Source organism: Pseudomonas sp. (assembly GCF_030150285.1).
Classification (GTDB): Bacteria; Pseudomonadota; Gammaproteobacteria; order Pseudomonadales; family Pseudomonadaceae; genus Aquipseudomonas.
On the sequence record NZ_JASLGE010000039.1, the window covers coordinates 1 to 57,671 of the forward strand.

45 protein-coding genes (1 of these 45 running past the window's edge) are annotated in these 57,671 nt (G+C 60.5%); 29 read left to right on the forward strand and 16 right to left on the reverse strand.

What is annotated here, in order from left to right:
• Positions 1-199: 199 nt before the first annotated feature.
• The 5 genes from glgX to Q1W15_RS08845 all read right to left on the reverse strand — a co-directional run bounded on the left by glgX (position 200) and on the right by Q1W15_RS08845 (position 7,259).
• A complete protein-coding gene (gene glgX / locus Q1W15_RS08825; RefSeq protein WP_300726500.1) occupies positions 200-2,353 on the reverse strand; it encodes a glycogen debranching protein GlgX in 2,154 nt (717 codons plus the stop codon).
• A gap of 46 nt (positions 2,354-2,399) precedes the next feature.
• Positions 2,400-2,621, reverse strand: a complete 222-nt coding sequence (locus tag Q1W15_RS08830) for a DUF2934 domain-containing protein (RefSeq protein WP_300726503.1) — start codon at positions 2,619-2,621, stop codon at positions 2,400-2,402.
• 80 nt (positions 2,622-2,701) lie between these two features.
• Positions 2,702-4,783, reverse strand: coding sequence for a 4-alpha-glucanotransferase (gene malQ / locus Q1W15_RS08835; protein WP_300726506.1), 2,082 nt, complete (start codon positions 4,781-4,783; stop codon positions 2,702-2,704).
• 50 nt (positions 4,784-4,833) lie between these two features.
• Positions 4,834-6,402 carry a glycogen synthase GlgA gene (gene glgA / locus Q1W15_RS08840; protein WP_300726509.1) on the reverse strand — a complete coding sequence of 523 codons (1,569 nt, stop codon included), beginning with the start codon at positions 6,400-6,402 and terminating at the stop codon, positions 4,834-4,836.
• A 410-nt stretch (positions 6,403-6,812) separates the two neighbouring features.
• Entirely contained in the window at positions 6,813-7,259 is a 447-nt protein-coding gene (locus Q1W15_RS08845) for a DUF411 domain-containing protein (RefSeq protein WP_300726512.1), read from the reverse strand.
• A 150-nt stretch (positions 7,260-7,409) separates the two neighbouring features.
• Here Q1W15_RS08845 and Q1W15_RS08850 point away from each other — a divergent pair, with 150 nt between their 5' ends.
• Positions 7,410-8,192, forward strand: a complete 783-nt coding sequence (locus tag Q1W15_RS08850) for a helix-turn-helix transcriptional regulator (RefSeq protein ID WP_300726514.1) — start codon at positions 7,410-7,412, stop codon at positions 8,190-8,192.
• Positions 8,193-8,271: 79 nt separating this feature from the next.
• Entirely contained in the window at positions 8,272-9,231 is a 960-nt protein-coding gene (locus Q1W15_RS08855) for a zinc-binding alcohol dehydrogenase family protein (RefSeq protein ID WP_300726517.1), read from the forward strand.
• 4 nt (positions 9,232-9,235) lie between these two features.
• Here the strand turns inward: Q1W15_RS08855 and Q1W15_RS08860 are convergent, their stop codons facing one another.
• Positions 9,236-9,766 carry a DUF4946 domain-containing protein gene (locus tag Q1W15_RS08860; protein ID WP_300726520.1) on the reverse strand — a complete coding sequence of 177 codons (531 nt, stop codon included), beginning with the start codon at positions 9,764-9,766 and terminating at the stop codon, positions 9,236-9,238.
• Between the two features lie 227 nt (positions 9,767-9,993).
• Here Q1W15_RS08860 and Q1W15_RS08865 point away from each other — a divergent pair, with 227 nt between their 5' ends.
• From Q1W15_RS08865 to Q1W15_RS08885, 5 genes are all read left to right on the forward strand, one after another.
• Entirely contained in the window at positions 9,994-11,271 is a 1,278-nt protein-coding gene (locus Q1W15_RS08865) for a serine/threonine transporter (protein ID WP_300726523.1), read from the forward strand.
• Between the two features lie 137 nt (positions 11,272-11,408).
• Positions 11,409-11,933 (forward strand): sigma-70 family RNA polymerase sigma factor, encoded by a 525-nt coding sequence (locus Q1W15_RS08870; RefSeq protein WP_300726526.1) that lies wholly within the window; start codon positions 11,409-11,411, stop codon positions 11,931-11,933.
• On the forward strand, positions 11,930-12,901 hold the full coding sequence (locus Q1W15_RS08875) for a FecR domain-containing protein (protein ID WP_300726529.1): 972 nt from the start codon (positions 11,930-11,932) through the stop codon (positions 12,899-12,901). The genes Q1W15_RS08870 and Q1W15_RS08875 overlap by 4 nt, the downstream gene beginning before the upstream one ends.
• A 122-nt stretch (positions 12,902-13,023) precedes the next feature.
• Entirely contained in the window at positions 13,024-15,474 is a 2,451-nt protein-coding gene (locus Q1W15_RS08880) for a TonB-dependent receptor (RefSeq protein WP_300726532.1), read from the forward strand.
• 69 nt (positions 15,475-15,543) lie between these two features.
• Positions 15,544-16,347 (forward strand): class I SAM-dependent methyltransferase, encoded by an 804-nt coding sequence (locus Q1W15_RS08885; protein WP_300726535.1) that lies wholly within the window; start codon positions 15,544-15,546, stop codon positions 16,345-16,347.
• 253 nt (positions 16,348-16,600) lie between these two features.
• On the opposite strand, the gene tal is transcribed toward Q1W15_RS08885, so the two are convergent.
• Entirely contained in the window at positions 16,601-17,521 is a 921-nt protein-coding gene (gene tal, locus Q1W15_RS08890; RefSeq protein ID WP_300726538.1) for a transaldolase, read from the reverse strand.
• A 279-nt stretch (positions 17,522-17,800) separates the two neighbouring features.
• Between tal and Q1W15_RS08895 the strand changes: the two genes are divergently transcribed.
• The 6 genes from Q1W15_RS08895 to Q1W15_RS08920 all read left to right on the forward strand — a co-directional run bounded on the left by Q1W15_RS08895 (position 17,801) and on the right by Q1W15_RS08920 (position 28,468).
• Positions 17,801-18,469, forward strand: coding sequence for a DUF3313 domain-containing protein (locus tag Q1W15_RS08895; protein ID WP_300726541.1), 669 nt, complete (start codon positions 17,801-17,803; stop codon positions 18,467-18,469).
• 203 nt (positions 18,470-18,672) lie between these two features.
• Positions 18,673-19,173 carry a thiol peroxidase gene (gene tpx, locus Q1W15_RS08900; protein ID WP_300726544.1) on the forward strand — a complete coding sequence of 167 codons (501 nt, stop codon included), beginning with the start codon at positions 18,673-18,675 and terminating at the stop codon, positions 19,171-19,173.
• A gap of 176 nt (positions 19,174-19,349) precedes the next feature.
• A complete protein-coding gene (locus Q1W15_RS08905) occupies positions 19,350-20,660 on the forward strand; it encodes an MdtA/MuxA family multidrug efflux RND transporter periplasmic adaptor subunit (protein ID WP_300726640.1) in 1,311 nt (436 codons plus the stop codon).
• Positions 20,657-23,752 (forward strand): MdtB/MuxB family multidrug efflux RND transporter permease subunit, encoded by a 3,096-nt coding sequence (locus Q1W15_RS08910; RefSeq protein ID WP_300726552.1) that lies wholly within the window; start codon positions 20,657-20,659, stop codon positions 23,750-23,752. Before Q1W15_RS08905 ends, Q1W15_RS08910 begins: the two co-directional genes overlap by 4 nt.
• A 115-nt stretch (positions 23,753-23,867) precedes the next feature.
• Complete coding sequence (locus tag Q1W15_RS08915) at positions 23,868-26,975, forward strand: efflux RND transporter permease subunit (RefSeq protein WP_300726557.1); 3,108 nt, start codon at positions 23,868-23,870, stop codon at positions 26,973-26,975.
• Positions 26,972-28,468: an efflux transporter outer membrane subunit gene (locus Q1W15_RS08920; protein ID WP_300726563.1), complete on the forward strand. Its 1,497-nt coding sequence runs from the start codon at positions 26,972-26,974 to the stop codon at positions 28,466-28,468. The genes Q1W15_RS08915 and Q1W15_RS08920 overlap by 4 nt, the downstream gene beginning before the upstream one ends.
• Before the next feature lie 60 nt (positions 28,469-28,528).
• Here the strand turns inward: Q1W15_RS08920 and Q1W15_RS08925 are convergent, their stop codons facing one another.
• Together Q1W15_RS08925 and Q1W15_RS08930 are read right to left on the reverse strand one after the other, a co-directional pair.
• Positions 28,529-29,245 (reverse strand): HPP family protein, encoded by a 717-nt coding sequence (locus Q1W15_RS08925; protein WP_300726566.1) that lies wholly within the window; start codon positions 29,243-29,245, stop codon positions 28,529-28,531.
• A 192-nt stretch (positions 29,246-29,437) separates the two neighbouring features.
• Complete coding sequence (locus tag Q1W15_RS08930; RefSeq protein WP_300726569.1) at positions 29,438-29,725, reverse strand: hypothetical protein; 288 nt, start codon at positions 29,723-29,725, stop codon at positions 29,438-29,440.
• 661 nt (positions 29,726-30,386) lie between these two features.
• On the opposite strand from Q1W15_RS08930, the gene Q1W15_RS08935 reads away from it, so the two are divergent.
• Entirely contained in the window at positions 30,387-30,791 is a 405-nt protein-coding gene (locus Q1W15_RS08935) for a TraR/DksA C4-type zinc finger protein (protein WP_300726571.1), read from the forward strand.
• Positions 30,792-30,938: 147 nt separating this feature from the next.
• Here Q1W15_RS08935 and Q1W15_RS08940 read toward each other — a convergent pair whose 3' ends face one another.
• Together Q1W15_RS08940 and Q1W15_RS08945 are read right to left on the reverse strand one after the other, a co-directional pair.
• Positions 30,939-31,178, reverse strand: a complete 240-nt coding sequence (locus tag Q1W15_RS08940) for a DUF2789 family protein (protein ID WP_300726573.1) — start codon at positions 31,176-31,178, stop codon at positions 30,939-30,941.
• Positions 31,179-31,291: 113 nt separating this feature from the next.
• Positions 31,292-31,522: a hypothetical protein gene (locus Q1W15_RS08945; RefSeq protein WP_300726576.1), complete on the reverse strand. Its 231-nt coding sequence runs from the start codon at positions 31,520-31,522 to the stop codon at positions 31,292-31,294.
• 798 nt (positions 31,523-32,320) lie between these two features.
• On the opposite strand from Q1W15_RS08945, the gene Q1W15_RS08950 reads away from it, so the two are divergent.
• The 3 genes from Q1W15_RS08950 to Q1W15_RS08960 all read left to right on the forward strand — a co-directional run bounded on the left by Q1W15_RS08950 (position 32,321) and on the right by Q1W15_RS08960 (position 34,478).
• On the forward strand, positions 32,321-32,791 hold the full coding sequence (locus Q1W15_RS08950) for a hypothetical protein (protein WP_300726579.1): 471 nt from the start codon (positions 32,321-32,323) through the stop codon (positions 32,789-32,791).
• Positions 32,788-32,991 carry a hypothetical protein gene (locus tag Q1W15_RS08955; protein WP_300726581.1) on the forward strand — a complete coding sequence of 68 codons (204 nt, stop codon included), beginning with the start codon at positions 32,788-32,790 and terminating at the stop codon, positions 32,989-32,991. The genes Q1W15_RS08950 and Q1W15_RS08955 overlap by 4 nt, the downstream gene beginning before the upstream one ends.
• Before the next feature lie 131 nt (positions 32,992-33,122).
• Positions 33,123-34,478: an MATE family efflux transporter gene (locus tag Q1W15_RS08960; protein ID WP_300726584.1), complete on the forward strand. Its 1,356-nt coding sequence runs from the start codon at positions 33,123-33,125 to the stop codon at positions 34,476-34,478.
• Positions 34,479-34,666: 188 nt separating this feature from the next.
• On the opposite strand, the gene Q1W15_RS08965 is transcribed toward Q1W15_RS08960, so the two are convergent.
• The gene (locus tag Q1W15_RS08965; protein ID WP_300726588.1) at positions 34,667-36,199 is read right to left on the reverse strand and encodes an MFS transporter; all 1,533 of its coding nucleotides are present in this window, start codon (positions 36,197-36,199) and stop codon (positions 34,667-34,669) included.
• Positions 36,200-36,357: 158 nt separating this feature from the next.
• Here Q1W15_RS08965 and Q1W15_RS08970 point away from each other — a divergent pair, with 158 nt between their 5' ends.
• From Q1W15_RS08970 to Q1W15_RS08985, 4 genes are all read left to right on the forward strand, one after another.
• Positions 36,358-37,260 (forward strand): LysR family transcriptional regulator, encoded by a 903-nt coding sequence (locus Q1W15_RS08970; protein WP_300726590.1) that lies wholly within the window; start codon positions 36,358-36,360, stop codon positions 37,258-37,260.
• 109 nt (positions 37,261-37,369) lie between these two features.
• Positions 37,370-39,466, forward strand: a complete 2,097-nt coding sequence (locus tag Q1W15_RS08975) for a bifunctional diguanylate cyclase/phosphodiesterase (RefSeq protein WP_300726593.1) — start codon at positions 37,370-37,372, stop codon at positions 39,464-39,466.
• A gap of 65 nt (positions 39,467-39,531) precedes the next feature.
• Entirely contained in the window at positions 39,532-40,278 is a 747-nt protein-coding gene (locus Q1W15_RS08980) for an SDR family oxidoreductase (RefSeq protein WP_300726596.1), read from the forward strand.
• A gap of 202 nt (positions 40,279-40,480) precedes the next feature.
• Complete coding sequence (locus Q1W15_RS08985; RefSeq protein WP_300726599.1) at positions 40,481-40,804, forward strand: DUF4880 domain-containing protein; 324 nt, start codon at positions 40,481-40,483, stop codon at positions 40,802-40,804.
• Between the two features lie 34 nt (positions 40,805-40,838).
• Here Q1W15_RS08985 and Q1W15_RS08990 read toward each other — a convergent pair whose 3' ends face one another.
• Positions 40,839-41,702: a LysR family transcriptional regulator gene (locus tag Q1W15_RS08990; protein WP_300726602.1), complete on the reverse strand. Its 864-nt coding sequence runs from the start codon at positions 41,700-41,702 to the stop codon at positions 40,839-40,841.
• A gap of 151 nt (positions 41,703-41,853) precedes the next feature.
• Positions 41,854-44,325: a TonB-dependent siderophore receptor gene (locus tag Q1W15_RS08995; RefSeq protein ID WP_300726605.1), complete on the reverse strand. Its 2,472-nt coding sequence runs from the start codon at positions 44,323-44,325 to the stop codon at positions 41,854-41,856.
• A 224-nt stretch (positions 44,326-44,549) separates the two neighbouring features.
• Here Q1W15_RS08995 and Q1W15_RS09000 point away from each other — a divergent pair, with 224 nt between their 5' ends.
• On the forward strand, positions 44,550-45,416 hold the full coding sequence (locus tag Q1W15_RS09000) for a pirin family protein (RefSeq protein ID WP_300726608.1): 867 nt from the start codon (positions 44,550-44,552) through the stop codon (positions 45,414-45,416).
• 42 nt (positions 45,417-45,458) lie between these two features.
• Here the strand turns inward: Q1W15_RS09000 and Q1W15_RS09005 are convergent, their stop codons facing one another.
• Together Q1W15_RS09005 and Q1W15_RS09010 are read right to left on the reverse strand one after the other, a co-directional pair.
• Entirely contained in the window at positions 45,459-48,374 is a 2,916-nt protein-coding gene (locus Q1W15_RS09005) for a bifunctional diguanylate cyclase/phosphodiesterase (RefSeq protein WP_300726611.1), read from the reverse strand.
• A 62-nt stretch (positions 48,375-48,436) separates the two neighbouring features.
• Positions 48,437-49,330 carry a LysR family transcriptional regulator gene (locus Q1W15_RS09010; protein WP_300726614.1) on the reverse strand — a complete coding sequence of 298 codons (894 nt, stop codon included), beginning with the start codon at positions 49,328-49,330 and terminating at the stop codon, positions 48,437-48,439.
• Positions 49,331-49,462: 132 nt separating this feature from the next.
• Here Q1W15_RS09010 and leuC point away from each other — a divergent pair, with 132 nt between their 5' ends.
• From leuC to Q1W15_RS09045, 7 genes are all read left to right on the forward strand, one after another.
• A complete protein-coding gene (gene leuC, locus Q1W15_RS09015) occupies positions 49,463-50,881 on the forward strand; it encodes a 3-isopropylmalate dehydratase large subunit (protein ID WP_300726616.1) in 1,419 nt (472 codons plus the stop codon).
• A gap of 10 nt (positions 50,882-50,891) precedes the next feature.
• Positions 50,892-51,536 (forward strand): 3-isopropylmalate dehydratase small subunit, encoded by a 645-nt coding sequence (leuD, locus tag Q1W15_RS09020; RefSeq protein WP_300726618.1) that lies wholly within the window; start codon positions 50,892-50,894, stop codon positions 51,534-51,536.
• A 129-nt stretch (positions 51,537-51,665) separates the two neighbouring features.
• Complete coding sequence (locus Q1W15_RS09025; RefSeq protein WP_300726620.1) at positions 51,666-52,442, forward strand: class I SAM-dependent methyltransferase; 777 nt, start codon at positions 51,666-51,668, stop codon at positions 52,440-52,442.
• Between the two features lie 59 nt (positions 52,443-52,501).
• Complete coding sequence (leuB, locus tag Q1W15_RS09030) at positions 52,502-53,584, forward strand: 3-isopropylmalate dehydrogenase (protein ID WP_300726622.1); 1,083 nt, start codon at positions 52,502-52,504, stop codon at positions 53,582-53,584.
• A 68-nt stretch (positions 53,585-53,652) separates the two neighbouring features.
• Positions 53,653-54,765 carry an aspartate-semialdehyde dehydrogenase gene (asd, locus tag Q1W15_RS09035; RefSeq protein WP_300726624.1) on the forward strand — a complete coding sequence of 371 codons (1,113 nt, stop codon included), beginning with the start codon at positions 53,653-53,655 and terminating at the stop codon, positions 54,763-54,765.
• 155 nt (positions 54,766-54,920) lie between these two features.
• On the forward strand, positions 54,921-55,931 hold the full coding sequence (locus tag Q1W15_RS09040; RefSeq protein ID WP_300726626.1) for an aspartate-semialdehyde dehydrogenase: 1,011 nt from the start codon (positions 54,921-54,923) through the stop codon (positions 55,929-55,931).
• A gap of 179 nt (positions 55,932-56,110) precedes the next feature.
• Positions 56,111-57,671, forward strand: the 5' portion of a protein-coding gene (locus tag Q1W15_RS09045; RefSeq protein ID WP_300726628.1) for a FimV/HubP family polar landmark protein. 839 nt of this gene lie beyond the right edge of the window; the window shows 1,561 of its 2,400 coding nt (coding positions 1-1,561); the start codon lies at positions 56,111-56,113; the stop codon falls past the right edge of the window.

Consider the following 57,671-nt stretch of genomic DNA (forward strand, 5'->3'; position numbering starts at 1 on the left):
CCTGCTCTCGGCCTGCCGAAAGGGGCCTGAAGATCAAGATCAATAGCGCGTGCGACGTGCTCCGTAGCAGTTGCCGAGCTGTGCGAGGCTACGTCCGATTGCGCAGCGATCGTAAATCCTGAGTCCCGGATCAGGCAGGTAGACCGCGCTGTCTGGTTTTACGACGACTGCGTCGCCGGACGTAGCCTCGCATGGCTCGTCAACGCCTACAGGGGGCGTCGGCCGGTTGCAGTTCCAACAACGCCAGCGAACGCGCGGTCATGTGGTAGGGGGTGTTGAACGCCAGGTCGCGCGGGCCTTGGGTGTCCGGGTCGGTGGTGTCGAGCTGGCACGCCCAGCCAACCCCTTGCGCTACCGGGGGGAGGGTGAAGTCCACCGCCTCGAAGTGGGCGTTGATCACGATCAGCAATGTGGCATCCGCCCCCGCACGTTGCACGCCCGACACCTGTGCCCGACCATCGAGCAACATGCCCAGGCAGCGGCCCTCGGGGTCGTGCCATTGCGCAATGCTCATTTCTTCCCCAGACGAGGCCAGCCAGCTGACGTCCTTGACCCCCACCTCTTCGTTGTAATGCCCCACCAGAAACAAGCCGCGCCGTAGCACCGGGTAGTGCCAGCGCAACGCGATTACGCGCTTGACGAACGCCAACAGCGAGGTGCCTTGGCTATCCAGCGACCAATTGACCCAGCCAATCTCGCTGTCCTGGCAATAGGCGTTGTTGTTGCCGTGTTGGGTGCGGGCAAACTCGTCGCCCGACACCAGCATCGGCGTGCCTTGGGCCAGCAGCAGCGATGCCAGCAAATTACGCATCTGGCGCTGGCGCAGGGCCGTGATGTCGGGGTCGTCGGTGGGGCCTTCCACACCGTGGTTCCAGGACAGGTTGTTGTGGGTGCCGTCCTGGTTGTTTTCGTCGTTGGCCTCGTTGTGTTTGTCGTTGTAGGACACCAGGTCGTGGAGGGTAAAACCGTCGTGGGCGGTGATGAAGTTGACCGAGGTGTACGGCCTGCGCCCGCGCTGGTTGAACAGGTCGCCCGAGGCGGTCAGGCGTGCAGCGACGTTGGGCAACTGGCCTTCGTCGCCTTTCCAGAACGCGCGAAATGTGTCACGGAACTGGTCGTTCCATTCTGCCCAGCCCGGCGGAAAGTGACCCACTTGGTAGCCGCCGGGGCCGCAGTCCCAAGGTTCGGCAATCAGTTTGACTTCGCGCAATAACGGGTCCTGCCTGCAAGCCACGAGGAAGCTGTGGCGTTCGTCAAACCCTTCCCGATACCGCCCCAGGATGGTGGCCAGGTCGAAACGAAACCCATCGACGTGCATTTCATGGGCCCAGTAACGCAACGAGTCGGTGACCATCTGCAGCACGCACGGGTGGCTCAGGTCCAAGGTGTTGCCGGTGCCGGAATCGTTGATGTAGTAGCGTTTGTCATCGGCCATCAGGCGGTAGTACGACGCGTTGTCGATACCTCGCATCGACAGGGTGGGGCCTTGTTCGTTGCCTTCGGCCGTGTGGTTGTAAACCACGTCGAGGATCACTTCCAGCCCGGCTTCATGCAGGTGCGCCACCATCTCCTTGAACTCGGCAATGTTGCCGCTGGCCAGGTAACGCGGGTCGGGGGCAAAGAAACCGATGCTGTTGTAGCCCCAGTAGTTGGTCATGCCTTTTTGCAGCAGGTGCTGATCGTTGACGAAGGCGTGCACCGGCAACAACTCAATGCTGCTCACGCCCAGGGTGCGGATGTGTTCGATCACGTCGTCAACCATCAACCCTGCAAAGGTCCCGCGCACGGCCTCTGGCACTGCGGGGTGGGTCATGGTCAGGCCGCGCACATGGGCTTCATAAATCAGCGTGCGTTCCCACGGCACGTTCAGTCGATGATCACGACCCCACGTGTGGGCCGGGTCGATCACTTTGCACTTGGGCACAAAGGGCGCACTGTCACGCTCGTCGAAACTGAGGTCAGCATCGGGGTGGCCGATGGTGTAGCCAAACAGCGCCTCGGACCACGTCAGTTCGCCCACCAGTTGTTTGGCATAGGGGTCGATCAGCAGTTTGTTGGGGTTGAAGCGATGGCCGTTTTGCGGATCATAAGGGCCGTGTACCCGATAGCCATACACTTGCCCGGGGTGTGCGTCCGGCAGGTAGCCATGCCAGGTTTCGTCGGTGTACTCCAGCAGCTCGATGCGCTCCAGTTCAACCTCGCCGGCGGCATCGAACAGGCACAGTTCGACCTTGGTGGCATTGGCCGAGAACAGCGCAAAGTTCACGCCCAAACCGTCCCAGGTCGCGCCAAGCGGAAAGGGCAGCCCTTCGCGAATCCGCGAAGGGCCCGGGGCTGAGGTGTGTTGGTTCATGAACGATACCCTCAAACAGTGAACGGTAGTCCCGCGTGGGCGGGCCTCAAGACGCCGTCGGTTTGCGCGGGGCGCGGGGCTTTTTGGCTGCGGGGGGCTTGCCCGCTGGCTTGGCATCGGGCGTTTTCGCTCCAGGTGTGGCCAGTGTTTCGGCAGCGGCCAGTTTTACCGCCATGTCCCAATGCCGGGCTTGTTGGCCCTCGGGCCGGCCCTCCGATTCCCAGATCTGGTAGGCAAATTCACGGATACGCGTGTTGTCGTGATGCATGGCAATGCTCCTGAACGAGTGGGTGAAACCAGTGATCGTGGTGCGTTGAGTTCAGCGCGTCGACGCTGTTGCCTGTGGCTTCAGCGATCACGCTCCCAGGCTTGCAAACGGGCACACGCCAGCCGTTCAAGGCGCCCAGTAGCGTCTATGGCCTCCAGCAGCACGCTGCTGTCTACGGGTAGCCGTCGGCACCAGTTGGGGTGGCCGCTGATGGTGCCCGGCAAATTGGCTTGTTCCTCCAGGCCCAACGCATCTTCAATGGGCAACAGCACCAGCGGTGCCCGGGTGTGCCCCAGGTAGCGGATGCTGGCGTCGAGCGTCGGTGCGTTGCTTTGAGTGTCCTCCTGGAAATTTTGCGGGTCCCGGCGCAATGCCTCATTGAGCCCTTCGCATTCGCGCTGGCGTATTTCCCGCCAGCGGCTGGCCGTGACCGGGTCAATCAGGGCCAGGCGTTCGTTCCAGTCAATATCGCGACCGTGCAACCAGCCGCTGAGGGTGGGCAGGTCGTGGGTGCTGGTGGTGGCGAGTGCATCGTCCGGCCAGGCGAGAATGGGTTTGAAGTGGGCACCGTAATCCTGTTCGAACAACAGCACGCGCATGCCGAGGATGGCCCGCTCGCTGAGCTTTTCCCGCAGGCCGTCCGGCACCGTGCCCAGGTCTTCGCCGAGCACGATGGCTTGATGGCGCACTGATTCCAGCGCCACCAGTCGCAGCAGGTCATCCACCGGGTAATACAAATAGGCCCCTTCGCTGGGCGCAGCCCCCACCGGCATCACCCACAAGCGTTGCAGGCCCAGTACATGGTCGATGCGCAGGCCTCCGGCATGGGCAAAGTTGGCCCGCAGCATTTCGATAAAGGCGCGGAAACCGTTGCGTTTGAGGCCTTCGGGCGAAAACGCTGAAATGCCCCAGCCCTGGCCTGCCCGGTTGAGCGGGTCGGGCGGGGCTCCCACGGTGAGGTGGGCCAGCAGTTCGTCCTGCCGGCACCAGGCCTGGCTGCCCGCGCCATCGGCTCCCACGGCCAGGTCGGCAATCAAGCCCACCGCCATGCCGCTGGCGCGGGCCGTGGCCTGCGCACGGTCCAGGCATTGGGCCATCAGCCACTGACAAAACGCGAAATAGGCGATCAGGTGCCCGTGTTCCTCGGCAAACTGCAGCAGGGCCGGGCTGTCGGGGTTGCGCCATGGCTCAGGCCAGTTGCGCCAGTCCAGGCTGAGGCCTTCGGTGGCGGCTACTGTTTGCAGGGCTTCGAAGCGACAGTGGTTTTCCAGGGCTTCGCCGCCCGTGTCACGAAAGCGCTGAAAATCGTGTTTGAGCGGGTGATCGTCGCGGGCAAAGTCGTCATGCAGTTGGCGCAGCAGCACCTGCTTGGCCCGCGTGGCGGCGGGCCAGTCGATCAGGGGCAACTGCTCCAGCTCTTGCAGATGGTCGGCCAGGCCTGTGGCGGCGATCGCCTGGTTGACCGCCTCATCACCGAGGATGCTGGCGGGTGAGGCATACAGGTAGTTAAGCAGTAATCGGCTGGACGGTGAGTACGGGCTGTACTGCTCGGGTGTGCTGCTGCTCATGGCGTGCAGCGGGCTGATTGCCAGTGCTTCGGCCCCGCGTTCGCCGGCGGCCAGCAGCACGGTTTCCAGTGCTTGGGTATCGCCGAACCCGCCGTCCCCGGCGCGGCGCAGCGAATAAAGTTGCACGCTCAGCCCCCAGGTGCGCGGTGTTGATTGATGCAAGGCGTCGCCCACGCTGTAGCACCTGGCCGGAGCCACGGCCAGCGTGAAGTGCTGATCGCCCGCCTGAACCCGGTGGTAGCCGATGGGGATCATGCCCGGCAAAACGGCGTCGGCATCCAGCTGAATAGGCAGTGATCCGCCCTTCTCAAGTTGCACCACGCAATAGGTGTGGGCATTGAAATAACGGGAAAGGTCCAGAGCCTTGCCCACGTCGGCGGTCAGGAGCGGTGGCAAGCGTTTGTTCTGCTGCTCCAGTTGCAAGTTAAGCAGGCTGGTTTCGATGCTTTCGGCACTGTCGGCAGGCAGGCCCAAACCGGCCAGTACCGCTTGCAGCACGTGGGGTTTGACCCGCTGGGGTTGGCCGTTGGCATCGATCCAGTCAACGGCCAGCCCGGCCCGGCCCGCCAGTACTTCCAATTGCGCTTCACTCATGAGGGCTCCCTGTGGGGTGGGCGGTCGGTTCTGAGCGGCGTGTCGCCCGTTTAGGGGGTGGCGGATCGCACCATGGATTGAGCAACCAATTGTTCATACAACTCGGCGTAGGGCTCAACCGCCTGGCACCAGTTAAAGGGCGCGGCCATTGCACGGCAGCGCATGGCGTTGAACAGCGCGGGGTAGGCAAACACCTTGAAGGCCCGGCTCAGCGCTGTTTTGAAGCTGTCGGGCGTGGACTCGTCAAACAGAAAGCCGGTGACCCCGTCTTCAATGGTGTCGGCCAGGCCGCCGGTGTTGCGGGCGACCGGCAGTGACCCAAAGCGCTGCGCGTACATTTGGCTCAAGCCGCAGGGCTCGTAGCGCGAAGGCATCAGCAGAAAGTCGCTGCCGGCGAACATGCGCCGCGCGTCAGTTTCATTGAAGCCGATGCGCACGCCGATATGGCCAGGAAAGCGCAGCGCCAGTTCACGCATGGCCTGTTCTTCTTCAGGCTCGCCCCGGCCAATGACGCAGATTTGCCCGCCAGCCGCGACGATAAACGGAGCCACGGCTTCGGTCAGGTCCAGGCCTTTTTGATAGACCAGCCGCGACACCACCGCGAATAACGGCCCCGTGGAAGGCTCCAGCTCGAAGAGGGCACGCACATGGGCCGTGTTCTGGGCTTTGCCCGCCCAGTCACCGATGCTGAACGGGGCGACCAGGTGCGGGTCGGTCGACGCCTCCCAGCTCTCATCAATGCCATTGGGAATACCGGTAAGCAGCCCTTGCTGGGTTTTACTGGCCAAAAAACCGTCCAGCCCGCAGCCAAAGGCCGGGGTGGTGATTTCTTGCGCATACGTGGCGCTGACCGTCGTGATATGGCTGGAGTAGGCCATGCCGGCTTTGAGGAAGGACAATTTGCCATAGAACTCCATGCCTTCCTGTTGCAGGGCATGGGGCGGTATGCCCAGTTCCGGGCAGCAGGCCAGGCTGACCACACCTTGGTAAGCCAGGTTATGAATGGTGAACAGGGTGGGCGTGCGCTGGCCGCGCCAGTGCATATAGGCGGGAGCAAGCCCGGCGGGCCAATCGTGGGCGTGCACCAAATCGGGCTGCCAGTGAATCTGCGCCAGGTTGGCGGCGATGTCGGCAGCGGCCAGGCCCAGGCGGGCGAAGCGGATATGGTTGTCGGGCCAGTCGCGGCCGTTGTTGGCACCGTAGGGCGTGCCCTCACGCTCATAGAGTTCAGGGCAGATCAGCACATAAATGACCAGGCCGTCTTTGAGGTCCATGCGCCCTATTTTGCAGGCGGGCAAGGCCGCATGGCCGCCCAGTGCCGCAATGATATGAATCGGGTTATCGCTGTTGAGCACTTGCGGGTAGCCGGGGATCAACACCCGCACGTCATGCAAGTGGCGCATGGCGCGCGGCAGTGCGGCCGACACGTCGCCCAGGCCACCGGTTTTCACCAGGTCGGCCAGCTCCGAGGTCACAAACAGCACTTTCTTTTTAGCGCGATTGCCACTGGCAACGGGCAGCGATGCCTTCAAGGCAGGTGTCAGGCCGGGCAATGACACCGTGTGCCGGGCCTTGGGGGTGAAGCGATCATCCTGATGTGGCGCTGCAGCACTGATCATGGCTCTCTCCCGTGTGTCTGTGTTCTGCCTGATGTTTGTCCGATCGGGGGAAAACCGCTTCCTGACCATCGACACACGCCCTGCACGAAAGGGTAAAGCGCCCGATGGCGTGTCGGCTCAACGGGTAGGTTCAACACTGCAAAGAACGCACCATAAAGTGCGATCTGCCTTACAGGTGACCTGCCTCGGGTACCGAAAGTTCGTTTTAACCGCACGGCATCCTGCCGCGCACTTTGCGACAGCGTGGAGTGTAGGAGAGATATACGAGTGGGCAGAGAAAATGCTTATTACAACGGCTTCAAGCGACGAACTGCGGGTGTCGTCGCGAGGCCGCGACCGATGGCGCAGCGATCATAAAACCTCAGCCCCGGCTGTACCGGGCATACGCCATCGCGCAGGAGGTGGCCGGGTCAATGCCCCGGGTAAGTCGCCACCCCTTCATCACGGCCATCATTGCGCAAACCGATCACCTGAAAGGCATCTTTCTGGTCACCCATTTCCATGCCCGGCGAGCCTATCGGCATGCCAGGTACCGCAATGCCTTTGAGGTCGGCGCGCGTGCTCAGGGCAATCACGTGCTCGGCCGGCACATGGCCTTCCACAAATTTGCCGTTGATAACCCCCGTGTGGCAGGACGCCAGTCGCGGTTCGACACCGAGCTGTTCCTTGACGCGGCTCATGTCGTCTTCCACATGGTCGATGACCTTCAAGCCATTGCTTTGCAGGTGGGCGATCCAGTGCTTGCAGCAGCCGCAGTGGGCGTCACGGTGCACATCGATGGTCAGCGGCTCGGCGGCGTGAGCCATCGACGTCAGCAGCAGGGCCGAGAGGGCCGCAAGGCGCAGTGGGTTATTCATCGGGTTCCTCGTTTGGTCAAAAAATGCCAGCCTGAACGGTGTGGGCTGTCAGGTAGATGAGCGGCTGATGACAGATTTGTCAGGTGGGGGCGCGGGCGGGCAAACACGCTCAGGTAACATAAGGCCATACTTCTTTGACGCGTGTGACCTATGGCTCTCGCTGCTCCGCCTGATTTATCTGACCCCGCCGTGTCGGTTCAACCCTTGGCGCGAACCTACCCGCGCGGGTTGTACATTGAACCGCATCACCATGAATGGGGCCAGTTACTCTATGCCATCAGCGGGGTCATGTGGGTCGATACTCCGGATGAAGCCCTGGCGGTGCCGCCGCAACGCGCTGTCTGGCTGCCGCCGGGCGTGCCCCACGGGATTCGCGTGGTGTCGGACTTGCAGATGCGCAATATCTACCTGCCCCCCGCATTGGCCGTCACCCTCGATGCACGCGTGCAGGTCATCGAAGTACAGCGTTTATTGCGCGAGCTGATCATTCATCTGGTGGAACAGACGGACACCTCGGCGGCCTACACTGAGGCGCTGCTGAACCTGACCCTGCTGGAGTTGCAACGCGCCCGGCGCACGTTGCTCAGGGTGTCGATGCCCGACACGGTGGACCGACGCTTGCTGATGGTGTGCCAGTCGGTAATGGCCAACCCGTCGCTGGACATTGCTTTCGAGCAGCACGCCGAGTGCGCGGGGGCCAGTGTGCGAACCCTGGCGCGGCTGTTCCAGCGGGCCTTGGGCATGGGGTTTGTGCAGTGGCGCCGGCAGGTGCAATTGGCTACCGCGGCGGCGGAGTTGATTCAGGGTGCGCCGGTCAGCCAGATCGCGCGTTCACTGGGTTACTCGGCCAGCAGTTTCAGCGATATGTTCCGTCGAGAATTGGGGGTAAGCCCTTCACGGTATGCCGAAGCAGGCGCAGTGCAGGTTGACTGACAGGCCGAAGTGATTGGCCGATGACCCCGTTTTACCCGCCCTACACTGCGCCCATCCTGAAGGCCTCGGAGGGCTAGACATGAAAGCACTGCAATTTTCCCGCACAGGCGACCTGGCTGCGCTCAGTTTAGTGGAGGTGCCGGTGCCCGTCCCTGAGCCGGGTGAGGTCCTGGTGCAGGTGTACGCGGCGGGGCTCAACCCCAGCGATGTCAAAAACGTGCTGGGGCGGTTTCCTTACACCACGGTGCCGCGTATTCCGGGCCGCGATTTCGCCGGTGTGGTGGTGCAAGGCCCGCCAGCGCTAGTGGGCAAAGCCGTATGGGGCACCGGCAAGGAACTGGGATTTTACCGGGACGGCTCGCACGCGGCGTATCTGACCTTGCCGGCCGACGGTGTCGCGCTGAAACCGCCGGCGTTGAGCTTTGCCCAAGCCGCCAGCCTGGGCGTGCCGTACACCACCGCGTGGGATGCGTTGCAACGCAGTGGTGTCGGCCCCGGTACCCGTTTGCTGGTGATAGGAGCCAACGGGGCCGTCGGCACGGCCGCCCTGGGGCTGGCAGCAGTGCTGGGTGCCCGAGTGCTGGCGGCGGTGCGTCGGGTCGACCAGGTCAAGGCGCTGGCGCTGCAAGGCATAGAGGCGCTGCTGCTGGGCGAACCTGAAGCCTTGGCGGCACAGGTCACTGGCATTTTTGCGCAAGGGGCCGAGGTGATTTTCGACACCACCGGGCATTGGTTGCCTGCGGCGGTGCCAGCCCTGGCGGTGTTTGGCCGGGTGGCCATCATTGCCGCGCCTTTGGACGGTCATGTGCAGCTACCGGCCCTGGCGCTGTACCGCAAGGGCGGTACGTTGATCGGTGTGAATTCACTGTTGTACAGCTGCGCCGAGTGCGCACGGATGCTGGACACCTTCGGTCAATACGTCGACCAAGGGGTGCTGGCGCTGCCCGTCGAGCTCGAAGAGGCCGCGCTGGAGGACGGTTTAAGTGCATACGCCAGGGTCAATGCCGGTGTGAGCACCAAGGTGGTGCTGACCCTGTAAATGCTTAGGGCTCCAAGTGCAGGCTGGCCCGAATGCCTTGCACTTCAGCCTTGGTGGCGCTGTACCCGTCGGCCGAGCCTGCGTAAGACAAGGCATAGGCGCTGTTTTGTCGGGTGGCGGCCACCAGGGTCTGGGTGATGACGTGGTTGCCGTTCTGGGTGATTTTGCAGGTGGTTTCCAGGGCTTGCAGACCGCCCAGCGTGCTGCTGCGAATTTTGCTGCAGGCGCTTTGGTAGCCGCCTTTGGCGAAGTTCTGTTGCAAGGCTTTGCGCATCTGCATCAGCACCGCGTCCATTTTCACCTGATGCTCAGGGGCCAGCGTGGTCTGCGTCAGTTCCATCACCATCAACGGATCACCCTGCGCGTCGTTTTTCACGGCCCGCTGACGCTGGGTTTGCGTATCGGCGACGGGCGGCACGGCCTGAACTTCCCAGCCGCCTGGCCAGGTGATGGTTAAACCGTCGGCGTGGGCCGCGGGCACTGAACAGGCGAGTAACAGCCCGATAAACGCGGTGTGGCGGGTTAAAACAGTCATGGTTGACAAGCCTTTGGTGCCATTCGAGGGCGGTTATAGTGTATCAATTAGTGTCAAGGTGTTGCTTTATGAGTACATATCATTTGCACCGTTGCTCAGCTAACTCTTTGCTTCTTATGCCTAATCCCGGACAATCGCGCCCCTCTTATGGCCGGGGCGTTGTCTGTAAGGTGTTTTTTCTACCGCCCCGGCGCGTGGTAACGACCGGCTAGCGGAGATTTGACCGGATGAATGACCAGGCCAACAGCGTCGATGAACGCTTCGACGCAGCCCCGGCTACTTTAAGCCGCTGGAGCCGTGATGACACCACCTGGATGCTGGGCCTGTTCGGCACAGCGATTGGTGCAGGTACCTTGTTTTTGCCGATTAACGCAGGGCTCGGCGGTTTCTGGCCGTTATTGATACTGGCGTTGCTGGCATTCCCCATGACCTTTTATGCCCACCGGGGCCTGACCCGCTTTGTGCTCTCCGGGCGCGACGGCTCAGACATCACCGACGTCGTCGAGGAGCATTTCGGGCTGGGTGCCGGGGCCGTGATCACGCTGATGTACTTTCTGGCCATTTTTCCGATTCTGCTCATTTACAGCGTGGCACTCACCAACACGGTGGGCAGCTTTATGCTCAATCAGTTGTCCATCACGCCGCCGCCTCGGGCAATCCTGTCGCTGGTGCTGATCCTCGGCCTGCTGGTCGTGGTGCGTTGCGGCGAGCAGGTGATCGTCAAAGCCATGAGCATGATGGTGTACCCGTTTATCGTGGCGCTGCTGTTCTTGGCGGTGTTCCTGATTCCACACTGGAACGGCGGCATCCTGTCCACGGCCAGCACCGTACCCGAGCCGTCGGCGTTCCTGCACACGCTGTGGCTGGCAATCCCGGTGATGGTGTTTTCGTTCAACCACTCACCGATCATCTCGGCGTTTGCGGTCGATCAAAAGCGCCGCTACGGGGCGCACGCTGATGAACGCAGCTCGCAAATCCTGTCGCGCGCCCACCTGCTGATGGTGGTGATGGTGCTGTTCTTCGTGTTCAGTTGCGTGCTGACCCTGTCGCCAGCCCAACTGGCCGAAGCCAAGGCGCAGAACCTGTCGATCCTGTCGTACCTGGCCAACCACTTCAGCAACCCGACCATTGCCTTTGCCGCGCCGCTGATTGCATTCGTGGCCATTGCCAAGTCGTTTTTGGGGCACTACATCGGTGCCAGCGAGGGCCTTAAAGGCCTGGTGCTGAAAACGGGCAAACGCCCGGGTGCGAAAAACCTCGACCGCATGACCGCAGCTTTCATGCTGGTGGTGTGCTGGGCGGTCGCGACCCTCAACCCCAGTATTCTGGTAATGATTGAAACCATGGGCGGCCCGGTCATTGCGGCCATCCTGTTTCTGATGCCGATGTACGCCATTCGCCGCATACCGGCCATGCGCAAGTATTCGGGGCGGGTTTCCAATGTGTTTGTCACCGTGATTGGCCTGGTGGCGATTTCATCGTTGGTCTATGCGCTGATCCCTTGACGCTATGTGTGTCGCCGCCGTTCCTGGCGGCGGCATTGGCATCACGCTGTGTAGGACTTGAGTATGGCCTGTACCAGGAATATGATTGCGACCCATTCTTATTCGCATAATATTCCCCGTACGCGCCGAGGGTCACAGTGTCGCCATCCCCGACGAATTCATCGCTGCTGCACGCCGACGTGCGCGATCTCTACAGCAACCATCATCGTTGGCTGGTGAGTTGGCTACGCCAGCGCTTGCGCGACAGTGACCATGCCGCTGACATGGCGCAGGACACCTTTGTGTATGTGCTGCGCAAGCCCGAGCAGGTCGCCGCGCTGCGCGAGCCGCGTGCCTGGTTGAGCAGCATCGCCAAGGGTTTGTTGATTGATCGCTATCGCCGTCAGCAGGTGGAACGGGCGTACCTGGACGCGATTGCGCACCTGCCCGAACCCGAGGTCCCGTCCCCGGAAGAGCGTCTGCTTTTGCTCGAAACCCTGACCCGCCTCGAAGCGCTGCTCGATGGCCTCAAACCCCGGGTGCGCACGGCCTTTTTACTGTCACGCCTTGAAGGCCTGGGCTATCAGGCGATAGCCGAGCAGTTGGGTGTGAGCCTCAGTTCCGTTGAAAAGTACATGGCGACGGCCATTCGCCATTGTTATGTGGCGCGGCACACGCCATGAGCGGCCCCTCTGTCGACTTTGCGCCAGGCGTGCTGGACCAAGCCATCGACTGGCTGGTGAAGCTGCAGTCGGGGGCGGCCGAGCCGTCCGTGTTTGCCGCCTGCGACCAATGGCGCGCGGCTCACCCCAGCCACGAGGCGGCCTGGCAAGCCTTGCAAGTGACCGAGTCCACCTTTCGCCAGGCCGCTCACCTGTCGGGGCGGGTGGCGCGCGATACCCTGGCCGGCAGCCAACGCCTGCGTTCGCGGCGTCAGGCTCTCAAGGTGCTGGGTGTGGGCGCGCTGGGCGTCGGGGCGGGCGGTTGGGTGGTCCAGCAGCAACCCTGGCACTCCCTGGGGGCTGACTACGCGACCGGGGTGGGTGAGCGGCGAAGCTTCGACCTGGCGGATGGCTCGCGCTTGCAGCTCAATACCGACAGCGCTGCTGATGTGCTGTTCGATGCGCAACAACGATTGATCGTGTTGCGCGCAGGCGAACTGTTTATCCGCACGGGCGCTGACGTGGCGGCGGGGCACAGGCCGCTCTGGGTGCAGACTCGCGAGGCCCGCTTGCTGGCCCTTGGCACCGCGTTCGACGTGCGTCAGCTGGCGGGTCAAACGCGTCTGAACGTCGAAGAGGGAGGGGTGGCCATTCATTTGCCTGCGGCCGGGCCGGTGCGCGTGTCCGCCGGGCAGGAGTACCTGATCGACCGTGATACCGCTCGGCTGCAAGCGGCCCCCGTGATGAGCGCCAGTGGCTGGACCCAGGGAGCCGTGGTAGCGCGGCAGATGCGCTTGGCGGACCTCGCCCGGGAATTGGCGCGTTACCGCCACGGCTGGTTGCAGTGCGACCCGGCCGTGGGCGATTTACGCGTGTCGGGGGTGTTCCAACTGGACCGCATCGACCCGGCACTGGAAGGCCTGACCCAATCTTTGCCGGTACGCATTGAGCGGCGCACGCGTTTCTGGACGCGGATCGTGGCGGTTTAACCGGCACCTCTCGCGCCGGCCGGCCCTTATCAATACGAATAATTATCAAAATACTTTGCGGGTTTTGCGGCGTCCTTCGACAAACAGGCATAAGACCTTTTAATTGCAGGAGCTCGTGCCCCATGTCCCGTGTTTTTCGCACCCCTTACTTACCCTCACACAGCCGCCTGGCGCTGGCTTTGCAGGCTGTACTGCTGGGGGCCGGTGTGTTGGCTGCCGCACAACCGTTTTCACTGAGCGTGGCCGCGTCGGTCAGCGCGCAGCACAGCTTTGATGTGTCGGCGGGGCCGTTGGACGAGGCGCTCAATCGCTTTGCCCAGCAAGCCGAGATTTCGTTGCCTTACGACCCGGCAGTGGTGAAAAACAAACAGGCCCCTGCGCTTAAAGGCCGCTATGACATTGCCCAAGGCTTGCACCACTTGCTCAGTGGCAGCGGCTTGACAGCCAGCGAAGGCGCTCAGGGTGTCTGGACGTTGTACCCGCTGACCAGCGGCGAAGGCCAATTACAACTGCAAGCCACCAGCGTCACCGGGCTGGCACTGGGAAGCACCACGGAAAACAGCCATTCCTACACCACGGGCCAAGCCAGTACGGCGACCAAACTACCGCTGTCCCTGCGAGAAACGCCGCAATCGGTCACGGTCATCACCCGCCAACAAATGACCGACCAAGGGTTGGGCAGCATCGCCGACGTGTTGGGGCTGACCCCCGGTATCACCGTGATGCACGACGACAGTGAGCGCTACAACTTCTACGCCCGTGGCTTCAGCCTGGATAACTTCCAGTACGACGGCGTGCCCACCTCAGACTTCACCACTAACACCAATGGCCTGGGCCTGCGTGACATGGCCATTTATGACCGCGTTGAAGTCGTACGCGGCGCGACGGGCTTGATGAGCGGCGTAGGCAGCCCTTCGGGGGCAGTCAACCTGGTGCGCAAGCGCCCGACCAAAACATTCCAGGGCTACGTCTTGGGCAGCGGCGGTTCGTGGGACCGCTATCGCACGGAAATGGACCTGTCGGGGCCCTTGAGTGACAACGGCGCGCTGCGCGGGCGCGTGGTGGCGGCTCGCGAAGATGGCCGTTCGTTTATCGACCGCTACGCCGCCACCAAGGACGTGTTTTACGCCATTGGCGAAGCCGACGTCACGGACGCGACAACGCTGTACGCCGGTATCGACTACCAGCGCATCAACGCCAACGGCTCAAGCTTCGGCCAATTGCCGCTGTACTACACCGATGGCAGCCGCACCCACTTCAAACGGTCGATGAACCCGGCGGCCAAGTGGGCGTATGCCGACAGCGAAAGCACCAAATACTTCGCTGGGGTGGATCAGCGCTTTGACAATGATTGGGTGCTGAAGGTCGAGGCCAGCCATTGGAAGGGCAACACTGACCAGCTCCAGGGCAACCTGATCGGCTGGGGCCCATTCCCGGACAAGGCCACGGGCGAAGCGCAGTTCATGAGCGGCACCAAATCGTTCCAGATCAACACCGATACGCTGGACGCATACGCCAGCGGGCCATTTGAGCTCCTGGGTCGAACCCACGAATTGGTGGTTGGCATGAACGTCAGCAACCGTCGCTCCGATTACCTGGCGATCAACGCCGATGACATCACCGTCAACTACCTGAACTGGAACAACGACCCGCCGCGCCCCAGCGGCCTGACGCAGGGCCTGAAGCAACGGTACAAAACCCAGGAGTCCTCGGCCTACGCGGCTTTACGCCTGAAGCCGACAGATGATTTATCGGTAATTCTGGGCACGCGGGTGGTGGACTACGACCGTAAAGGGACCATGACCTACAACGCGGCGCAAGTGACCCCCGACACGGATAACGCGAAGAAAACCGGCGAAGTGATTCCCTACGCCGGGATCGTCTACGACCTGACGGAAAACCACTCGGTCTACGCCAGCTACACCGATATTTTCACGCCGCAAAGCTACTTCGACCGCGAAGACCGCCTGCTCGCGCCCATGACCGGGCAAAGCTACGAGGCGGGCTTGAAGTCCGAGTACTTCGGCGGAGCGTTGAACACCAGCCTGGCGGTGTTTTTGATCAAGCAGGACAACTACGCCGAATACGACGGCATGCGCGACAATGGCCAGGATGCTTACAAGGCCATCAGCGGCACCAAAACCAAAGGTTTCGAAGCCGAAATCTCGGGTGAATTGCTGCCCGGCTGGCAATTGCTGGCGGGCTACACCTACGCCCAGCCCCGGGACAAGGAAGGCAAGCGCATTAACAGCAACCACCCTGAGCAACTGTTCAAACTCTCCACCAGCTATGCACTGGACGGCGACTTCAAGGACTTGACCGTGGGCGGTAACGTGTCATGGCAAGGCTCCACCTACAGCGAGCTGGACGCTTCCATCAAAACCGAAGCGAAGGAGGGCAGCTTTGCCGTGGTCGGCTTGATGGCGCGTTATGACATCAACCAGAACCTCAGCGCCACGGTCAACGTCAATAACCTGTTCGATCGCGAATACCTCAGCGGCTATGGCCTGTATTCGACCTACTACTATGGCGACCCGCGTAACGTGATGGTGGGCATGAAATACAGCTTCTGACGCAGGTTTCATGAAGGGTCTGCCTGAATGGGCTAGGGTAGAACAACACGCTCAAACCGGAGACACATCATGAACGAACCAAGCGTTCATAAAGCAGCTGCAGACGGCTACACACGGGGTGCTGACATTTATGTACGCGGGCGCCCCGACTACCCGCCGCAGGTGACGCAGTGGCTGGCCGACACCCTGGCTCTGGCACCGGGAAAAACCGTGCTGGAGTTGGGTGCGGGCACTGGCAAATTCACCCCGCGGCTGATTCAGACGGGTGCCCGAGTGATCGTGGTTGAGCCAGTGCGGGCCATGCTCGACAAACTGACGGCGACGTACCCTGGGGTCGAGGCGCATCAAGGTACGGCGCAGGCTATTCCTTTGCCGGATGCCAGCGTCGATGGGGTGGTGTGCGCACAGGCGTTTCACTGGTTTGCCCATCACGCGGCGCTGGCTGAAATACACCGTGTGCTCAAGCCGGGCGGCCGTCTGGGGCTGATCTGGAACCTGCGCGATGCGCGCGTGCCGTGGGTGGCGGAACTGGATGCCCGGGTCAACCAATGGGAGGGCGACGCGCCGCGCTTTTACACCGGGGCGTGGCGTGCGGCGTTTCCGTTTGACGGGTTTGGCCCGCTGCAGGCGCAAACCTTCAGCCAGTTGCACACCGGCCCGGTGGAAGACGTGATATTCAACCGCGTGCGCTCTACCAGCTTCGTTTCGGCCCTGGCCCCGGCCGACCGCGAAAAACTGGAAGCACGCGTGCGCGAACTGGTGGCCAGCGAACCGGCGTTAAACCACGGCGGTGACGTCAGCGTGCCGTACATCACCTCAGCTTTCGTGGCTGAAAAGCTCGGCTTATCCATTGCTGCGGTCACGGCCACTTAAGGTTCCGGCTTTACGCCGTGCCATTGCGCAAAACCTGCGTTCGGCCAGCGTGGTTTAAAGGGGGGGCTTGGATCAAAAGCCAGATCAAAAGATCACGAGCAAGCTCGTTCCTACAGGCCTTGCTGCGTTCGGTCAGCGTGGCTTAAAGGGGCAAAAACATGCACTGTAGGAGCGAGCTTGCTCGCGATCTTTTAAAGGTCAAAAGATGACGAGCAAGCGCGTTCCCTCACGTGATGGTGAGAAAGCGTGTGGATTATCGGGTGAGCAGCGCTTCGAGTTTTTCCTGGTCGCGGGCGAATTGGCGGATGCCTTCGGCCAGTTTTTCAGTGGCCATCGCGTCTTCGTTGGAGGCCCAACGAAATTGCGCTTCATTGAGTGCCAAGCGCGGTTCGCCGTCGTTGCCCGGGCTCAGTTTGCGCTCCAGCGTGCCGGTTTCCTGAGCCAGCTTTTCAATCAGTTCAGGGCTGATGGTCAGGCGGTCGCAGCCGGCCAGTTGTTCGATCTGGTTGAGGTTGCGGAAGCTGGCACCCATGACCACGGTCTTGAAGTCATTAGCCTTGTAGTAGTTGTAGATGCGGGTGACGGATTGCACACCCGGGTCATCGGAGCCCTGGTAGTCAATGCCGGTCGATTTTTTGTACCAGTCATAAATCCGGCCCACGAACGGCGAGATCAAAAACACCCCGGCGTCGGCACAGGCGGCAGCCTGGGCAAACGAGAACAACAGGGTCAGGTTGGTTTGAATTCCGTCCTTTTCCAGTTTTTCGGCGGCGCGAATGCCTTCCCAGGTGGACGCCAGTTTGATCAGTACACGGTCACGGCCTACGCCGGCCTTGTCGTACAGCTCGATCAGGCGGTGGGCTTTTTGCAGCAGGGCGGGCTCATCGAATGACAGGCGAGCGTCGACCTCAGTGGAAATACGCCCAGGGATCACGTTCAAGATACCGCTACCCACCGACACCGCGAACAAGTCGCTGGCCAGCCCCACATCGCCCTTGGCATGGCTGATGGCGTTGTTCAGCAGTTCGGCATAGCCGGGCAATGCAGCAGCCTTGAGCAGCAGGGAAGGGTTGGTGGTGGCATCCACGGGTTTGAGGCGGGTAATCGCGTCGAGGTCGCCAGTGTCTGCGACCACGGTGGTGAACTGCTTGAGTTGTTCCAGCTTGGAAGTCATGAGCGTCTCTGTTGGCAAGTGGCAGTACAGATGAAAGGTGTCGTCGGTCAAAAAAGTGTGGCTATCAGCATGCCGCTGAAGTCACTTGAAGCGCAACTTGTGTGCGATTAAATCTGTGCCTGAATTGATCGTTTCTTACGCTGCCGGGTGATTTTCCTTAATGTGCGGGCGGGAGCCTTCCTGCTGAGGAAAGACAGCACGATTGGCCACGTTCTTATCAGGGTTGGCTATTCTGACAGTCCGCGTTTATACACATGTGCGCACTACAGGAGTTCCGGCATGAAGCTTCGCATGATGATGGGTATGGTGGTTATGGCCTCGATCGGGGTCGTGGGCTGTGCCAGCAAGGTCCAGCAACCGGATGAATATTCCGGGTTTCTAAAGGATTACAGCCGCCTTAAAGAGGCGAAATCGCCTTCCGGCGCCGAGGTAATGCGTTGGGTCGATCCTGATATCAAAAACAAGCACTACACCCATTTTTATGTGGAACCGAGTCAGTTTTACCCCGCCCCTCAACCGACGGCCAACATTCCGCTCAACTCAATGACCGCAATGACCGATTATTACGACCAGGCCTTAAAGCGTGAGCTGAGCCTGTCGTTGCCGCAGGCCAGTGCCCCCGGCCCGGGTGTGCTTGTGGTGCGGCCAGCCATCACGGCCGTGAGCAGCAAAACCGAAGGGCTCAAACCTTATGAGTACATCCCGGTGGCGCTGGTCGCCGCCGCGGTCACGACAGCCTCCGGGCATCGCGATCAGGAAACCGGGCTCGCCACGGAAGCGGCGTTTATCGACGGGGGCAGCCAGAAGGTGGTTGCCCAGGTCGTGCGCAAGGGCATCGGCAAGCCTTTGAAAAACGAAAGCCAGGTGATGCAGGCCGATGACGTGAAGGCGGTCATTGATGGTTGGGCATCGGATATGCACCAGTCGTATTTGAAACTGAAACCGTGAAGGTCTGAGGCACCGTGCTACGCACAGGCGTCATAAAAAGTGGGCAAAATATATGTCTATGCGTAGGCAATGACTGATGATGTGGAAGGCATCCACTATTTGTCACCCTGGCCATGATGAAATTAGGCGCGGACCATAGGTCGTCTGCGGTATTCGTGTTTAACTTCGGCCTCTTCAAAAAACTGTTAAGAAGGACATTGTTCATGGCTCAAGTGACGCTTAAAGGCAACCCTGTTCAAGTCAACGGCACCTTGCCACAAGCGGGTACCCAGGCCCCGGCGTTTTCGCTGGTGGCGGGCAATCTGGCCGACGTAACCCTGGCCGATTTTGCGGGCAAGCGCAAAGTGCTGAACATCTTCCCAAGCGTAGACACCCCGACCTGTGCGACTTCGGTGCGTAAATTCAACGCCCAGGCCAACGATCTGGACAACACCGTGGTGCTGTGCATTTCGGCTGACCTGCCGTTCGCTCAAGCACGTTTCTGCGGTGCCGAAGGCCTGGAAAACGTTCAGAACCTGTCGACCCTTCGCGGTGCCGAGTTCATCGAAAACTACGGCGTAGCCATTGCTGACGGCCCGCTGAAAGGCCTGACCGCCCGTGCCGTTGTGGTGCTGGACGCTAATGACAACGTGCTGCACAGCGAGTTGGTCAAGGAAATCGCTGAAGAGCCGGACTACGAAGCAGCGCTGGCTGTTTTGAAGTAACACGCGCCGCGTGACGGTAAACGGTCTGGCACGAGAGTGCCGGGCCGTTTTTTTTTGTACATGACACAATTCAGGGCGCTCGCCCCCTTACAACGTAAATACCCGGTAAAGAGCCTTTTCATAACCGCCGACACTGCTTATCGTTCAGCCTCCTGACAATAAGCGCTCGCGCCCAACTGGTTGATCACTCAATGCATTCGTCTGTTTCCCCTAAATCTCGTCGCTGGCTGGTTGGCCTGCTGGTCTTGCTGATTGCTCTTGGCGTGAGCTGGTGGTGGTGGCCGTCAGACGCGAAAAAAGCACAGACGGCACAACCCGCAGGCCAGGCTGGCCGTTCGGGGATGATGCGCCCGGGGTTTGGCGGGTCTACCCAGGCCGTGCCGGTGCGGGTCGCCGAGGTGACGCGGGGCGACTTCCCTGTTTACTACAAGGCCCTGGGCACGGTGACGGCGCTCAACACCATTAATGTGCGCAGCCGTGTCGCCGGTGAGTTGATCAAGGTGTATTTCAAGGAAGGGCAAATGGTCAAGGCCGGTGAGTTGCTGGCCGAGATCGACCCACGTAGCTACCAGAATGCCTTGCTGCAAGCGGAAGGGACGTTGTTGCAGAATCAGGCGCAGTTGAAGAACGCTCAGGTCGATGTGCAGCGCTACCGCGGCCTGTACGCCGAGGACAGCATTGCCAAGCAAACCCTGGACACCGCCGAAGCGCTGGTCAACCAGTACCAGGGCACGGTCAAAACCAACCAGGCGGCCGTCAATGACGCCAAGCTTAACCTCGAATTCACGCGCATCCGTGCCCCGATCAGCGGCCGCGTGGGCCTGCGCCAACTGGACGTGGGCAACCTGGTGAGTGCCAACGACACCACCGCCCTGGTGGTGATTACGCAAACCGAGCCCATTGTGGTGAGTTTCACCTTGCCCGAGAACAACCTGGCGCTGGTCCTGGAACGCTATCGCAGTGGTGCGCAATTGCCCGTGCAGGCCTGGAACCGTGGCGATACCCAAGAGCTGGCCACCGGTGTGTTGAGCAGCATCGATAACCAGATCGATATCACCACCGGTACCCTGAAGTTCAAGGCACTGTTTGAAAACCGCGACCAGCGCCTGTTCCCCAATCAGTTCGTCAATGTGCACGTGCTGGCCGACACGCTCAAAGGTGTGTTGCTGGTGCCGACGCCGGCCATTCAGTTCGGTACCAACGGCACGTTTGTGTATGCAATGGACGGCGACTCAAAAGTCAAAATCCGCAGCATCAAGGTCGGTGCCACTGATGGCGATGTGACGGTGGTCGAAGAGGGCCTGGACGCCGGTGACTGCGTGGTGCTGGAAGGTACCGATCGCCTGCGTGATGGCAGTGCGGCACAAGTGGTCAATGACAGCACGGCGGTGCCCGCGCCGGCGACCGGTCTGCGTCAGGACGCTTCGGCCGCCGAGACCCCGGCGGCACCTGCCGCGGGCCAGGGCAAGGGTAAGGCGCACCCATGAACCTGTCGCGCCTGTTTATCCTGCGACCGGTCGCCACCACGCTGTGCATGCTGGCCATCGTGCTGTCCGGGATCATCGCGTACCGGTTGTTGCCGGTATCGGCCTTGCCCCAAGTCGATTACCCGACCATTCGGGTAATGACGTTGTACCCCGGTGCCAGCCCGGATGTAATGACCAGTGCGGTCACGGCCCCGCTGGAGCGGCAGTTCGGGCAAATGCCCGGGCTGACGCAAATGGCTTCGACCAGTTCCGGCGGTGCGTCGGTGCTGACCCTGCGTTTTAACCTCGACATCAATATGGATGTCGCCGAGCAACAGGTGCAGGCCGCGATCAACGCCGCCAGTAACCTGTTGCCCAAGGACTTGCCTGCGCCGCCGGTGTACAACAAGGTCAACCCGGCCGACACGCCAGTGCTGACGCTGGCAATTACCTCCAAAACCATGCTGTTGCCCAAGCTCAATGACCTGGTTGACACCCGCATGGCGCAGAAAATTGCCCAGATCAGCGGGGTCGGCATGGTCAGCATTGCCGGTGGCCAGCGCCAGGCGGTGCGCATCAAGGTCAACCCCGAGGCACTGGCCGCCAACGGTTTGAACCTGGCCGACGTGCGTAACTTGATCGGTGCCTCCAACGTTAACCAGCCCAAGGGCAACTTTGACGGGCCGACGCGCGTGTCGATGCTCGATGCCAACGATCAGCTCAAAACACCGCAGGAGTACGCCGAGTTGATTCTGGCGTACAACAACGGTGCGCCGTTGCGGCTCAAGGACGTGGCCGAAATTGTTGACGGTGCCGAGAACGAACGGCTGGCGGCCTGGGCCAATGAAAACCAGGCGGTGTTGCTCAATATCCAGCGCCAGCCGGGTGCCAACGTGATTGAGGTGGTGGACCGCATCAAGGCGCTGCTGCCGAGCATCACCGACAACCTGCCCGCCGGTATTGACGTGACTGTGCTCACTGACCGCACCCAAACCATCCGCGCCTCGGTGCGCGATGTGCAACACGAATTGCTGATCGCCATTGCCTTGGTGGTGATGGTGACGTTTTTGTTTCTGCGCCGGGCCAGTGCCACGATCATTCCTTCGATTGCTGTGCCGCTGTCGCTGGTGGGCACCTTCGGGGTGATGTACCTGGCGGGGTTCTCGATCAATAACCTGACCTTGATGGCCTTGACCATTGCCACCGGGTTTGTGGTCGACGACGCCATCGTCATGCTGGAAAATATCTCGCGCTATATCGAGGAAGGTGACAGCCCGATGCAGGCGGCGCTCAAGGGGGCCAAACAAATCGGCTTTACCTTGATCTCGCTGACCCTGTCACTGATTGCGGTGTTGATCCCGTTGCTGTTTATGGCTGACGTGGTAGGGCGCTTGTTCCGCGAATTTGCGATTACCCTGGCGGTGGCCATTTTGCTGTCGCTGGTGGTATCGCTGACCCTGACACCGATGATGTGCGCGCGCTTGCTCAAGGCTGAACCCAAGGCACATGAACAGGGTCGGTTCTATCGCGCCAGCGGTGCCTGCATCGACTGGATGATCGCCGAATACGGGCGCATGTTGCGCTGGGTGCTCAAGCACCAGCCGCTAACGCTGCTGGTGGCCATCGGTACGTTGGGGTTGACGGTGGTTCTGTACATGGTGGTGCCCAAGGGGTTCTTCCCGGTGCAGGACACGGGCGTGATCCAGGGCATTTCTGAAGCCCCGCAATCGATTTCGTTCACTGCCATGAGCCAGCGTCAGCAGGCCCTGGGCTCGCTCATCCTGCAGGACCCGGCGGTTGAAAGCCTGTCGTCCTATATCGGGGTGGACGGCGATAACGCGACCCTCAACAGCGGCCGCATGCTGATCAACCTCAAGCCCCACAGCGAGCGCAGCGAAAGCGCCAGCGATGTGATTGCCCGCCTGCAGCCGCTGCTCGATCAACAAGTCGGCATCAAACTGTTTATGCAGCCGGTGCAAGACCTGACCATCGAGGACCGTGTCAGCCGCACGCAGTACCAGTTTAGCCTGTCGTCACCGGATGCCGATTTGCTGAGCACCTGGAGCCAGAAATTGGTCACGGCCTTGTCCAACCAGCCGGAGCTTCGCGACGTGGCCAGTGACCTGCAAGACAAGGGCTTGCAGGTGTACCTGGTGATTGACCGGGATGCAGCCTCGCGCCTGGGGGTGACTGTGGCCACGATCACTGACGCGCTGTATGACGCTTTTGGTCAGCGCCAGATCTCCACGATCTATACTCAAGCCAGCCAATACCGCGTGGTGTTGCAGGCCAAAGACGGTGAAAAGATCGGCCTGCAATCGCTGGACCAGATCCACGTTAAAACCACCGATGGCGGCCAAGTGCGGTTGTCGAGCCTGGCCCGGATTGAAGAACGTCAGGCGCAACTGGCCGTGTCCCATATCGGTCAGTTCCCGTCGGTCATGGTGTCGTTCAACCTCGCCCCCGGCGTTGCGCTGGGGCACGCGGTGGAACTGATCGGTCAGGTGGAAAAAGACATCGGCATGCCGGTGGGGGTGCGCACCGAATTCCAGGGCGCGGCGCAAGCGTTTCAGGCGTCGCTGTCCAGCACTTTGCTGCTGATTCTGGCGGCCGTTGTCACCATGTACATCGTGCTGGGCGTGCTGTACGAGAGCTACATTCACCCGATCACCATCCTCTCGACCTTGCCCTCGGCGGCGGTAGGAGCCTTGCTGGCGCTGATCCTTACCGGCAACGACCTGGGCATGATCGCCATCATCGGCATCATCCTGCTGATCGGTATCGTGAAAAAGAACGCGATCATGATGATCGACTTCGCCCTCGACGCGGAACGCAATCAGGGCATGGCCCCGGAACAGGCGATTTATCAGGCGGCGCTGTTGCGTTTTCGGCCCATTTTAATGACCACGCTGGCCGCGCTGTTCGGTGCTGTGCCGCTGATGCTGGCCACCGGTTCCGGGGCTGAATTGCGTCAGCCGCTGGGCCTGGTGATGGTCGGCGGTTTGCTGGTGAGCCAGGTGTTAACCCTGTTTACGACCCCTGTCATTTACTTGGCCTTTGATCGGATGGGACGGCGCTGGCGCAAGACGGGCTCGAAAGAGGTGCAGGTATGAGCAGGGTAGTTGCAAGCTTCAAGCGACAAGTTAGAAGCCAGATATCCAGACGCCGACTGCCTTTGCTGTTGCTTTTCTCTTGCCGCTTGCCGCTTGCTGCTTGGAGCTGTCACCCATGAATCTGTCCGGCCCGTTCATTAAACGCCCGGTAGCGACCATGTTGCTGAGCCTGGCAATCATGTTGCTGGGCGGGGTGAGCTTCGGGTTGCTGCCCGTGTCGCCGTTGCCGCAGATGGATTTTCCGGTGATCGTGGTCTCGGCCAGTTTGCCGGGGGCCAGCCCTGAAGTGATGGCGTCGACCGTGGCCACGCCGCTGGAGCGTTCCTTCGGCGCGATTGCCGGGGTCAATACCATGAGCAGCCGTTCGAGCCAGGGCTCGACACGGGTGATTCTGCAATTTGACCAGAACCGTGATATCAACGGGGCCGCGCGCGAAGTGCAAGCGGCCATCAATGCTTCGCGCAACCTGCTGCCCAGCGGCATGAAAAGCATGCCGACCTACAAGAAGGTCAACCCCTCGCAAGCGCCGATCATGGTGCTGTCGCTGACCTCCGACGTGCTGCAAAAAGGCGAGCTGTACGACCTCGCGTCCACCATCCTGTCGCAAAGCCTGTCTCAAGTGCCCGGCGTAGGCGAGGTGCAGATTGGCGGCAGTTCATTGCCGGCGGTGCGTATTGAACTGGAGCCGCAGTTGCTCAACCAGTACGGCGTGGCCCTGGATGAAGTGCGCGCCACCATCGCCAATGCCAATGTGCGTCGGCCCAAGGGGGCAGTGTCTGACGATGAGCGCAACTGGCAGATCCAGGCCAATGATCAACTGGAAAAAGCCAAGGATTACGAGCCGCTGGTGATCCGGTATCAGGACGGCGCGGCCTTGCGCCTCAAAGATGTGGCGAAGGTCAGCGACGGTGTAGAAGACCGCTACAACAGCGGCTTCTTCAATAACGATGCGGCGGTGTTGCTGGTGATCAACCGCCAGGCCGGGGCCAACATCATTGAGACCGTGAACGCGATCAAGGCGCAGTTGCCCGCGTTGCAGGCGGTATTGCCATCCAGCGTCAAGCTGAACCTGGCGATGGACCGCTCGCCGGTGATCAAGGCCACCTTGCATGAAGCCGAGATGACCCTGCTGATTGCCGTGGGGCTGGTGATTCTGGTGGTGTACCTGTTTCTCGGCAATGTGCGCGCGTCGCTGATTCCTACTCTGGCTGTGCCGGTGTCGCTGGTGGGCACGTTCGCGATCATGTACCTGTACGGGTTTTCACTGAACAACCTGTCATTGATGGCGCTGATTCTGGCCACCGGGCTGGTGGTGGACGATGCCATCGTGGTGCTGGAGAACATCTCGCGGCATATCGACGCCGGCATCGCGCCCATGAAAGCCGCGTACCTGGGGGCCAAGGAGGTGGGCTTTACCCTGCTGTCGATGAACGTGTCGCTGGTGGCGGTGTTTCTGTCCATTCTGTTTATGGGCGGCATCATCGAAAGCCTGTTCCGTGAGTTTTCCATCACGTTGGCCGCGTCGATTGTGGTGTCGTTGGTGGTGTCGCTGACCTTGACCCCGATGCTCTGCGCGCGCTGGCTCAAGCCGCACGTGCCAGGCACTGAAAATGCCATGCAGCGCTGGAGCATGCGCCTCAACGAGCGCATGGTCGGCGGTTATGCCCGCAGCCTGGACTGGGTGCTGCGGCACAAACGCCTGACCCTGCTCAGCTTGCTGGTGACCATTGGCGTCAACGTGGCGCTGTATGTGGTGGTGCCCAAAACCTTTATGCCCCAGCAGGACACCGGGCAACTGATCGGTTTTGTGCGCGGTGATGACGGCCTGTCCTTCAGCGTGATGCAGCCCAAGATGGAGATCTTCCGCCAGGCGGTGCTCAAAGACCCGGCCGTGGAAAGCGTTGCAGGTTTTATTGGCGGCAATAGTGGCACCAACAACGCTGTCATGCTGGTGCGCCTCAAGCCTATTGGCGAACGCAAACTGTCCGCGCAAAAGGTCATTGAGCGCTTGCGCGAAACGATGCCTCTGGTGCCTGGTGGGCGCCTGATGCTGATGGCCGACCAGGACCTGCAATTTGGTGGCGGGCGTGAGCAAACCAGCTCGCAGTACTCCTACATCCTGCAAAGTGGCGACCTGACCGAGTTGCGCACCTGGTACCCGAAAGTGGTGGCAGCGCTCAAGGCCTTGCCGGAACTGACAGCCATTGACGCCCGCGAAGGACGTGGTGCGCAACAAGTCACGCTGGTGGTCGACCGCGATCAGGCCAAGCGCCTGGGGGTGGACATGAATATGGTCACCGCCGTGCTCAACAACGCCTACAGCCAACGGCAGATATCGACCATCTACGACAGCCTGAATCAGTACCAGGTGGTGATGGAGGTCAATCCCAAATACGCCCGCGACCCGCAAACCCTTGATCAGGTGCAGGTGATCACGGCCGATGGCCAGCGCATTCCGTTGTCGGCCATCGCCCACTATGAGAACAGCCTGCAGGGTGACCGCGTTGAACACGAAGGCCAGTTCGCCTCCGAGACCATTTCGTTCGACATGGCCCCCGGCGTGTCGCTGGATCAGGGCACTGTCGCCATCGAGCGCGCCATTGCCAAGCTGGGCCTGCCCGAAGAGGTGATCGTGAAAATGGCGGGCACCGGCGATGCGTTTGCCGCTACTCAAAAAGGCCAGCCGTTCATGATTCTCGGTGCGCTGGTGGCGGTGTATCTGGTACTCGGCATTCTGTACGAAAGCTACATTCACCCGCTGACCATCCTCTCGACCTTGCCATCGGCCGGGGTGGGCGCATTGCTGAGTATTTACCTCACGGGCGGCGAGTTCAGCCTGATTTCATTGTTGGGGCTGTTCCTGTTGATCGGTGTGGTGAAGAAAAACGCGATCCTGATGATCGACCTGGCGCTGCAACTGGAGCGCCATTCGGGTCTGAACCCTGAAGCCTCCATTCGCACGGCTTGCCTGCAACGCCTGCGGCCGATTCTGATGACCACGCTGGCGGCCATTCTGGGGGCCTTGCCGCTGATGCTGAGCAGCGCAGAAGGGGCGGAAATGCGCCAGCCCCTGGGCCTGACCATTATCGGCGGGCTGGTCTTCAGCCAGATCCTGACCCTTTACACCACCCCGGTGGTTTACCTCTATCTCGACCGTGCCCGCCATCGTTTCAATACGTGGCGTGGCGTGCGCACCGATGCTGCCCTGGAAACTCCGCTATGACCTCTCGTTCGCTTAACCTTGCCCCGGCCCTGTCGCCCCAACGCTGGGCGCTTGCCCGTGGCTCGCGCCTGCTGGGGCTGGTGCTCTCGGGGTTGCTGCTCAGCGCGTGTGCGATCGGCCCGGACTACCAGCGCCCTGAACTGACACCGCCCGCGCAGTACAAAGAAGCCGCCGGCTGGACCCAGGCCAACCCCAGCGACGCCCTGGCCCGTGGGGCGTGGTGGGAGCTGTATGGCGATCAACAGCTCAATGCGCTGGTTGAGCGCCTGAACACGTCCAACCAGACCGTTGCACAGTCTGAGGCCCAGTTCCGTCAGGCTCAGGCCCTGGTGCGCAGTGCGCGCGGGGCATTTTTGCCGAGCGCGGACTTGAGCGTGGGCAAAACCCGCTCCAGCCAAGGCACCGGCAGTTCCAATTCGAGCCTGACCAGCTCCAGCAGCGGCATTCGCGACACCTTGAATGCACAGGTCGGCGTGAGCTGGGAAGCGGACATCTGGGGTAAATTGCGCCGAGGCCTGGAGGCCAATGAAGCCAGCGCCGAGGCTAGCTTGGCCGACCTGGCGGCCATGCGTTTGAGCCAACAATCGGAACTGGTGCAGAACTACCTGCAATTGCGTGTGATTGATGAGCAGAAGCGTTTGCTGGAGGCCACCGTCGAGGCGTACCAGCGCTCCTTGAAAATGTCCGAGAACCAATACCGCGCCGGTATTTCCGGCAAGGACGCGGTAGCGCAGGCGCAAACCCAATTGCACAACACCCGGGCCAGCCTGATTGACTTGATCTGGCAGCGTGCGCAATTCGAGAACGCCATCGCCGTGCTGACCGGGCAGTTACCGTCCGGGTTTACCTTGGCAGAGGTCAACCGCGTGCCCGCCTTGCCGGCCATTCCGGTGAGCGTGCCGTCGCAGTTGCTGGAGCGTCGCCCCGATATTGCCTCGGCAGAGCGCGCCATTATCGCCGCCAATGCCAATATTGGCGTAGCCAAGGCGGCTTACTACCCTGACTTGAGCCTGAGCCTGTCGGGCGGTTACAGCAGCAGCACCTATGAAGACTGGATCAGCGTGCCGAACCGTTTCTGGTCGCTGGGGCCGAAAATTTCGTTGCCACTGTTTGATGGCGGCCAACGTTCGGCTGAAGTCGACCGCAATGAAGCGGTGTATGACCAGACGGTGGCCAAGTACCGCCAGACCGTGCTCGACGGCTTTCGCGAGGTGGAAAACTACCTGGTGCAGTTGAAGGTGCTGGGGGACGAGGCGGTGGTGCAGGCGCAGGCGCTGGCGTCGGCGCGCGAGTCACTGCGCCTGACCAGCAATCAGTACAAGGCCGGCCTGATTGCCTACCTGGATGTGGTCAATGTGCAAACCACCGCGCTGAGTACCGAACGCAGCGCCCTCACCCTGCTGCAGAGTCAATTGATTGCTAGCGTGCAGTTGATCGCCGCCCTGGGGGGCGGCTGGGACGGCAACACGGACCTCACCGACAGGCCGCAGTGAGCGCATCACGCCGGCCGGAGGAGGCCGTATAAGGGGGGAGCGAGCGCCTGTCCCCCCTCATCAATTGCTGTGGGAAAGGACCTCACCGACGCTACGGCGCCGTGCATAGTGTTCACTGGTGCGGATCAAGGTTTCGAGGTCTTCGGGTGTCACGTCAATAAACGCCTCCATTTGCTCCATCGCCTTTTGCAAATCGTCGGCGGTGATGCCCGGATCGCTGGCACTGGCGGGCGAGATGATGGCTGGGCTCGGCGCTGACAGCGGCTTGGGGTAACGCACCCGCGTCAGGTTGTTGTAGAGCAGCGCCATCACCAGCATGCCCGCCGCTGCCAGCATGACAGGGCCTACCAGGCCCCAGCCCAGCAGTGCGCTGTCCGGGTCAGCCAACACCACCAGCAACGCCAACGCTCCGGCGGGCGGGTGCAGACAGCGCAACAGGCACATGCACATCAGTGACAGGCCGACCGCCAGGCAAGCGCTGTCCAGGGTACGCCCGAGAAAGTGCGCCACTGCCAGCGAGACCAGGGTCGCGCTCAAGTAGCCGCCGAGTATCGACCAAGGTTGCGCCAGTGCCCCCGACGATACCGCGAACAATAAAACCGCCGAGGCCCCCAGAGGGCCAATCAAATGCATGGCCACGGGCTTGCCGAACGCCAGGCTGCAAAGCCAGACACTGAATAATGTAGCCAGGGATACACCGATGGCGGCTCGGCTCCACTCGGTGGGGCGGGTGTGGGTGGCCGCAGGCAGTAAGCGGCTGATCCAGCGAATGTGCATGGTAGGGACGGTCCGGTGCAGGTCTCGTTGCGGAAAAAAAAGGGCTATGCGAGTGAGTCGCAAGCCCTTTAAAGGGTTCCTTCATTTGGGGGAGGAACCTGCGCAGTGTGCAGAGCGTTAAAGCAATCTGCAAATTCATAATAATGATGTTTAACTGCATTTTAATTGAGCTAAGTGCAGGTGTAAGGTGTGTTAGGTGCCGGCGGTGGGCTCAGCAGGCGATCTGCCCCAGGCGGGGTTGCCCGAAGCCTGTTTTCCCAGTACCCGGTCATAGACGTCGTTGCTGAACAGTCGCCGTTCAATATGGCCACGCCAGTCGGGGCTATCGGCCAGCGGCCCTTTCAAGATAAGCAATGCATCACGCAACGCCATCAGTTTGCCCAGTTCCGGCCTACAAGTCCCGGCCGAAAAGCGCTCGGCCCGGGTACACACATATGCACCTTGAGCGGGTTCATTATCGGCTGCAAAGGAATGGCTCATCACGTCGTACTCCATAATGGGAGGGTATTGGGCTGAGTAAGGTCCTTGAAACAGGGTGAGGGCGCATCGTACGCGCCGTGGTCAGGGTGTGCATGGCGATACAAGCAGTGACACATCTGCCATTTACTTAGTGTGCGATCTGGGATTCAGGCGGACGATTGTAAAGCGCCTAAACAGGGAGGTGTTGTCAGTCACTGCGTAGCTGGAGATAAGATTTACGGAGAAAATCGTAGGATTATTCAAAAGCCGCGACGAGCGTTTTCAGTGCTTCGAGTCATCCGCCGTTATTGGAAAAGGTGTACGTGCTCAGATGGGTTATCTGGCGCAAATGTACTTCAGCGTTCAAATATCGAAATACTTTTCAGTCGAGGCGGCCAAGGTGCGCCTGCGTGCGCCCTTTTCAGCCTCTGAGCTGAATTTCTTGCTATAAACGCACTCCATTAGCCTCGGCGAAGAGCCTGATTGTTCATTTTCCAGGTTTTACTGGACCAATTGCTGTCATTTCAGTTGCTGACTCGATAAGTCGGCCTTAGACTGCCGCCCCTCGTAAATTGAGTGCCGGGTGGCGCTTGAGATAGATGGCACCTGACGGGTTGGGATGAAGATCGGTCAGGACACTCCCCAGTTCGCCTTAATGCACGTATTTTTTATAGAGAAATCAATGACAAAGGATAAGTTGCTGGCCATGCCGGCGGATGACTACATGAATGCCGAGCAACAGCAATTTTTCACTGTGCTGTTGCAAAACATGAAAGTTGAAACCCACGCGCGTATCGAGCAGAACCGCATTGCCATCGAGAGCCTGGACACGCCTGCAGACCCGGCCGATGCCGCATCGGTTGAAGAAGAGCGCACCTGGCTGGTGAACTCCATTGACCGTGATCAGCGCATGCTGCCTCAGTTGGAGCAAGCACTGGAGCGCATCAAGGAAGACAGCTTTGGCTGGTGCGACGACAGCGGTGAGGCAATTGGCCTTAAGCGTCTGTTGATCAGCCCGACCACCAAGTACTGCATTGAGGCGCAAGAGCGCCACGAGCAAATCGACAAGCACCAGCGTCAAGCTTGATTGCTTGACCGCACCGGAGCCGCGTCCTGCGGCTCCGGCAGTCAGTCAAAGGCTGGCATCCTGTGCATTGCGGCTTGAAGGGCGGCGCGCAACCCTTCTTCTGGAGCCGTCAGCGATCATCAACGGTCCAACCCGCCAGCCTGAAACTCAGTGAGCGGGGCGCAGACGTGTGTTCAACTGGTCGATAACCAACGCCCAGTTATCGTCAGCATTCAGGTGCTCTTTCAGAAATTGGGCTTGATCCGCTTTCCAGAAGGGGGCGTCTTCCAGCCTTAGATCAGCCTCAAGCGGCGAATGCTGCGTAATGAACGCCTCAATGGCTTCGTCATCGGACTTGAGTCCCAGTTGCGCGAAAAGCGTGTTCATGTTGGTTGCCGTTTCGTCCATGGTGATCTCCTTGTGGGCTGGGTGGTTCTGTGTATTTGAGGGCATTGAGCGGCAAACGTTCGATGCCGTTGCAGGCCAGGCTCACCAGGGCTCGAACCGGGCCTGTCGCGCGATCAGGTGTTGAGCGCGCCGGCGTCTACTGCATGCTTCAAGGCCAGTGCGGATTCCTGGGCAGCCGTTTCAGCGACATCGGCAGTCTTGAACCAGCGATCTTTTTCGACCTGGTGGTAAGTCACCGTTTTAAGAGGTGGTTTGGCCCGCATGACAATCACTGCCTGAAACTCACCGTCGACCTCTTTGGACTCGCCGCGGATAAAAAACTCGCCAATATCAAATTCCGTCACGTGTCACTTTCCCTGGATTCAATGGAGTTCAGTTGAACTGGCGGTATCCGCCAAGTCAGTGGCAAGAGTATGGCAGTTGTTGACCCTCAGTGGCGTAGTTAAGTCATACGTTAGATGAGCGCCATGTCCTACAATGGCTCAAACGGTCAGCAAACCTGCGAATCTGCCTTTTCAAGGTTCCTCGCGAGTTCGCACGCTGCATTATGGGTGCAGCGAAAGCCTTTGATCTGACCTGTGCCAGTGTCGCGGATGTGAAAAAAGCCATGCCCCACCGGGATCACTTGATACTGGGGTGCTTGCGTATACCCAACTTTAGGCAGGAGCCGGTAGAATGGCTCTCTGGCAGTGTTTGGATGCGCACTTTGACTGTCCGGGGGCGATGCAAGGGGGGTGTTGTGTCTGTTCACGGGGAGTATCCTTCTGATCTGCGGGTAAGACTCAATGGTTTGAATGGCCCACGTGCAGTGTGTGTATTAGAATTGCCAAGTGTTGGCGCTGTTCTATTTGTAAGGTTTTTTTGTAAAGTGCGGTGTCAGACGTTACCTCTTTAAAAGCAGGCTTTTACCGTGTGTGCTTTAGACCTTTCCGTGATCAGGGCCGGTTAATGCCCTTCAATCCCGGACGTCCGTTTCACGTGGCCAGCGGGGTGACGTTGCGCTCGCCTTGAAGCCACATCACTCCCGGCCCGATCGGTCAGGAAAACTGTGCAATACCCGGTTTTCATCAATGGCTGCGGCCTTTTTTCTGCTGCCTGTTTTTTGCTAAGGCGGCACCATTTCTGAGTTTGAGGGCTTTTCGTTGGCAGTTAGCAATTTGGAGATGCATGCATTATTTGTGTTGGGTGACTTGCGGGCACGGTTGGTCAAACTGTTCCACTCGCGCTTTGTTTATGTCACCGAGCAAACGGCAGAAGGTATTTACATCGCTGAAATCGACACTGAAACGGCGCTGGTGGTCGATGACAAGCCGCGTCTGGAACTGAAGGTCGGTGATCATTTTCGCGCCGCCGTGTTGCCCAGTCGTGAAGGTGGCAAGTTCGACATCAAGTTTCGCGACATTAAAATCACGGTCTACGGCATTGGCGACTACGCGTACGTATCTTCGCCTCAGGGTGAAGGGATTGTGTTCAAGGAAGGTCAGACCGTGATGTTGGTCTTCGCTGCCAACGAGCAGCTTGAAGGCGGTTTGAGCAAAACGCTGAAAGCGGTGACGACCAAAGTCGCGAAGTGGCGCAAGGGCGAGCTCACGTTCAAGGCCAGCAAAGAGTGACACCTTCGCGCAGCGAATTTCATCAGCAACACCAGGAACAGGCCCTGGCCCGGGCGGCTGAACTGTATGCCCAACGGGCCGTGTTGCAAGGTGCTTGGCTTAATTGGGTCGCGGTGCAGCTTTACACGTTGCGCCCGGCTGAATACGCCAGCATGGTTCGCCGCGAGCTGGCGAAGTTGCAGGCAAACGCTGCGTCTTGATAAAGGGGCGGGGCAGGGGCTGAGTTCGCGCGAAGGGAGCCGGCAGTGGCGCCCGGCGGCTGCTTTTAATGATGTTTATGCGCGCGCTGGGGTATAACGCCTCACCGCTTCTGATTGTGAGCCCCCTTGTTATGCAAACCCCTTCACAACGGCCGCTGTGGCTGATCTATCTGATCTTCCTCGCGCCGATGGTGCTGTCCAATTTTCTGCAGAGCTTTTCCGGCACGCTTAACGGTATCTACGTGGGGCAGATGTTGGGAACGCAGGCGTTGGCAGCCGTGTCGGGGATGTTTCCCATCGTATTTTTCTTTATTGCGCTGGTGATTGGCCTGGGGGCGGGGGCTTCGGTGCTGATCGGTCAGGCCTGGGGTGCCCGTGAGTTGACGATGGTGAAAAAAATCACCGGTGCCACCCTGACCCTCGGTGCCATTATCGGCCTGCTTGCCGCTGTGCTGGGCAGTGTCTTTGCCCGGCCCGCACTGCAGGGCCTCGGTACGCCGACGGACGTGCTGGACGATGCGGTCGCCTATGCTCGAGTGATGATGTTGATCATGCCGCTGTTGCTGGTGTTTATTTTGTTTACCCAACTGTTGCGTGGGGTCAGTGACACGGTATCGCCATTGCTGGCCCTGGTGGTTTCAACCGGGGTGGGGCTTGTGCTGACTCCCGCGCTGATTCTGGGCTGGGTGGGCCTGGAACCCATGGGTATTGAAAGTGCCGCCTATGCCGGGCTGGTGGGCAATGCGCTGGCCATGGTGTTTCTGGTGTATCGCTTGCGCCATAAAAACAGTGTGATGGCCCCGGACCGCGAGTTGTGGGCGGCCTTGCGCCTGGACCGGGCCATTCTCGGCAAAGTCCTGTGCATAGGGCTGCCGACCGGGGTGCAGATGGTGGTGTTGTCGCTTTCGGAGCTGGTGATTCTGGCATTGGTCAACAGCCACGGTTCCCAGGCGACGGCGGCGTATGGTGCGGTCACCCAGATCGTGAACTACGTGCAGTTTCCGGCGCTGTCGATTTCTGTGGCGGCCTCTATCCTGGGGGCTCAAGCGATTGGTGCCGGGCGTATCGAGCGGATTGGGCCGATTCTGCGCACGGGCCTGATGATCAACTTGTGGTTGACTGGCGCACTGGTGCTGCTGGGGTACGGCCTGTCGCATTGGCTGCTCGGGTTGTTTATCACCGATGCCGAGGCTCGGGTGCGGGCCGAACACCTGCTGCACATTATGTTGTGGAGCGTTCTTGTCTTTGGTTTTCAGGCGGTGGTTGGTGGAATCATGCGAGCCAGCGGCGTGGTGCTGGTACCGATGGGCATCACGATCTTCTGCGTACTGGCCATCGAATTGCCAGTGGCTTACCTGCTCAATGCGCACTTTGGCCTGGAAGGCGTATGGATGGCGTTCCCGGTGACCTACCTGGCGATGCTGGTGATGCAAGTCACCTACTACCGGCGCGTGTGGCGGCACCGACCGATCGAACGAATGGTCTAGGTTGCGATCAGGCAGCGTCACCGTGCTGCCTGGTTTCACGACGGCTTCGTCGGAGTGCCGCATCACGCCGGACGTAGCCTCGCACCGCTCGTCAACGACTACGGGTGTAGTCGCTGCCGCAGGCTGCGAGCGGTTGCGCAGCAATCGTAGCCTCATGTCGCTAATCAGCTTGACCGTCAACAGGCTCTCTACGGTGATGTGCCAGGCACCCCGATCCGTATCGGCGTGCGCATCAATGTACCGACGACCACGGCACCCAGCAGGCCCAGTACCCCGGCGACCCAGAGCACCATACTGAACCCGCCGACAAAGGCCTGAGTGGCCAATGGCCGGATATGAGCCTGCAGGGCGGGCGGCAACGGGCTCAGTGCGCCGCTCATATCGCCGGCCACCACCCGCGACGCGATAAAGTGTGTCTGACCCAGCCATTGTCCACCTTCGTGCTCAAGGCTGGCATAGAGGTTTTGCTCGGTATGGCTGCCCAATAATGCGCCGAATACGCCGATGGCCAGCACGATGGCGCTAAAGCGCATGGTGGTGCTTATGCCGGACGCCATGCCGACCCGGTCGCGGGGCACGCAGGCCATGATGTTCTTCTGTGTGTCGCCGTTCAGAAGGCCCGCACCGGCACCGGTAACGGCCGTGGTCAGGGCAAAACTCAGGTAACCACCATGGTCCACTGCCCAGGCACTGAGCAGGTTGCCCACCCCTACCAGCGTCAACCCGGCGGCCATCAGGCTGGCCGGGCTGAACCGTGACGCCAGCCGCGCACCGATACGTGGGCAGATCAGCATGGTCAGGGCAAACGGCAGCATGCCCAGCCCGGACGCGATGGCACTGAAGCCCAAACCGTTTTGCAGGTAAAACGGCAGCAGGGTCATCATCACTTGCGCACAGCCGGCGTAGGCAAACATGCCTAGCAGGGCCCCGATAAAGCGCGGCTGGCGGAACAGTTGCAGGTCGATCATGGGGCGACGCTGCAAGGATTCAACCCACACAAACACCCCCAGCAGCAGTGCACCGCCCGCAAGGCGAGCGTAGGTCAGCAGGTTGTCCCAGCCGATACGGTTGGCTTCGATCAGGCCCCAAATCAGGCACAATAGACTGGCGCTGAACGCAAGGCTGCCCCACGGGTCGAGGCGGGCTGACTGCGGGTCACGGGATTCGCTAATGGCGTGGTAGACCAGCGCCATCAATAACAGACCGACCGGCAGGTTAAGGAAGAAAATCCAGCGCCAGCCCAGGTAGTGTGTGATCACGCCGCCGAGGGTGGGCGCGGCGGTCATGGCCACCCCCATGCAGGCTCCCCAAAAGGCCCAGGCCTTGGCACGTTCGACCTCGTCATGGAACGCGTGGCCAATGGATGCCAGCGCCGAGGTCAGTAACAGCGCCGCGCCCACCCCTTTGATCGCCCGTGCGATCTCCAGCAGCAGGCTGGAGGGGGCCGCGCCGCAGCCGATGGAGGCCAGGATGAAAAGGCTCAGCCCCCACAGCAATGTTTTTTTGCGCCCGAATCGGTCGGCCAGGCTTCCGGCAGGCAATAGCAGTGCGGCGAATGCCAGCATGTAGGCGCTGACCACCCATTCGATGTCGACGAAATTGGCCCCCAGATCACGTGCGATGCTGGGCAAGGTGACGGCGACAATATTGGTGTCGAGTACGATCAGGGAACACACCCCGGATGCAGTCAGTAGCGTCAGGCGCGGGCTAATGGTTTTCATGATCGCACCGCCTTTAAATGTAGCGTTGCTTTTAAGGTAATTATGTTGACGGGCATGCTGGTATCTCTCTAGTGTGGTGCTGTGAGCAGGATATCGCCGTCTGGTACAGGCTCTGTTAGTTGAAAGCAGGAACTTCATTACCTTTGAGCTAATACTTTATGGATATCCGCCACTTCCGCTATTTCCTCGCGGTTGCCCAGCAACGCAATTTCACCCGTGCTGCAGAGGGGCTAGGCATTGCGCCGCCCACCTTGAGCCGCCAAATTCAGGACCTTGAAGCCGTGCTGGGTGTGCGTCTGTTTAATCGTCAGCAACGTCAGGTCAGCCTGACCGAAGCGGGGCAAGCTTTATTGCCGGACGCAGAGGCCACGGTGCGCCAGTTTGAGCTTGCGCAGCGCAATGCCCAGCGGGCCGGGCGTGGTGAGGTGGGCCATATTGAATTGGGTTATGTCGCCTCTGCGGTGTACTCGGGGGTGTTGCAGCGTCAGGTACAGGCGTTTTCGCTCGCCTGCGCAGAGGTGAGCCTCAGTGTGCGTGAAGCGCCAATGGCCAGCTTGCCCGCCAGCGTGGTGGAGGGGCGCTTCGATCTGGGCTACGTGCGTTCGCCCATGACCTTGCCCGATGAATTGTCCGCCATTCGCCTGAATGCCGAAGGCTTCGTGTTGGCCCTGGCGAACGATGCGTGGCTGGCGCGGCTGCCGCAGATCAGCGCCGGGCATCTGCAAAACGAAACGTTTATCTTGCCCGAGCAAATCAGTGGCACGTTGCAAGTGGCCGCCCAGGGCGGTTTCGCGCCCAAACTGGGTGCCCAGCCGGGCGGGCTGGTGGCCGTGATTGCGCTGGTCTCGTTGCGTCAGGGCGTGGCGGTGGTGCCCGCGTCGGTGGTGGGGCATATCAGTTTGCCCAACGTGATTTTTCGGTCTATTGAAGGCTGCGAGGCCACGTCATGGCTGTCGTTGGTCCACCGTCGATTTGAAAAGTCCCCCGCGGTTGTGCGCTACATCGAGCAGGCCAAGCGTGCCTTTCGTGCAGCAGAGCCGGGTATACAAAAATTGACCTAGTGCGCAGGATTTAGTGGTTCGCATACGTGCGTTCACCTTCAGAAGCAGTACAATCGCCCCCTTTTTTACCGAGCATGGATGCTAGTCGGACATGCTGACGAGAAAGCTCATGGTCTCTGCTAGTTACTCTCCTGCGTTGGTCTTCATTTCTCTGTGCGTCGCCATTCTGGCGTCGTACACCGCCCTTGATCTGACGGGCCGCATCGCGACCTCACGAGGGCGAACGGCCTACCTGTGGATGACCGGTGGCGCGCTGGCAATGGGCTTTGGCGTGTGGTCGATGCACTTTATCGGAATGCTGGCGTTGTCGGTGCCGATTGAACTGGGTTACGACGTGGGCCTCACGCTGTGGTCGCTGCTGGTGGCCATCCTGTCGTGCGGGTTTGCCCTCTGGCTGGTCAGCCAGCCGCATTTGCCGGCGCTGCAACTGCTGATCGGGGCTTTGATCATGGGTGCCGGGATCAGCGCCATGCATTACAGCGGTATGGCCGCGTTGCGCATGCAGCCGGGGATTGACTACGACCCCACGCTGTTCGGTCTGTCGTTGGTGATTGCCGTAGGCGCATCGGCGGCGGCACTGTCTATCGCGTTTCGGTTGCGCAAGCAGATGCCTTACGTGCGGCTGGTGCGGGCCGGGGCTTCGGTCATCATGGGGCTGGCGATTGTCGGCATGCATTACACCGGCATGGCGGCGGCCAGTTTTCCGTTGGGCAGCTTTTGCGTTGCGGCTGTAGACGGCCTCAGTGGCAAAGGCCTCGACAACCTGGTGCTGGTCTCCAGCCTGGCGGTGTTGATCATTGCGTTGTTAACGTCGATCTTTGATGCGCGCCTGGATGCCAAGACGGCCGCGCTGGCCGACTCATTGACTCAGGCCAATGAAGAACTCACCCAACTGGCGCTGCACGACACCCTCACCGGGCTGGCGAACCGTATTTTGCTGGCCGAGCGAATTGCTCAAGCGATGCGCGAGGTGCAGGAGCAGGGCGGGTATTTTTCGCTGATGTTTATCGATCTGGACGGGTTTAAACCGGTAAACGATGCGTTTGGTCACCACCTGGGCGACCGGTTACTGCGAGAAGTGGCCGTGCGCTTGCGCCAGCAATTGCGCAGCCAGGACACGCTGGCGCGCATTGGGGGTGATGAGTTCGTGCTGCTGGTGCGCCTGGCGGCACCCGACGATGCCCCGCCCGTGGCGGCCCGTCAGGTGACTCTGTTGTCTAAGTCGTTCCGCGTCGATGAACATGACCTGCAGATTTCCGCGAGCATTGGTATCGCGCTGTACCCCGGCAATGGCCAGACCGCCGAAGAGTTGCTGATGAACGCCGACGCCGCGATGTACCACGCCAAGGGTGCCGGTAAAAACGGCTACAGCTTTTTCGATGTGTCCATGAACACTAACGCCCGCAAGCAACTGCAATTGCTTCAAGACTTGCGTCAGGCGCTGGAGCAGCAACAGTTTCACTTGTACTACCAGCCCAAGTTCGATGCCAGCAATGGCCAGGCGGTGGGGGCTGAAGCGCTGTTGCGCTGGGAGCACCCGCAACAGGGGCTGTTGTTGCCAGAACATTTTATCGAGCTGGCGGAGAAGACCGGCCTGATCATCCCGATTGGCGAGTGGGTGCTGAACGAGGCCTGCCGCCAGATGCGTCTGTGGATCGATCAGGGCTACAGCCACTGGCGTATTGCAGTCAATCTGTCGGCGCTGCAATTCTGCTATGCCGGGTTGGTCGACAGTGTGGCGCAGGCGCTGGAGCGGCATCGGTTGCCGGCCAACAGCTTGACCCTGGAGATCACCGAAACCACCGCCATGAGCGACGCCGACGCCAGCATGACGGTGTTGCAGCGCCTGTCGCAGATGGGCGTGGACTTGTCCATCGACGATTTCGGCACCGGCTATTCAAGCCTCATGTACCTTAAGCGGTTGCCGGCCAATGAACTCAAGATCGACCGCGGCTTTGTCCGGGACCTGGAGCACGACAGCGATGACGCGGCCATTGTGTCTGCCATTGTGGCGCTGGGCCAGGCGCTGGGGCTGCGGATTGTGGCCGAAGGCGTGGAGACCGACACCCAGCAGAGTTTTCTGACCACCCTGGGCTGCGATTCACTGCAAGGGTTCCTGCTGGGTGAGCCGCAGCCCGCGGAGCAATTTATGGTGGAGATCCACCGTGGCGAGCGGCCTGTGGGCGAGCCGCCGACAGTAACCTGACAGCGTAAGGTTTTCGCGGTTATTCTGAAGCCATTTTTACCCTGCTGAACGAGGAGCGCGTATTTATGGATAAAGTCATCGTGATCACCGGAGGCAGCCGTGGCATCGGCGCGGCAACGGCCTTGCTGGCCGCCCGCGAAGGGTATCGGGTATGTATCAATTACCTGACCGATGATGAAGCGGCCCGTGAAGTACTGACCCAAGTGCGTGCGCTGGGCGTGCAGGCGATCAGCGTGCGGGCCGATGTGAGCAATGAAGACGAGATCATCAGCCTGTTTGCCCGCGTTGACCTGGAACTGGGGCCCGTCACGGCGCTGGTCAACAACGCCGCAACGGTGGGGCACAAGTCGCGGGTCGACGACATGTCCGAGCTGCGTATTTTGCACACCCTGAAAACCAACGTGCTGGGCCCGATCCTGTGTGCCAAGCACGCCGTATTGCGCATGTCACCGCGCCATGGCGGGCAGGGCGGCAATATTGTCAACGTTTCGTCGGTGGCGGCTCGCTTGGGTTCGCCAGCGGAATACGTTGACTACGCGGCCAGTAAGGGCGCAGTCGATACCTTCACCCTGGGGCTGTCCAAGGAACTCGCCGGTGAGGGCATCCGGGTCAACGCCGTACGCCCGGGTTACATCTTCACCGACTTCCACGCCCTGAGCGGCGACCCGGGCCGGGTCAGCAAACTGGAACCGATCATCCCCATGGGCCGGGGTGGGCGCGCAGAAGAAGTGGCTGAAGCGATTATCTGGTTGTTGTCGGACAAGGCGTCCTATACCACTGGGACCTTTCTGGACCTGGGCGGCGGGCGCTAAACCCGTCGCGAACCCGCTCGCCCCTCCAGGTGCGCACAATCGGAAGAGGGCGGGCGGCTTAGCGCGATAAGCGTTTCGGCCAGCCGAGGCCTTGAGCGGTTGCAATTCCTTTCGATCTGGTGATAATGCGACGTATTATTATTCGTGGCAGGTTCTCCTTCGTGCCTCATTCCCCGGATCCCAAAGTCCTGCAGGCCACCCCATGCGCAAAGCCCGGGTAGACCCCATCACACGTGCCGCTATTGACTGGATGCGGCGGCTTGAATCCGGGCAGGCGTGCCCCTCGGAACGTCAGGTGTTCAAAGCCTGGCTGGCCGAGAACCCGGAGCATATGGCCGCGTGGAAACGCGTAGCGGCGCTACTGAACCCCCCAGTGGCCGAACTGCAATCGGCCCAGAGCCGCAGCTCCGGGCAGTTGCGAGCGGCACGCCAGGCGTTGATGGTCAGCCATACTCCCGTTGGCAAGTATGCTCTCAAGGGCGGTGTGTTGCTGCTGTTGCTGGGCTTGGTAGCGTGGGCGTTGTAGGCCCTGAGGAAGTCGCCACACTGCGCTCGCTGGCTTAAATTTCCGGTGCCCAGCGCTGGGACCAGTCACTGTCGTGCTTGACGATCTCGCGCAGCGCTTCGATGGCGTGCTGCAACGCCTCACTGTCGCGATCGCGTGAATACACCAGGTACGTCGGGTAACTGAACTCCGGGGCTTTGGGCACGCGCTCCAGCGTGCCGCTGTCCAGGTAGCTCTGCACCACACGGGTACGAAAATAGCCGCTGCCGCCATTGTCCAGAATGTAATGCAGCGCCACCGGGCCAAGGTTAAAACTGATAGCCGCCCGCGCTTTATCGGGCAGGGCTGCGTCATGCTGGCGGCGATAATCGTCGCCCCAATCCACATACACATAGGGCTCAGGCAGGTCGGGGCGACGCACCATAATCAGTTTTTCTTCGAGCAGTTGTTCCACCTGCACCCCTGGCCAGTACGCTGGCTGATAGACCAGCGCCGCATCCAGCAGGCCCATTTCGAGCTGTTGCAGCAACGACGCCACCTCGCAAATCTGAATGCTCAAGGCATGGGTGGTGAGTTGCTGGCGCAACACTGTGGCCCAATTGAGGATCAGCGGGTTGCACAAGCTGACTTCGCCACCAATGTGCAGGCGCTGGTGCAGGCCTTCGGGGCGTGGCACATCGCGGCGGGCGGCCTCCCAGGTTTGCAGCAGTTGGTTGGCGTACACCACAAAGGCCTCGCCATCGGCGGTGAGGCGGGCACCGGCGCGGTTACGCACAAACAACGTCACGCCCAACAAACCTTCGAGTTTTTGCACCCGGGCTGTCACGGCGGTTTGCGTGATATGAAGTTTTTCGGCGGCACCGGCGAGGCTGCCGAAGCGAACGATTTCGAGGAAAGTACGGGCCAGGTCGAGGTCCATGATCGCGCCAGTGTGTAAGGGGCGGTCAGTGTAAGGCCATTTTCTGCAATCCGGGATTGAGGTTTTATGATTGCTGCGCAACCGATCGCAGCCTTCGGCAGCGACTACATCTGTAGTCGTTGCCGAGCACCGCGAGGCTTACCGGCTGTGGCTAGAACGCGTACTTGGTGGTCAGCATCAGGCTGCGAGGCTCGCCGTAGTACGTTGTGCTGAAGTTGCCCAAGCCAGACAGGTACTTCTTGTCGAACACGTTGTTGGCGTTGAGGTTGAAGCTCAGGTGTTCGTTGTATTCATAACGGGTCATCAGGTTAACCAGCGCGTAGCTGTTCTGTTCGATGATGTCATAGTCACCCTTGCCGTCGTTGTAGATCCGCCCGTAGAACGGGCTCTGCCAGTTCACGCCACCGCCCACGGTGACTTTGTTCAACACGCCAGGCAGGCGGTAGGTGGTGAACACCCGCGCCACGTTTTCAGGTTTGGTGGTTTCCAGCGGGTAGCCATACAGGCGGCCACCCTCGTCCGTTTTGGTTTGGGCCCAGGTGTAGCCGGCCATCAGGTTCCAGTCGGGCATCAATTCGCCGGCCAGTTCAAACTCGATGCCCTTGGTCACCGCCCCGTCGACCGACTGGTAGTAGGTGTTGTTGGCCGCGTCGATACCCGCATAGATCGGCAGTTTTTTCTGCTCGGTGCGGAATACCGCCACGCTGCCATTCAGGCGGCCGTCGAAGTATTCACTTTTCAGGCCGATTTCGTAGCTGTTGCCTTCGGTCGGCGGGAGTGTGGAACCGGAGCGGCCTTTTTCGGTGACCGGTTTGTAGATCGACGTGTAACTGGCGTATGCCGAGTAGGTCTCGTTCAGGTCATACACCACGCCGGCATAGGGGGTGACTTTGCCGTGTTGTTTGGATGTGGCTTTTTTGTCCGAGAACACCGGGCCCTGCTCGTAGTACCGGTTGGTGTCGTTGAACTGGAAGTCGCTGATGCGGCTGCCGAGGATGACAGACAAATCGTCAGTCGGCTTGAAGCGCGCCGCGACGTAGGCGCTGTTCTGGTTTTTGTTGATTTCGTACTTGCCGTTTTTCGGGAAATACGGCTTCGGATAATGGCCATTCCAGTCAAAAATGCTGCCGGGTACCAGGCCAAACTGGGTGGCATCGTAAGTTGCGCCGGTTTGACGGGAGGATTGTGAGGTCACGCCCACCACCAGTTCATGCTCGCGGCCCAACAGGGTGAAGGGACCGGAGGCGTTGATGTCCACCGTGTTCTGAACGCGATGGCCTTCCCACTGGCCCCAGTAAAAGAACATGCCGGTGCCGGTTGCCGGGTCCGGCATGCCGCCACTGGCCGAGCCCAATTGGGTGTCGTGGTCGTTGGTTTGCTGGGTCAGGGTACCTTTGACTTTCCAGTCATTGTCGAAACGGTGTTCCAACGAAGCGAAGGTGGAGTTCATCTGCACATCGCGACGGCTCCAGTCGGTGGCCGGGTTGAACGAGCGGCTGAAGTCGGTTTTGGTGTAGTTGGAGAAATAATAGGGGTTGCCGGTCCAGGACGAGCCGCGTGGCTTGATGTTCTGGTAGTCCAGGCCGAAGGTGAACAAGGTGTCCGGGGTGATATCGACTTCGATAATGCCGTAGAACACATCGTTCTTTTTCGTGTAGTGGTCCAGGTAGGAATGGGCGTCCTGATACACCCCAACCAGGCGACCACGCACGCTGCCATCGTCATTCAACGGGCCCGAAATGTCGCCTTCGGTGCGGTAGTTGTCCCACGACCCCACGCTGCCTGTGACCGATGCCTTGAACTCGCGGGTCGGTTTCTTGCGGATCAGGTTGACGGTCGCCGACGGCTCGCCGGAGCCGGATAACAGGCCGGTCGCGCCCTTGATGATGTCAACGCGGTCATACAAGGCCATGTCGACCTTGGTGGCTCCTTCGTCGAACACCCCGTCGTACTGAGTGTTGACGCCGTCATACTGGAAATTGGTGATGGCATAGCCCCGCGCCGAGTACTCCATGCGGTCGCTGTCATAGGCTTGTGTCGAAACGCCGGGGGCATTGCGCAGTACATCACCAATGCTCTGGGCGGCCTGGTCGTCCATCAACTGGCGGGTGATCACGGTTACCGTCTGCGGTGTTTCGCGGATCGACAGTGGCAATTTGGTGGAACTGTTTGAGGCCCCCGTGGTGTACGACTGGGTGCCTTCAGTGGTCAGTAATGTGCCCGGACCTTGACCGGAAATAGTTGTAGCACCCAGTTCCAGGCCTTTGCCTTGTTGGGTATTGATGATCACCGTGTCGCCATTGAGCTGGTACGCAATGCCGCTGCCCTGCAGCAGGGTCTCCAGTGCCCGGGTCGGCTCCAGCGACCCGGACACGGCGTGCGACTTGAACCCTTGAACCTGATCCGGGCTGTACAGCACTTGCAGGTTGGCTTGCTTGCCAAACTCATTCAGTGCGCTGGCCAGTGATTGGGCCGGGATGTTGAGGGCCACCGGCGCTGCCTGGGCAGTGCCTGCACCCAGCAACAAAGAGGCCATCAACGCGCTGGACAGCAGGGTGCGGCGCACGGTCTGGCGTTGGGTCGCGAGGGAAAGCGGGGTCCGGTTCAAGTGAGGTCGTTGCATTGCGTTGCGAAGCTCCAGGGTAGGAAAATACTTATTCGTTAATGGGAATGGTTGTAAGACGCAGTACGAACCAGAAACCGGAAACACGCGGTTGAATTAAATCGCCAAGAAGAAAGAAAAAGGCTTAGTCGTTCTATCGGTGGAACGCTGAATACTGAAAGGGCTATCTAGTGTTATGGGTGGATCGAATCTAAGCTGTTGCCATCTATGACAGGAGGTGCACCATGAAAAAACTCTCAGGTATCTACGCCGCACCCCGCCCGCATTGGGTCGGTGATGGTTTCCCGGTCCGCTCATTGTTTTCCTACGACTCAATGGGCAAGCAAGTCAGCCCGTTCTTGCTGCTCGACTACGCGGGGCCCGCTGAATTCGCGCCGACCACCGAACGTCGGGGCGTGGGGCAGCACCCGCATCGCGGTTTCGAAACCGTGACCATTGTGTACAAGGGGGAGGTGGAACACCGCGACTCGGCGGGCAATGGCGGGGTGATCGGCCCGGGTGACGTGCAATGGATGACCGCCGCGTCGGGGATCCTGCACGAAGAGTTCCACTCCAAAGCGTTTGCCCGCAGCGGCGGCCCGCTGGAAATGGTTCAGTTGTGGGTCAACCTGCCGGCGAAAGACAAAATGGCTTCGCCGCGCTACCAGGGCATTCTGGACCGCGACATTCCCACGCTGGCGCTTGAAGATGAAGCTGGCAGCCTGCGCCTGATTGCCGGTGAATTTGCCGGCCAGCGCGGTCCGGCCCATACCTTTACCGCGATGGATGTGTGGGACATTCGCTTGAACGCCGGCAAGCGGGCCGTGCTCGACGTGCCCGAAGGGCGTAACACCGTGCTGGTGGTGTTGCACGGCACGGTGAGTGTCAATGGCCAGGCCGAGGTGGGCGAAGGGCAATGGGCGCTGTTTGAGCGCGCCGGGTCGCAGTGCACGCTGCAATCGAGTACCGATGCCGTGGTGCTGATGCTCAGCGGCGAGCCCATTGATGAACCGATCGTGGGGCATGGCCCGTTTGTGATGAACACCGAGGCCGAGATTCACCAGGCGTTCGACGACTTCCAGTCGGGCCGGTTTGGCCGCATGCCTGCGTAAACCGCGCGCTGCCCGGTGTGACCCGGGCAGCGCGTGCGGTGCCTATACGGTCGCTTGCAGCAGCAGTTGCCTGAACTGTGCCAGCGGCACGGGCCGGCTGTGCAGGTAGCCTTGGTAGAGGTGGCAGCCCAGGCTTTGTAAAAACATCAGTTGCGGTAATTGCTCGACCCCTTCAGCCACCACTTGAAGCTTCAGGCTGCGGGCCATCGCGACAATCGCCCGGATGATTTCCGCGTCGTTGGGGTCGTGGATGGCATCGCGAACGAACGACTGGTCGATCTTCAGCGTATTGACGGGCAAGCGCTTGAGGTGCGTCAGCGACGAATAACCGGTACCGAAATCATCCATCGCAAAACTGACGCCCAGCGCGATTAACTGGCGCATTTTGGCGATGGTGTCTTCCAGGTTCTGAATGACGATGCCTTCGGTGACTTCCAGCTTGAGCATCGAACAGGGCAGGTGATGCTTGCGCAGGCTCGATTGTACGTGTTCGACAAAGTCATTCTGGCGGAACTGGCGCGGGCTGATGTTCACACACAGGCTGAAGTCATCCGGGTCAATCAGGCCTTCGCTCAACAATTGGCCGAGCGAGCGGCACGCTTCGTCGAGAATCCAGGCACCAACGTCAATGATCAGGCCGCTGTCTTCCAGAATCTTGATGAACTCGGCCGGTGATTGCGCGCCCAGTTGCGGGTGCTGCCAGCGCACCAGTGCTTCAGCCCCGACGATGCGGTTCTGGCGGGCGTCGACCTGCGGTTGGAAATGCAGGCTGAACTCATTGCGGGCCAGTGCGGTGCGCAAGTCATTTTCCATGCGCATGCGTTCGCTGGCCGCGGTTTGCATGTCGAAGTGGAACAGTTGCGTGGTGTTGCGCCCCGAATCCTTGGCCCGGTACAGTGCAATATCCGCCCGTTTGAGCAGGTCGGCCGGGACGGTGCCGTGATCGGGTAGCAGCACAATGCCGATGCTGGGTGTGACTTGAAGGCGCTGGCTGTCGAGAAACATCGGCTCGGCCAGCAGTTGGCGCAAGGTGTCGGCGGTGTTGCGCACTGACTGGGTCACGGCGTCGAGCGAGCCTGTCAGGCCGGTCAGCAACACCACGAATTCGTCACCGCCCAGGCGCGCTACGGTGTCCTGGCTGCGCACGCTGGCTTCGAGGCGAGCGGTGATGATGTTCAGCACCACGTCGCCCACCGGGTGGCCCAGCGAGTCGTTGATGTGCTTGAAATGGTCGAGGTCCAGAAACAGCAGGGCCCCTCGTTGGTCATGCAGTTTAAGCCGTGCGGTTTGCTGGCTGAGACGGTCCATCAGCAAGGCACGGTTGGGCAGGTTGGTCAGCGGGTCATGGTAAGCCAAGTGCCGCACCTGGGCCTGCGCTGCCTTGAGCTGGCTGATGTCACGGGCGGTTAACAGCAGGCACGGCAAGTCGTTGAGGGTGATTTGTTCAATCGAAATCTCGACGGTAAGCACGTCGCCGTGTTTCGACCGCCCGCTGACTTCCAGGTGGCTGATGCGACCTTTGCGCGCTAGCTCATCGAGCAGCAGCGAACGTTTTGAAGCCTCGCCCCAAATGCCCAGTTCGTAAGGGTTGCGGCCAATGACCTCGGCGCTGCTGTAGCCGGTCAACCGGGTAAAACCGTCATTGACCTCCAGGTAGTTGCCGCTGGCCAGTTCGCTGATGGTGATGGCATCGGGGCTTGAGTGGAAGGCCTTGGCGAACTTCTCTTCGCTGGCTTTCAGGGCGGCTCCCGCGCGCTGTTGCTCGGTGATATCGAGCAGGGTGCCGGCCATGCGCAGCGGCGACCCGGCGGCGTCGCGGTATAGTCTGGCGCGGCACTCGAGGTAGCGCGAGGTGCCGTTTTCAAGCGGCACGCGGTACGTCAGCTGGTAGTTGCCGGCAGGGCCGTCGCGCAGTTCCCGGTAGGCGTTGCGCATGTTGGCGCGTTCTTCTTCGGGAACTCCGTCGAAAAAAGCATCGAACAGGTCGTTAAATGGCACGGGCTTGAGGCCGTGCAGGCGTGCCGCCCTGGCCGAGCCGTAGAGTCGGCCGCTGGGAATATGCCAGTCCCAGGTGCCCAGTTGCGCCGAGTCCAGGGCCAGGTCCAGGCGCTCCTGGCTGTCGATCAGGGCCTGTTCGGCCTCTTTGCGTTTGCTGGTGTCCAGGAACGTGCTGACCAGGTAGGCCTCATCCTGCAGTTCGACCCGTTGTGCATAGAGGATGCCGTCGTGCAATTCGCCGTTGCGGCTGCGCAGTTGCACTTCCATGTTGACTGCCGCGCCCTGGCTGCGGATGGCCTGAATAAACGCCCTGCGCTGCTGAGGGTCGGGCCACAGGCCCAGCTCCACGGTGGTGCGACCGATGGCTTCGGCAGGGGGCCAGCCCAGCAGGCTTTCGAGCAAATGATTGGCCTCGCTGATCAGCCCGTCTTCAAGGCGCACCAGCAGGACCATGTGTGGAGACAACTGAAACAGGGTGCTGAAGCGTTGTTCAGAGCTGTCCAGGGCCTGCTCGCGCTGGCGCTGGGAGGTGACATCGCGAATCACCCCCATCATGCGCGCCGGGCCGTTCTTGCGGGTGGACAGGCTGCCGCGGATTTCGATCCAGCGCAGGCTGGCATCGTGCCAGCGGATGCGGTGGTGAGTGACATGCTCCAGCGGGGCTCCATTGGCAATCGCCTCAAACGCACGCTGGGCCTTGGCCCAGTTGTCGAAGGGCAAGGTGTGCAACAGCTCCAGGTGGCATGGCAACGCGTGCTTCGGGCTCAGGCCAAAGACCGCCTGGGCACCTTCAGACCAGCGAATGTCGCCGCTGTCCAGGTCCCAACACCATGCGGCCAGTTGAGCGGCATTGACGGCGGCGAGCAGGTCACCAGCGTCCAGCCAGCCTTGCGCGCGCGATTGCAGGGTGACGTCTGTTGAACCGGGTTGGGGTTGCACAGCGTCGGTGGTGTCTACCATTGACGGCGGTCCTTGAGCTGAAAAGTCCGGGAAGCGGTTTTGCGCCTGTGTAGGTTGCCTACTCAGGTCGGCTGAGTGTGAAGGCTGTCGACCTGAGCATCCAGTAGCGTCATGAAAGCGTGTGCGGCATTCGACAAAGTCCTTTCGGTATGAACGATGTAGCCTAGCTGGCGTGTCAGTTGTATGCCCGGCAGGCAGACGGAAGCGACTTGTTCATCCAGCATGGTGCGAGGCAGTACACTCCAGGCCAGCCCGATGGACACCATCATTTTGATGGTTTCCAGGTAGTTGGTGCTCATGGCGATATTGGGCGTCAGGCCCTGGGCTTCGAACAGGCGCTGCACGATATGGTGGGTGAAGGTGTTGCCGCCCGGGAAAACCGCCGGGTGAAGGGCAATGTCCGCCATGCTGACGACCGCCCGTCGGGTCAGGCTGTGTTCTGGGGCAACCACAAAGTCCAGCGGGTCATCCCACACGGGCACGGCGCGAATCAACGAGTGAGGTTCGGGGGCAAGGGTAATCACGGCCAGTTCGGCGCGGCCGTGGAGGATTTCTTCGTAGGCAACTTCCGAATCTAGAAACTGAATATCCAGCGCAACCTTGGGGTACGTGCGGGTGAACTCGCGCAGTAAAGGTGGCAACCGGTGCAGGCCAATGTGATGGCTGGTGGCCAGAGTCAACCGCCCGCTGACCTCACCGTTGAGGTTGTTGAGCGCTCGGCGGGTGTCGTCCAGTACGTTGAGAATCTGGTAGGCGCGCGGCAACAGTGCCCGGCCAGCTTCGGTCAGGCTGACCTCGCGGCCCAGGCGGTCAAACAGCCGCAGCTTAAGTTGCTGCTCAATGCTGGCGATGCGTTTGCTGATGGCCGGCTGCGTCAAAAACAAGCGCTCTGCGGCTCCCGAGAAGCTGCCGGTTTCTGCGATGGCAATAAAAGCATTGAGATTCGCGAGGTCCATCTATTCGAATTCCTATCGGTTATCCAAAGCATAAAAATTATGAATTTGAGTTATTCACTGTAACGCCATAGCATCGACCTCACAAGCCAAGTGGTTATTGGCACAGAAAGTAGCTGATGAGGAAACCGTCTGATGGCCGGCAAAACGCTCTACGACAAGCTCTGGGATTCGCATTTGGTCAAGCAGCGCGACGATGGTTCGGCGCTGATCTACATCGACCGTCATATCATTCACGAAGTGACGTCACCGCAAGCCTTTGAAGGCCTGCGCCTGGCAGGGCGCAAGCCTTGGCGCATCGATGCCAACATCGCGACCCCGGACCACAACGTACCGACCACGCCGGAGCGCAAAGGCGGGATCGAGGCCATTGCTGACCAGGTGTCCCGTTTGCAGGTGCAAACCCTCGACGACAACTGTGACGAATATGGCATCACTGAATTCAAGATGAATGACGTACGTCAGGGCATCGTTCACGTGATCGGCCCGGAGCAGGGCGCAACCTTGCCGGGCATGACCGTGGTGTGTGGCGACTCCCACACCTCCACCCACGGCGCGTTTGGCGCATTGGCCCATGGCATCGGCACCTCCGAGGTGGAGCACGTGCTCGCCACGCAGTGCCTGGTGGCCAAAAAAATGAAAAACATGCGGGTGAGCGTTGAAGGGCAATTGCCGTTCGGCGTGACCGCCAAGGACATCGTGCTGGCGGTGATCGGCAAAATCGGCACCGCTGGCGGTAATGGCCATGCCATTGAATTTGCCGGCAGCGCCATTCGCGACCTGTCCGTCGAAGGCCGCATGACCATCTGCAACATGTCCATCGAAGCCGGTGCCCGTGTGGGCCTGGTGGCGGCCGATGAGAAAACCGTTGAATACGTCAAGGGCCGCCCTTTTTCCCCAAAAGGCGCGGAATGGGACTTGGCGGTAGAGGCCTGGAAAGACCTGGTGTCTGATGCCGACGCGCACTTCGACACCGTGATTGAGCTCGATGCTGCCCAGATCAAGCCGCAAGTGAGCTGGGGCACGTCGCCCGAAATGGTCTTGGCCGTGGATCAGAACGTGCCCGATCCGGCGCAGGAAGCTGACCTGGTCAAGCGTGGCTCTATTGAACGCGCCTTGAAGTACATGGGCTTGAGCGCCAATCAGGCCATTACCGACATTCAACTGGACCGTGTGTTTATCGGCTCGTGCACCAACTCGCGCATTGAAGACCTGCGTGCCGCTGCGGTGATTGCCAAGGGCCGCAAAGTGGCGTCCACCATCAAGCAGGCCATCGTGGTGCCGGGCTCGGGCCTGGTGAAAGCGCAGGCGGAATCCGAAGGCCTGGACAAAATCTTCCTGGAAGCCGGTTTTGAGTGGCGCGAGCCGGGCTGCTCGATGTGCCTGGCGATGAACCCGGACCGCCTGGAGTCGGGCGAGCACTGCGCGTCCACCTCCAACCGTAACTTTGAAGGCCGTCAGGGCGCGGGGGGGCGTACCCATTTGGTCAGCCCGGCCATGGCCGCCGCTGCCGCTGTAAACGGTCGTTTTATCGACGTCCGCGAATTGATCTGAGGAGCGCAGCATGAAAGCTTTTACCCAGCACACCGGGCTTGTCGCACCTTTGGATCGCGCCAACGTCGACACCGACCAAATCATTCCCAAGCAGTTTTTGAAGTCGATCAAGCGCACCGGCTTTGGCCCGAACCTGTTTGATGAGTGGCGCTACCTGGACGTGGGCCAACCGTACCAGGACAACTCCAAGCGCCCGTTGAACACCGATTTTGTGCTCAACAACGAACGCTATCAGGGGGCCAGTGTGTTGCTGGCCCGTGAAAACTTCGGTTGCGGCTCAAGCCGTGAACACGCGCCCTGGGCGCTGGAAGAGTACGGCTTTCGCAGCATCATCGCGCCCAGTTATGCCGACATCTTCTTCAATAACAGCTTCAAAAACGGCTTGTTGCCGATCATTTTGAGCGATGCCGACGTTGATGAACTGTTTGCCCAGGTAGAAGCCGAACCGGGCTATCAGTTGACGATTGACCTGCAAGCACAAACCGTCACCCGCCCGGATGGCAAAGTGCTGAGCTTTGAGATCGATGCGTTTCGCAAGCATTGCCTGCTCAATGGCCTGGATGACATTGGCCTGACCTTGCAAGACCACGAGGCGATTGCCGCGTTTGAAGGCAAGCACCGCGCCAGTCAGCCGTGGTTGTTCCGCGACGCTTAAAAAGGCTCGCTCCTCCTGTAGGCGCGTGCTGGCTCGCGAAGGTATTACCACGGTGTGTTGTGAGCCTGGGGTGCCTGTATCGCGAGCCGGTCCGCGCCCACACAAAATGTGCAATTAAGGGTATTCAGCATGACCAGCACCGCCCAACACAGCCAGGTTGTTCAAAAACAATTCGGTGAACAGGCCTCGGCCTATCTGAGCAGCACTGTGCACGCCCAAGGCACCGAATTTGCCCTGCTGAAGGCCGAACTGGCGGGCAAGACTCACGCCCGCGTGCTGGACCTGGGGTGCGGCGCGGGCCATGTGAGTTTTCACGTGGCCGCGCTGGTCAACGAGGTGGTGGCCTACGACCTGTCGCAGCAAATGCTCGATGTGGTCAGCGCTGCGGCCACTGAGCGGAGTTTGCACAACATCACCACCGTGTGCGGTGCCGCCGAGCGCTTGCCATTTGCCGACGCCGAGTTCGATTACGTGCTGAGCCGTTATTCGGCGCACCACTGGAGCGACCTCGGCCAGGCCTTGCGCGAAGTGCGTCGGGTGCTCAAGCCCGGCGGTGTGGCGGCCTTTATTGATGTGATGTCCCCCGGCAGCCCTTTGTTCGACACCTACTTGCAGAGCGTTGAAGTACTGCGCGACACCAGTCATGTGCGGGATTACTCGGCCGGTGAATGGTTGCGTCAGGTCAGCGAGGCGGGGCTGCACACGCGCAGCACACAGCGTCAGCGTTTACGTTTAGAGTTCACCTCCTGGATCGAGCGCATGCGTACGCCGCCCGTTATGAGTGCCGCCATTCGCGAGCTGCAACAGTCGATGGGCACCGAGGTGCGCGATTATTTTGAAATTCAGGCCGATGGCACGTTCAGCACGGATGTTTTGGTGCTGTGGTGCGAGAAGTCGCAGGGCTGATCCCTGACCCTTTTCAGGTGCGCCCGCGGGGGCACCACTCAGACAAAAAAGAGGAACCCATGAGCAAGCGTATTCTGATTCTCCCAGGTGACGGTATTGGCCCGGAAATCATGGCCCAGGCCGTCAAAGTGCTGGAAGCGGCGAACGAGAAGTTCAACCTTGACGTCGTGCTGAGCCATGACGTGATCGGCGGCGCGGCCATCGACAAGCATGGCGTGCCACTGGCTGACGAAACCCTGGAGCGTGCCCGTGCTGCAGACGCCGTGCTGCTGGGTGCCGTGGGCGGCCCGAAATGGGACAAGATTGAGCGTGATATCCGCCCTGAGCGCGGCCTGCTGAAGCTGCGTTCGCAACTGGGCCTGTTCGGTAACCTGCGCCCGGCGATTCTGTACCCGCAACTGGCCGATGCGTCGAGCCTCAAGCCAGAAATCGTCGCGGGCCTGGATATCCTGATCGTTCGTGAATTGACTGGCGGCATTTACTTTGGCGCACCACGAGGCACCCGCGAGCTGGAAAATGGCGAGCGTCAGGCCTACGACACCCTGCCGTACAGCGAAAGCGAAATCCGTCGCATTGCCCGCGTGGGCTTCGACATGGCCCGTGTACGCGGCAAAAAACTGTGCTCGGTGGACAAGGCCAACGTGCTGGCGTCCAGCCAACTGTGGCGTGAAGTTGTCGAGCAAGTGGCCCAGGACTACCCGGATATCGAACTGAGCCACATGTACGTTGATAACGCGGCCATGCAACTGGTGCGTGCGCCCAAGCAATTCGACGTGATCGTCACCGACAACATGTTTGGCGACATTCTGTCGGACGAAGCCTCGATGCTGACCGGTTCCATCGGCATGCTGCCATCGGCTTCGCTGGATGCTGACAACAAGGGCTTGTACGAGCCGTGCCACGGTTCGGCACCTGACATCGCGGGGCAGGGCATTGCCAACCCGCTGGCGACCATTTTGTCGGTGTCGATGATGTTGCGTTACAGCTTTAACGAGCAGGCCGTTGCGCACGCGATCGAGTTGGCTGTCAGCCGTGTTCTGGACCAGGGCTTGCGCACCGGTGACATCTGGTCGGCGGGTTGCACCAAGGTCGGAACACAGGAAATGGGCGATGCAGTAGTCGCGGCGCTACAGAATCTGTAATCTCTCGGGCCCGTTACTTCCTGTTGGTGGAAGTAACGACCCCACTTTTTGTTAAAGGTGTAGTTGCGATGAAACGTGTAGGTCTGGTCGGTTGGCGCGGTATGGTTGGTTCCGTGCTCATGCAGCGGATGCTGGAAGAGCAGGATTTCGATCTGATCGAGCCGGTGTTTTTCACTACCTCCAATGTCGGTGGGCAAGGTCCTTCCGTGGGCAAAGACATTGCCCCGCTGAAGGATGCTTACAACATTGAAGAGTTAAAAACCCTCGATGTCATTCTGACCTGCCAGGGCGGCGACTACACCAGTGAGGTGTTCCCCAAGCTGCGCGAGGCGGGCTGGCAAGGGTATTGGATCGATGCGGCATCGACCCTGCGCATGCAGGATGACGCCGTGATCATCCTGGATCCGGTCAACCGTCGGGTGATCGATCAGCAACTGGATGCGGGCACCAAGAACTACATTGGCGGCAACTGTACTGTCAGCCTGATGTTGATGGGCCTGGGCGGCCTGTTCGAAGCGGGCCTGGTGGAATGGATGAGCGCCATGACCTATCAGGCGGCCTCGGGTGCCGGCGCGCAGAACATGCGCGAGCTGATCAAGCAAATGGGGGCCACTCATGCCGCCGTTGCCGATCAACTGGCCGACCCGGCCAGCGCCATCCTCGATATCGACCGTCGTGTGGCTGAAGCCATGCGCAGTGATGCCTACCCGACCGAGAACTTCGGCGTGCCATTGGCCGGTAGCCTGATTCCGTGGATCGACAAGGAACTGCCAAACGGTCAAAGCCGTGAAGAGTGGAAAGCGCAGGCTGAAACCAACAAGATCCTGGGTCGCTTCAAAAACCCGGTTCCGGTGGACGGCATTTGCGTGCGCATCGGTGCCATGCGTTGCCACAGCCAGGCATTGACCATCAAGCTGAACAAGGATGTGCCCATTGCGGACATCGAAGGTTTGATCAGCCAGCACAACCCGTGGGTCAAACTGGTGCCCAACCAGCGTGAAATCAGCATGCAAGAGCTGAGCCCGACCAAAGTGACAGGCACCCTGAATGTGCCGGTTGGCCGCTTGCGCAAACTGAACATGGGTTCGCAGTTCCTCGGTGCGTTCACCGTGGGCGACCAGCTGTTGTGGGGTGCGGCCGAGCCGTTGCGCCGCATGCTGCGGATTCTGCTGGAGCGTTGATTCGCCCTTGGCTGCACATGACCCGCCTCTCGCAAGAGTCGCGGGTTTTTTAATGGCCTGTTCACCGGCCGGTACGGCTAAAAGTCGCTGTGCGTTGCCTCTGCGAGTCGTGCCCGTTAAAGTGCCGCTCCCCACGTTTCGCCTGAGGTAGACACATGAGCCAGTCCTTTGATATCGCCGTCGTCGGCGCCACCGGCACTGTCGGCGAAACCCTGGTCCAGATTCTTGAAGAGCGCCAAGTCCCGATCGGTCAATTGCACCTGCTGGCCAGTATCGAATCGGCCGGCAGCTCGGTGCCTTTTCGCGGCAAAAATACGCGGGTCCGGGAAGTCGATGTGTTCGATTTCAGCCAGGTACAACTGGTCTTTTTTGCGGCTGGCCCGGCCATTACCTTGAGCTATGCCGAGAAGGCCTGTGCCGCCGGGTGCATGGTCATCGATTTGTCGGGCGGGTTGACGCCAGCCCAGGCCCCGCGCGTGGTGCCTGAGGCCAATGCCCACGTGCTGTCGGGCTTGAGCCAACCGGCACACATCAGCAGCCCAAGCCCGTCTGCTACCGCGTTGGCGGTGGTATTGGCACCGTTGCGCGCGGTGCTGGATATTCAGCGGGTGAATGTGACTGCTTGCCTGGCGGTATCGGCTCAAGGGCGCGAAGCGGTGTCCGAGCTGGCACGCCAGACCGCGGAGTTACTGAACTTGCGCCCGTTGGAGTCGACGTTTTTCGATCGTCAGATGGCGTTTAACCTGCTGGCGCAGGTGGGCAAGCCGGGTGCGCAAGGGCATGTGCCCCTGGAAAAACGTCTAGTGACAGAATTGCGTGAAGTCCTCGGTATGCCAGCGCTGAAAATATCGGTGACCTGTGCTCAAGCGCCTGTGTTTTTTGGCGATAGCTTTAGTGTGTCGTTGCAATTGGCCGGTGCGGTAGACCTGGGCGCGGTCAATGCAGCGCTGGAAGCGGCAGAGGGCATCGAGCTGGTCGATGCGGGGGATTACCCGACAGCGGTGGGGGATGCGGTCGGTCAGGACGTGGTCTATGTGGGCAGGGTTCGTCATGGTGTGGACGACACGTCGGAACTTAATCTGTGGGTGGCGTCTGACAATGTACGTAAAGGTGCCGCGCTAAACGCCGTGCAACTGGCGCAGTTGTTGATAAAAGACGTGCTGTAAAAGATACTTGGCGACAATTTTCAGCATGGCTCCAACGTCGGTCGTCGCAGTCAAGCTGCTGTCAGGGCTTACCAAAGTAACGCGACAGCGCACATGCAGGCACACGCCTCATGGCCTGTTTTCAGGCAGCAGCTATACAGGTCTCGTGAGACGAGGCCTGTACCCATAAGGAAGAGGCTATGGTTCAGGTTCGTAAATTAGTGTTAGCAATAGCCGCCGCTTCGGCGCTGTCATCCGGCCTGGTTCAGGCGCTGGAGCTCGGAGAGCTGACCCTGAAGTCGACTCAGAACCAACCCTTGTTGGCTGAAATTGAACTGCTGGACGTCAAGGACCTGACCGCCGCTGAAGTGATTCCAGGCCTTGCGCCTGCCGACGAATTTGCCAAGGCCGGCGTGCCGCGCCCGGCTTATCTGGAAGATTTGCGTTTCACACCGGTGATTCAGGCTGATGGCAAGAGCGTGCTGCGCGTCACCTCCAGCCAGCCGTTGTCCGAACCCTTCGTGAAGTTCCTGGTGCAGGTGATGTGGCCCAGCGGTCGCTTGCTGCGTGATTACAGCGTGTTACTCGACCCGGCCAAGTTCTCGCCCCAGACCGTCGCGGCGGCTTCGCAGCCAGTGGCGGTCGTTACGCCCGGGCAGCACACCACCACGGCGCGTGACACCTTGTGGGAAATCGCCGCGAAGGCGCGCAATGGCGGCTCGGTGCAACAAACGATGCTGGCCATTCAAGCGCTCAACCCGGATGCCTTTATCAACGGCAACATTAACCGGTTGAAAACCGGGCAAGTACTGCGCCTGCCGGATGCCGGGCAAAGCACTCAGTTGCCGCATGCCAAGGCGGTCGCCGAAGTGGCCTCGCAGAACGCCGACTGGCGCAGCGGCCGGCGCACCACGCCGCTGGCTCAGCAACTGGATGCCACCGGGCGTACCCCTGTCGCACCTGCCCGGCCCGCCCAGGCCACGGCCAGCGATAACCTGAGCCTGGTAGCGGCTCAGCCGGGCAACGGCAAGGGCGCAACAGGCGATGCCAAACAACTGAGCGACAAGCTGGCCACCACCCAGGAAAGCCTGGATACCAGCCGGCGTGAAAATGCCGAGTTGCAAAGCCGCATGACCGACCTGCAAAGCCAGCTGGACAAACTGCAGCGGCTGATTGCGTTGAAAAACGATCAGTTGGCCAGGCTCCAGGCGCAGAGCGGTGAACCGCTCGACACCTCGGTAGAGGTGCCCGCCCAATTGGACGCGGCGCTTGACGGCCCGGAGGCCGACATAGCACCGGCTGCACAGGGCTCCCCCGCGACCGCCATACCGCCTGCTCCGGTTGAGGGCGACGCCGCAGCCGATGAACGCAACCTTCAACACCTGCTGGGCAGCCCGGCATTGGCTGGGGTGATCGGGGGGGCAGCAGTGTTGTTACTGTTGCTGTTGTTGCTGTTCTTGCGCCGCCGCAAGGCGCAGCAGGCATCCGAACGGCACCTGCGCATGGCGCGGGCGCTTGAGCTCGAAGAGGAAGAAGCCGAGTTTGCCTCGGACCTCGACTTGCCGCAAAGCAGCTTCGAAGGGCTTGAAACGCCGCCGCGCAGTGTCAACCTTCAGGCTGCACCCGCGCCAAGCGCCGAACCCGAGCCAGCAGCGGCACCGGTGCCAGTGACCTCTGCACCCGTGAACGTGCCACCGGCCAGCGCCGATGATGATGTACTGGATCGCGCTGATGATCTGATCCGCCAGGTTCAGTTTTACG

Excerpts from the sequence above, each read along its gene's own strand:
- asd (WP_300726624.1), top strand. The coding sequence starts at position 53,653 with ATGAAACGTGTAGGTCTGGTCGGTTGGCGCGGTATGGTTGGTTCCGTG.
- Q1W15_RS08830 (WP_300726503.1), bottom strand. The coding sequence starts at position 2,621 with ATGCATCACGACAACACGCGTATCCGTGAATTTGCCTACCAGATCTGG.
- Q1W15_RS08855 (WP_300726517.1), top strand. The coding sequence starts at position 8,272 with ATGAAAGCACTGCAATTTTCCCGCACAGGCGACCTGGCTGCGCTCAGT.
- Q1W15_RS08995 (WP_300726605.1), bottom strand. The coding sequence starts at position 44,325 with ATGCAACGACCTCACTTGAACCGGACCCCGCTTTCCCTCGCGACCCAA.
- glgA (WP_300726509.1), bottom strand. The coding sequence starts at position 6,402 with ATGATCAGTGCTGCAGCGCCACATCAGGATGATCGCTTCACCCCCAAG.
- Q1W15_RS08985 (WP_300726599.1), top strand. The coding sequence starts at position 40,481 with ATGCGCAAAGCCCGGGTAGACCCCATCACACGTGCCGCTATTGACTGG.
- Q1W15_RS08935 (WP_300726571.1), top strand. The coding sequence starts at position 30,387 with ATGACAAAGGATAAGTTGCTGGCCATGCCGGCGGATGACTACATGAAT.
- Q1W15_RS08940 (WP_300726573.1), bottom strand. The coding sequence starts at position 31,178 with ATGGACGAAACGGCAACCAACATGAACACGCTTTTCGCGCAACTGGGA.
- Q1W15_RS08850 (WP_300726514.1), top strand. The coding sequence starts at position 7,410 with ATGGCTCTCGCTGCTCCGCCTGATTTATCTGACCCCGCCGTGTCGGTT.
- Q1W15_RS08965 (WP_300726588.1), bottom strand. The coding sequence starts at position 36,199 with ATGAAAACCATTAGCCCGCGCCTGACGCTACTGACTGCATCCGGGGTG.
- Q1W15_RS08930 (WP_300726569.1), bottom strand. The coding sequence starts at position 29,725 with ATGAGCCATTCCTTTGCAGCCGATAATGAACCCGCTCAAGGTGCATAT.
- Q1W15_RS08875 (WP_300726529.1), top strand. The coding sequence starts at position 11,930 with ATGAGCGGCCCCTCTGTCGACTTTGCGCCAGGCGTGCTGGACCAAGCC.
- Q1W15_RS08920 (WP_300726563.1), top strand. The coding sequence starts at position 26,972 with ATGACCTCTCGTTCGCTTAACCTTGCCCCGGCCCTGTCGCCCCAACGC.
- Q1W15_RS09040 (WP_300726626.1), top strand. The coding sequence starts at position 54,921 with ATGAGCCAGTCCTTTGATATCGCCGTCGTCGGCGCCACCGGCACTGTC.
- tpx (WP_300726544.1), top strand. The coding sequence starts at position 18,673 with ATGGCTCAAGTGACGCTTAAAGGCAACCCTGTTCAAGTCAACGGCACC.
- leuD (WP_300726618.1), top strand. The coding sequence starts at position 50,892 with ATGAAAGCTTTTACCCAGCACACCGGGCTTGTCGCACCTTTGGATCGC.
- Q1W15_RS08990 (WP_300726602.1), bottom strand. The coding sequence starts at position 41,702 with ATGGACCTCGACCTGGCCCGTACTTTCCTCGAAATCGTTCGCTTCGGC.
- Q1W15_RS08925 (WP_300726566.1), bottom strand. The coding sequence starts at position 29,245 with ATGCACATTCGCTGGATCAGCCGCTTACTGCCTGCGGCCACCCACACC.
- Q1W15_RS08960 (WP_300726584.1), top strand. The coding sequence starts at position 33,123 with ATGCAAACCCCTTCACAACGGCCGCTGTGGCTGATCTATCTGATCTTC.
- Q1W15_RS08915 (WP_300726557.1), top strand. The coding sequence starts at position 23,868 with ATGAATCTGTCCGGCCCGTTCATTAAACGCCCGGTAGCGACCATGTTG.
- tal (WP_300726538.1), bottom strand. The coding sequence starts at position 17,521 with ATGACTTCCAAGCTGGAACAACTCAAGCAGTTCACCACCGTGGTCGCA.
- Q1W15_RS08860 (WP_300726520.1), bottom strand. The coding sequence starts at position 9,766 with ATGACTGTTTTAACCCGCCACACCGCGTTTATCGGGCTGTTACTCGCC.
- malQ (WP_300726506.1), bottom strand. The coding sequence starts at position 4,783 with ATGAGTGAAGCGCAATTGGAAGTACTGGCGGGCCGGGCCGGGCTGGCC.
- leuB (WP_300726622.1), top strand. The coding sequence starts at position 52,502 with ATGAGCAAGCGTATTCTGATTCTCCCAGGTGACGGTATTGGCCCGGAA.
- Q1W15_RS08980 (WP_300726596.1), top strand. The coding sequence starts at position 39,532 with ATGGATAAAGTCATCGTGATCACCGGAGGCAGCCGTGGCATCGGCGCG.
- Q1W15_RS08970 (WP_300726590.1), top strand. The coding sequence starts at position 36,358 with ATGGATATCCGCCACTTCCGCTATTTCCTCGCGGTTGCCCAGCAACGC.
- Q1W15_RS08910 (WP_300726552.1), top strand. The coding sequence starts at position 20,657 with ATGAACCTGTCGCGCCTGTTTATCCTGCGACCGGTCGCCACCACGCTG.
- Q1W15_RS08880 (WP_300726532.1), top strand. The coding sequence starts at position 13,024 with ATGTCCCGTGTTTTTCGCACCCCTTACTTACCCTCACACAGCCGCCTG.
- leuC (WP_300726616.1), top strand. The coding sequence starts at position 49,463 with ATGGCCGGCAAAACGCTCTACGACAAGCTCTGGGATTCGCATTTGGTC.
- Q1W15_RS09005 (WP_300726611.1), bottom strand. The coding sequence starts at position 48,374 with ATGGTAGACACCACCGACGCTGTGCAACCCCAACCCGGTTCAACAGAC.
- Q1W15_RS09025 (WP_300726620.1), top strand. The coding sequence starts at position 51,666 with ATGACCAGCACCGCCCAACACAGCCAGGTTGTTCAAAAACAATTCGGT.
- Q1W15_RS08975 (WP_300726593.1), top strand. The coding sequence starts at position 37,370 with ATGGTCTCTGCTAGTTACTCTCCTGCGTTGGTCTTCATTTCTCTGTGC.
- Q1W15_RS09000 (WP_300726608.1), top strand. The coding sequence starts at position 44,550 with ATGAAAAAACTCTCAGGTATCTACGCCGCACCCCGCCCGCATTGGGTC.
- Q1W15_RS09010 (WP_300726614.1), bottom strand. The coding sequence starts at position 49,330 with ATGGACCTCGCGAATCTCAATGCTTTTATTGCCATCGCAGAAACCGGC.
- Q1W15_RS08865 (WP_300726523.1), top strand. The coding sequence starts at position 9,994 with ATGAATGACCAGGCCAACAGCGTCGATGAACGCTTCGACGCAGCCCCG.
- Q1W15_RS08885 (WP_300726535.1), top strand. The coding sequence starts at position 15,544 with ATGAACGAACCAAGCGTTCATAAAGCAGCTGCAGACGGCTACACACGG.
- Q1W15_RS08895 (WP_300726541.1), top strand. The coding sequence starts at position 17,801 with ATGAAGCTTCGCATGATGATGGGTATGGTGGTTATGGCCTCGATCGGG.
- Q1W15_RS08845 (WP_300726512.1), bottom strand. The coding sequence starts at position 7,259 with ATGAATAACCCACTGCGCCTTGCGGCCCTCTCGGCCCTGCTGCTGACG.
- glgX (WP_300726500.1), bottom strand. The coding sequence starts at position 2,353 with ATGAACCAACACACCTCAGCCCCGGGCCCTTCGCGGATTCGCGAAGGG.